Source organism: Tardiphaga sp. 172_B4_N1_3 (genome assembly GCF_052076035.1).
Taxonomy (GTDB): domain Bacteria; phylum Pseudomonadota; class Alphaproteobacteria; order Rhizobiales; family Xanthobacteraceae; genus Tardiphaga; species Tardiphaga robiniae.
This window is the reverse complement of the sequence record NZ_CP197238.1, coordinates 5,340,158-5,396,998: the sequence shown is the minus strand read 5'-3', so window position 1 is coordinate 5,396,998 and position 56,841 is coordinate 5,340,158. Positions and strand designations below refer to the sequence as shown.

Genomic DNA, 56,841 nt, shown 5'->3' with positions numbered 1-56,841 from the left:
GAACCGCCCGGCCCGCGGGATCGCAGGCTGGCGCCGGCTGGCGCTCGGTTGTCTCGCCCTGGCGGCGATCGCCGCCGTCCCGGCTACCGCCAGCGCCCAGGGTGCGGTGCGCTCGGTTCATGGCGACTGGCAGATCCGCTGCGATACCCCGCCCGGTGCCCAGGCCGAACAATGTGCCCTGATCCAGAGCGTGGTGGCGGAAGACCGCTCCAATGCCGGCCTGACGGTGATCGTGCTGAAGACCGCCGACCAGAAGAGCAAGCTGATGCGCGTGGTGGCGCCGCTCGGCGTGCTGCTGCCGTCCGGCCTCGGCCTCAAGCTTGACAATCAGGACGTCGGCCGCGCCGGCTTCGTGCGCTGCCTGCCCAATGGCTGCGTTGCCGAAGTCGTGATGGACGACAAGCTGCTCGCCCAGCTCCGCACCGCCAAGACTGCCACCTTCATCATCTTCGAAACGCCCGAAGAAGGCATCGGCTTCCCGCTCAGCCTCAACGGCATCGGCGAGGGTTACGACAAGCTGCCATAGGCTTTGAACCCGGCAGCATTAGCCGGAACCACGCCCCCTGTAATAGTCAAGCAATCGCCGGGCATCTTCAGATGTCCAGTCGGCCTCCCCTGCAAGATATCCCTCGACCTGCCCCGTCGTCCCGATGAGATATGAGATAGGCATCGCGTAGAGGCTGAACGGAGTATCCGGAGCAGCAACCTCGCCGGCACGCGCGACCAGTCCACCGGGATCCATACCGACATCGAGATGTCTCAGCTTCAGGTTGCGCACGAACGAAGCGACGTCTGCGCGATCGGTGGCGATCGCGATCACCTGCAGATTCGCGCGCGTCTCAACATCCTGCAGCCGATCAAGGATCGGCAACTCGGTCTTGCAGGCCGGGCACCATGTCGCCCAGAAATTGACCAGAACGACCTTTCCTGGAAACGCGGTCAGATCAACCGGCTTGCCAATAAGGCGCGGCACCGCAACGGACGGGATCGGCCGCGCTCCCCGGATGACAGTGAACTGATGCCGGGTGGTGCCAAAGGGCGGCGGCCCATCAGGCCGCGCATCCGCGGCAGTGCCCCCCGCCGCCAATGCGGCCGTCGTGGCGAGTGCCCCTTTGAGCAGCGTACGTCGCGAGATTGGCGAGCGAGCAATAGCCCGTCCGCGGTGCGGTGTTGTCACGGTCGAGCCTCCGATGGGCATCAAATAGGGTAGTGAAGTGTGCCGCTCAGGATCGGATATAGGACCAACCCGCTTCCTGTAGCTCGATGATCCGTCCAGGCCCGCTCGGAACCATCTGAACGTTATCGATAAACGAAATCGGATGGCCCTCGCTGCGCTCCATACCGAGCTTGGTCGCTTCGCAGACCACGAAGCGAATGTCGGGGGTGAGAGCCTGGACGACCTTCAGCAGTTCCTTGACCGGCGACGTATCCACTCGAAACATATGAATACCGGCGTTGTAAGCGACGATTTCGATCGAGAAGTCCTGCTTTGTCTCCCGGTAGTATTTCGGCAGGTTCAGCGACGTCGAAATCAGCGCTCTCATGACGGTCGGGTCATCAGTGTTGATCTGCAGCACGAGACGATGTGCCTTGGCCGCCGCAGGCTTCGCCTCCGGCGCCCACGGCTTTGAAATGGCGGACCCTGCATCCGTCAAAGCCAGCGTGACGAATAACGGTGCCGCAAACGCCAGACCGAACGCCGCCGTGGCCAAGGCCTTGCCGCTATAACTCCGCATTGAAATCATCACTTGCACTCGAACACACTGAAACGTTCGGCTTTTTTCAACGGCAATCCGTGGATGGCCGGATGAGAGCGTGAGCGCTCGCTACCTGAGGATCATGCTGCGCTTGGCGTAAGCCACGATAACGCTCAATGCGAGCAGCACGATCGCCGGAATCGGCGAACCGCCAATGACAAATACATGCGTGAAAATCGCACCGATCATGATGCAGCACAGGAGGGCCGCGCCAAACGCGACCGTTGACGGAATGATGATCAGGACCGCTCCGAGGATTTCGAGCGTGCCGGTCAGATAGCGGAACCATTGCCCAAGGCCGATATGTTCGAACTCCTCGACGAGCATCGGCACGCCGTAAAGCTTGGCAGTCCCCGCAGCGGCGAACGCAAGAGCGAGCAAGCCCCTGACGGCCCAGAGACTGATGGAGGTCCAGCGCCGCGGCGCTGACGAGGTGACGGAAGACGATGACATAAGCAGCTCCGAAGATGGTCAAAACGGTTTCGGCGGCGCGGCTGACGGCAAAGTCTGCTTCAGATCCACGGCGCGCTTTCGAAGCACAAATTTCGGCAGTAAGATGAAAAAGACAAGTAGAATGCTTTTTCTGAGATAGTATGAAAAACATGACTAATGGAAAAACAGGCGATATCGCGCTCCCCGAATGTCAGCAGGGCCGGGAAGTAGAAGATTTTCATCGGGCGCTGGGGATGATTACCGGCAAATGGAAATGTGAAATCCTCTGGCAACTGGTCCAGAACAAGCACCGGTTCGGAGAACTGCAGCGCGCGATTCCGAATGTGACGCAACACATGCTGACGACACAACTGCGCGATCTCGAGTCCAACGGACTCGTCAAGCGCACGGTCTTCGCCGAGATACCTCCGAGGGTGGAATATGAAATCACGGAATCGGCGAGAGCGCTCAGGCCGGTCTTCGACGAACTGTTCCGATGGTCGCAGGCGCATTTCTCTGCGATGCAGGCCCGATCCACGACCTCATCCGGCTCCGACGAGAGCGCAGCGCCCCTGACTCATCCTTAATCCAGAAATGGAGCGCCTTACTCGCCGGGCACCAGCCCGACCGCATGACGGCGCCCAGGCTTCGATGCCGCACGCAGGCGGCGGCGCGAGAAATACAGGATGAAGCCGGTCACGGTGAACAGCGGCATCAGGGCCGCGGCCAGCATGAACAGGATGCGGCCCGGGAGACCCAAAAATGCGCCGGTGTGGATATGCAGCACCGCCGCGAGGATGCGATCGCCCGTGGATTTATCGTTATAGCGCTCCGCCGACACAATGCGCCCGGTCACACCGTCGATACGAAATTCGTCGCGTGCTTCCTCGAATGGTGCATCTTTCGCTACCGAGCGGACACGCATGACACTTCCCGCACCATTCGGCATTTGCATGTTAACGATCGCGTAGCGGCTACCCTGATCGGCGAGGAACGTCGACCAGACCTTGTCGAATGACGGCGCGGCAGGTGCGTCAGCCGCACTCTCGGGCGCTTTCTTGCCACCCTTGGGACCTTCCTTGGCCGGGCGCGGCGCCGACGCAGTCACAGCGGGCTTGTTCGACAGCAGCGAGATGGCGCTGTCCTTGTACCAGTCGAACGACCACCACAGGCCGGTGAGAATGCTCACCAGATAGATCGGCAAAACCCAGGTCCCGGTGACACTGTGCAGCGACCAGTGAAACGGACGACCGGGCATCGCGAGATTCGGCTTCAGCCAAGTCTTGATACCGCTCTTGATGCTGCGGACGCGGCGCGGCCACCGCAACACCAGTCCGGAGATCAGCAGCACGAAGAGGCCGAGCACGGAAATGCCGGTAATCTGGCGCCCGACGCCATTGCCGTTGCCGGGCAGCAGCAGAAAGCGGTGCAGGTTGCGCAATGTGACGAAGAAGCCCTCGCCGCGCATGGCCGAGAGCACGTGACCATCATAGGGATCGACATAGACCGACGCGCGTTCGCCGCCTTCGCCCCGGGCCCGGATGCGCACGGCAGCCCCGGGATCGCTCGACATGGTCACGATGGCGACCTTGCCCGACCCGGGGATTGCCTGCACCAGCGCCACCAACGCGTCGGGTGACAATACAGGCGCCGGCCGTGGATCGACCTTCGCCACATCGCGATTCAGCGCCGCGACGATCTCGTCTTCGAAACTCAGCATGGCGCCGGTCAGACCGATCAGGCCCAGGATCAGCGAGATCGCCAGGCCGATGATGGAATGGACTTGCTGGAATGCGGATTTGGTTCGTGAGGCCATGAAAAGCGATAATTGCCAGAAGAGATTGGTCCTGCAAGGAATACCGTTCACACAGGATGGTGCTCGGAGGTCTACCGCACCGCAGCCTGAGGCGCATCGGAGCGCAGTTTGTAATAGCTCCAAGGTAGCCCAATCATGGCTGGCACGGTTGCCCCCAGAGGATCTCGCCCCGGCGATGTGCAGGCCTCCCTTTTTGTCAAAACAGCACCTATCTTGGTTTGAATCGCCTGTTTCGCCGCAGGTTACGCCATTGTAAGGCGACCCATCCCCGGGTTGTCGCTACAAATTGAAATCGTGGCCCCGCGCCTAGCGCCGGGGCCGCGCCGCTGACATTGGAGCCTGCATGACCAGCCCAGCCACCACCTCCCTGATCGACCGCGCCAATCTGGACCGCGACGAGGTTCGCCGCGAGCTCATGCGGGGGCTTCAGGGAGCTGACGATGGCGAGCTGTTTCTTGAATACAGCCAGTCCGAGGCGCTTGGCTTCGACAACGGCCGGCTGAAGCAGGCGACCTATGACACCGCGCAGGGTTTTGGCCTTCGCGCCGTCAAGGACGATGCCGTTGGCTATGCACATTCCTCCGACGTTTCCATTCCGGCGCTGATCCGTGCGGCTGATGCGGTCAATGCGGTCCGTGGCGGCTATGCCGGTACCTTTGCCGCAGCGCCTTCGCACACCAATGTGCGGCTCTATAGTGACGACAATCCGCTGGACGCGCCGGGCTTCGAGGCCAAGGTCAAGCTGCTGGCCGAAATCGACGCCTATGTCCGCGACAAGGACCCGCGCGTCCGCCAGGTCTCCGTCTCTCTCGGCGCCACCTGGCAGGTGGTCGAAATCCTGCGCCCGGACGGCGAGAGCTATCGCGACATCCGTCCGCTGGTCCGCGTGAATATCTCCGTCGTCGCCGGTCAGGGTGATCGGCAGGAAAGCGGCTCGAAGGGCTATGGCGGCCGCGAGGGCTATGCGCGCTTCATCGAGAGCGGGTCGTGGCGCACGGCAGCCGATGGTGCGCTGCGCGAGGCACTGGTGAATCTGGAATCGATCCCAGCCCCTGCCGGCGAAATGGATGTGGTGCTCGGCCCCGGCTGGCCCGGCGTGATGCTGCATGAAGCCGTCGGCCACGGACTCGAAGGCGATTTCAACCGCAAGCAGACCTCGGCTTTCGCCGGTCTGATGGGTCAGCAGGTTGCCGCCAAAGGCGTGACTGTCGTCGATGACGGCACGATCTCGTCGCGCCGCGGCTCGCTGTCCATCGACGACGAAGGCACGCCGACCAATCGAACAACGCTGATCGAGGACGGCATCCTGGTCGGTTACATGCAGGACCGCCAGAACGCGCGCCTGATGGGCATGAAGCCGACCGGCAACGGCCGTCGCCAAGGCTATGCCCATGTGCCGATGCCGCGCATGACCAACACCTACATGCTGGCCGGCCAGCGCGATCCCGCGGAGATTCTGGCTTCGGTGAAGAACGGCATCTATGCGGTGAACTTCGGCGGCGGCCAGGTCGACATAACTTCCGGCAAATACGTGTTTCAGTGCACCGAGGCCTACAAGATCGAGAACGGCAAGATCGGCGCGCCGCTGAAGGGCGCGATGATGATCGGCAACGGTCCGACCGACCTGCACCGCATCAGCATGATCGGCAACGATCTCGCGCTCGATGATGGCATCGGGACTTGCGGCAAGCACGGCCAGGGCGTGCCGGTCGGCGTCGGCCAGCCAACGCTGCGCATGGACAAGGTGACCATCGGAGGAACGGGCCAGTGACCACGGATACGGAAACCACAACCGTCGCATCGACTGCAAAGCGCTGGTCCGGCCAGCTGGCACAGATCGTCGCGATCGTCGGCATTGTCTTCGTCGCCAAGGGCGCGCTCGCCGAACCGTTCTATGTGCCGTCGGCCTCCATGGAGCCGACGCTGCTGATCGGCGATGCATTGCTGGCGACAAAGTTTCCCTACGGCTACTCAACAGCCTCGCTGCCGATCCATGTCTCCCTTCCCGAGACCGGCCGCGTCTTCGCGACCACGCCGAAGCGCGGCGATGTCGTGGTGTTTCGCTGGCCCGGCGACCGCTCCCAGGTCTGGGTCAAGCGGGTAATCGGCCTGCCGGGCGACCGCGTCGAACTGCGCGGCGGTCAGGTCTGGCTCAATGGCGTCGCGACGTCGGTGAAGGCCGACGGCATCGGTGCCGCGGAAGACGATAGCGGCGGCTCCGAACCGGCGCATCGTTATGTCGAAACCCTGCCCGGCGGCGTATCGCATCCGATCTTCAAGCTGCATGACAACGGCCGCCTCGACAACACGCCGGAAGTCGTCATTCCCCCCGACCATCTGTTCGTGATGGGCGACAACCGCGACAACTCCGCCGACAGCCGCGTACCGGTGTCGCAAGGTGGTGTCGGCCTGCTGCCGATGGATAACCTCGTCGGCCGTGTCGATGCCATCGTCGGCTCATGGGATCTCGGCGTGCGCAACCAGCCGGTGACCAACTGGCTATCGGGCTTCCGCATGGCGCGGTTCTTCACCGGGGTGCATTGAGCGCCGCGACAGCAGCATGCGCACAGCAGATTTCATTTCTGCTGTGCTGCGCAATCCGGTCCATGACGCGCTACTCTGCCGGCTGAATGAACTCGGTCTCCCGGACGCCTGGATCGTCGCCGGTTGTCTGACGCAAACGGCGTGGAACGTATTGACCGGCCGCAAAGTCGATTACGGCATCAATGACTACGACGTGTTTTACTTCGACCCCGATCTGTCGTGGGAGGCTGAAGATCGAATCATCGTCGGTTTCCGCGAGTGCGCTGACCGTACCGGTTCCCGCATCGAAGTACGCAATCAGGCCCGCGTCCATCTCTGGTATCCCGAGAAACACGGCAAGCCATACCCTGCCTTGTCTTGCGCAACGGATGGCATCGACCGGTTTCTCACCCGATGCACGCAAGTCGGCCTGAGCAGCAATGGTGTAGATGTCTACGCGCCAGCCGGACTTGATGACGTGGATGGATTCCTCGTGCGCCCGAATCTGGTGCCAAATTTCTCCGCAGAGGCGTATCGGACCAAGTCTGCACGCTGGCGGGCCCTGTGGCCCGAACTCAAGCTTCAAGCTCCGGAAGTTTGGCATCTCGACATGACCGGCGAGGCGGGACCGCGATGACGTTCGAAGATATCCGCACACTCGCGCGCGCTTGGCCCGAAGTCGACGATGGCACTTCCTACGGCACACCGGCTCTCAAGGTGCGCAAGAAACTGCTGGTCCGACTAAAGGAAGACGGCGACTCACTGGTGATGCCCGGCGTTCCGCGGGACGAGCGCGACATGCTCGTCGAGAACGAACCGAATATCTTCTATTTCACCGATCACTATCGCGATTATCCGATGGTGCTGATCCGCCTCTCCAAGGCGAAGCGCGCTCTGGTCGAACCGCTGCTGCGACGACAGTGGCTGGCGCTGGCCTCGAAGGCCGCACGCAATGCGTTCGAGACCGAAGGCTCTTCCCGTCAGAAGTAAGCGATCGCACGGCCGCATATGGCGACCGCGAACCAGATGGCGATGGACGCCAGCGCGCCTTGCCGCGCGCCCGCAGGCATCGGTGACAGCGGCGGCAACGCTGCGATCCTCGGCATGATGATCGCCTCAACCCAGACGACATTGAGCAAGCCCAGCGCGATTAGAGCCGCCTTGATCTGAAACACGCGGTTCAGCACGACATGACTCGCTTCGGCGGTAAACAGAATGCCGCCGGTGAGCACGAGGCCGAGAAATCCGGCAATGGCAAAGCGGCGCGCCCTGCGCAGCAGCGGACCGGGCGCCGTTGCAGCCAACCCGCCTGCAAGCCGGACATCCATCACCGCAATGGCACCGGCGAAGAACATCAGCGCGACGATGTGACCGATATTGGCGGACATATAGAGCCAGCGCGATTGCCGGATCGCAGCGCCAATTGCGGACGCTTCCATCGCCATGAAGATCGCGGGTGCGCCCTCAGTCATGAGCCGGCGCTATCGCAATTCGTAGGTCTTGCCGTCCACGGTGATGCGTTCGGCGCGCATCTCGTCCTTGTCGACGGTGGATGGATAGCCGAAGGCCGAGACGGTCTTGCCGACAGCCACGATATCGGCAGACGCCCCGCGCGCCGTCATGCGGGAGGTCGGCGCAAGAGTGACAGTCCAGGCCTTGTCGGACCCCTTGATCACGATCGTCGCGTGCGGGTTCTCGAATTTGCTGTTTTCGACAGGACCGTTCACGGTGACCGGATTGGCAGCGTCGTAGCTGCCCCAACCGTGATGGGCGACGGCGGCGACCGTCGTAACAGCAATCAGTAATCCAGCGCATGTCAGTGCGTGCAGGAGACGCGTCATGGCTCAACTCCCTTTATTGCTGGAATGCTACCTCACAACGCCCGAGATGAAACCCGGTTTTCGCCGCGGCGGCTTGATGTCGTTCTTCAGGAAGCAGCGCGCATTCTTGCCGGCATAACCGGGCCGCGCAAAGGTCCAGGCGCGGCATTTATTGTCACCCTGGCAGGCATCGCGGCAGGCATCGCCGTGCTCGGCCTTGTCGTCGTTCTTGATCTCGAACGAACGATAGTCGCCGCCAAAACGATCAGTCGAGGTTTCCACCGGACCGGTGCGCGGTTCTATGACGCCGGCGCCACGCACGCCGGAGACGCAGCAATAGCTCTCGACCCGCGGCGGCACCTTGTCTTTCAGCCAGCAAACTGCATTTTCGGAATTGTCGCTCGGATAGTTGAAGCTCCAGGCACGGCACTTCTTGTCGCGCTCGCAGATCAGCGCGCATTCGGCCGGATCGCCGGACAGTGAGACCGAGCGCGAATAATCACCGCCGGGACGATCGAAATTGGTTTGCGCCTGAGCGGGCGTAACGGCTGCGACCAACAGCATGGCGAGGGCTGTCAGACACGCTCTGAACAGGTTCCTCGGCATGCAGGATGACTTTCAGCGGTTTGCAAACGGCGTAAGAAGGACGCCATTGGAACGCCGGTCACCTGTACCGCTGATGAACGGATTTTCAGCTTCGCCAAGCCGCTGATCTAGAAGCAGTATTCCTTATAGGCTGGCGCCACCGAGCCACCCCAGGCGCCATGGAACCTGTCGAGCATCTGCTCGGCCGGAGTCTTGCCGGAATCCAGTATCCGATCGAGTGCCTCCAGATGGTGGGACTCATCGCGGCCGTGCGCGTCGAGCTTGCCGCGCCGGCGCAGGCCGCCATGGGCCAACTGCAGACACTCCTTGGCGATTTCGAACAGATAGCGATCCTTGATCTTCGCCTTGAAGCCCAACTTCGGCACATCGTCGCGCAACGCCTGTCGTTCCGCCGCAGTCCAGTTCTTGACGATGTCCCAGGCGGCATCGAGGGCGCTGTTGTCATAAAGCAATCCGACCCAGAACGCCGACAGCGCCGGCAAACGATCCGACGGCACTCCATCGGCGCCGCGCATTTCGAGATAACGCTTCAGGCGGACTTCCGGGAAAATCGTCGAAAGATGATTGGCCCAATCCGAGAGAGTGGGACGCTCGCCGGGTATCTTTTCGTTCTTGCCCGCGAAGAAGTCGCGGAACGACGAACCGGACACATCGATATAGGTATCGCCGCGCTTGACGAAATACATGGGAACATCCAGCGCGTAATCGACCCAGCGTTCGAAGCCCATGCCGTCTTCGAACGCCCACGGAATCATGCCGGAGCGGGCATTGTCGGTGTCGCGCCAGACTTCGGACCGGAACGACAGGAAGCCGTTCGGCTTGCCCTCAGTGAACGGCGAATTGGCGAACAAGGCAGTCGCGATCGGCTGCAGCGCAACGGAGACGCGCAGCTTCTTGACCATGTCCGCTTCCGAGGAGAAGTCGAGATTGGTCTGCACCGTGCAGGTCCGGTACATCATGTCCAGACCGTACTGGCCCACTTTGGGCATGTAATTGGTCATGATCTTGTAGCGGCCCTTGGGCATCACCGGAATCTGCGCGCGCGACCACGACGGCGTAAGACCGAGACCCAGAAAGCCGATGCCGAGCGGCGTCGCCACTTCGCGCACCTGCGCCAGATGCGCCATCAGTTCGGACTGCGTCTGGTGGACTGTCTCCACCGGCGCGCCCGACAATTCAAACTGGCCGCCGGGCTCAAGCGAGATTGCGCCGCCGCCGGTGACGTCATAGAGGCCGATGATATTGCCGGCTTCCATGATCGGCTCCCAGCCGAGCAGATGCTTCATACCGTCGAGCACCGCGCCGATGCCGCGCGGTCCTTCATAAGGCACGGGATTGTGACCGTTCAGCGTAAACGGCGTCTTCTCGTGTTCGGTCCCGATGCGGAATTCCGATGGTGGCTTCACGCCCGCCGCCAGCCACGCCACGAGTTCGTCGCGCGACTGCAGCGGCGTCATATCGATTTGGTCACGCGCCATGGAAATTCCGAATGAAAGGCGCTGCAATCTGTTGCGCGCGGTGTCGGGAACGCCCGCGGCCCGTGCGGGTCGCGAACGCAGGCAAAAATTTAAGGTTCATCGCGCCGGCGCGGCGTCTCTGGCGGCCGGCGATGTCACTGTCGATGCCGCTTCTTGGCACGCGCAGCCGAGCCGGTCGAGCAGGCCGCACAGTTTTGCTGCATCTGCGTCGGACAGTTTCGAGCCGACATGTTTCTCGATCGCCGTTGAATAGGCGCAGCCCATCTTCTTGTGCAACTCGCGCCCGGCAGCCGTGATCTCGACGAACAGGCCGCGCTTGTCCATCTTGCATTCGCGGCGTGCAGCCAGGCCTTCGTCGACCAGACGATCGATCAGCCGCGATGTCGAATATTGCGGTATCAGCATCTGCCTTTCGAGCTCGACCGGGCGCATCTCGCCGGTCGGCGAGCGCGACAGCTCGGCCAACGCGTCGTACCATGCGAGCGGCGGAAAACCGGCGCGCTTGAGGTCCTGCTCGACGCCGTCCAGCACCCGGCTCTGGATTCGCATCAGGCGGATCCAGGCGGCTGTCGCCTCGGTGGAAGGTTTACGTTTCATGGCTCAGTCCAAATGGTGGCGGCACCCTAGCCCACTTGATGCAGCTGCATCAATCTTGACTCGTTCATGCAAATGCATTTAGTCACCCGCGTGGTTAAACCAATGTCTTCAGGGAGGAATTTTCGATGAAGCTGTATTATTCGCCAGGCGCCTGTTCGCTCTCGCCTCATATCGCACTTCTCGAAGCTGGCCTGCCTTACGATCTCGTGAAGGTCGACCTCAAAGCCAAGAAGCTGGAAAATGGCGACGACTATCTCGCCATCAACCCCAAGGGCCAAGTGCCAGCCCTCGGCCTCGACAGCGGTGCGCTCGTGACCGAAGGTCCGGTTATCGTGCAGTACATCGCCGACCAGGCCGCTGCCAAAAATCTGGCGCCGGCCAATGGCAGCGATGCACGCCGCCAGCTGCAGGAGTATCTTGGCTTCATCAACGGCGAGCTGCACAAGAACTTCAGCCCGCTGTTCCAGCCGGTGTTCGACGACGAAGTGAAGGGCTTCTTCAAGACCCGCCTGATGGGCAAGTTCAAATATCTCGATGGCCAGCTCGCAGGTAAGGACTACCTGCTGGGCAAGGATTTCAGCGTCGCTGACGGCTATCTGTTCGTCATGCTGAAATGGGCCGACCGGATGAGCATCGATCTCTCCGAATTCAAGAACCTGATGACCTACAAGGACCGCGTCGCTGCCCGCCCGCAAGTGCAGGCCGCGCTGGAGAAGGAAGGCCTGATGAAGGCGGCGTAAGCTGCTGGCATCGCGCTGAAATACGAAAGGGCCGGATCAATGATCCGGCCCTTTTTGTTTGTGTTGGATGCCGCGTTGATCACCACATGATAGACTTGGCGCTGTCGTCCCCCCTCCCCTTGCGGGAGAGGGTTAGGGAGAGGGGTGGCCGCAAATCGCGACGCCCGAGTTCTGGGCACCCCTCTCCCCGGCCCTCCCCCGCCTAGCGAAGCTTCGCTTCGCCTTGGAGGGAGGGAGCATTACGGTCCGTGCTATCGACTACGCCGCCGCGAGCTTCTTCGGCGGGAAGCGGCCGTAGAAGGTCTCGCCCTTGGCGGCCATCTCTTCGAGCAGCTTCGGCGGGGTGAAGCGGGAGCCGTATTTAGCTTCAAGCTTGTGGCAGAGCTCGACAAACTTCTTCGTGCCCATGAAGTCGATATAGCTCAGCGTACCACCGGTGAACGGCGCGAAGCCGAAGCCGAGGATCGAGCCGACATCGGCTTCGCGCGGATCGACGATCACGTGATCCTCGACGGTACGGGCAGCTTCCACCGCCTGCACCACCAGGAAGCGCTGTTTCAGCTCCTCGACATCGAGCGTATCGGGATCGACCGGTTTCGGCAGCAGCGGAGCGATACCCTTCCAGAGAGCTTTCGAGCCCTTGCCCTTCGGCGGATACTCGTAGAAACCCTTGCCGTTCTTGCGACCGAAGCGCTCCTGCTTCTCCACCATCTCGACGATCAGCTTCTTCTGCGCCTGATCGACGGCCTGCGAACCGAGATCGGCTTCGGTGGCCTTCATGATCTTCAGCACCAGATCGAGCGCGATCTCGTCCGACAGCGACAGCGGCCCGACCGGCATACCGGCCATCTTGGCGGTGTTCTCGATCATCGCCGGCGGCACGCCTTCGAGCAGCATTTCGAGGCCTTCGGCCGTGAAGCGCAGCACACAGCGATTGGCGAAGAAGCCGCGGGAGTCGTTGACGACGATGGGCGTCTTGCCGATGACGCGGACATAGTCGAGCGCAGTGGCCAGCGCGACATCGCCGGTGTTCTTGCCGACGATGATCTCCACCAGCATCATCTTCTCGACCGGCGAGAAGAAGTGAATGCCGATGAACTTGGACTGGTCCGCGAATTCTTCGGCGAGCGAGTTGATCGGCAGCGTCGAGGTGTTCGACGCGATGATGGCGCCTTCCTTCAACAACGGCTGCACCTTCTTGTAGATCTCGGCCTTGACGGCGCGATCCTCGAACACGGCCTCGATAACAAGATCGCACTCCTTGATAACGTCGAAGTCCGCCGTTGCCGTGATCCGCGCCATCAGCGCCGTCTTGTCGGCTTCCTTGGCGCGGCCCTTGGCGATCAGGCCATCGATGGCTGCGATGCAATGACCGAGGCCCTTGTCGGCGCTGGCCTGATCGCGATCGATCAACACGACCTCCATGCCGCCACGCGCGGAGACGAAGCCGACTGATGCGCCCATGAAGCCGGCACCGATGACGGCGAGCTTCTTGACCTTGGTCGGCGGCACGTTCTGCGGACGACGCGCACCCTTGTTGAGCTCCTGCATCGACAGGAACAGGCTGCGGATCATCGCCGCCGCTTCCTTGGTCTGCAGGATATGCGCAAACTGGCGTGACTCGACACGCAGCGCCGCATCCATCGGCAGCTGCAGGCCTTCATAGACGCACTGCATGATGGCGCGGGCCGCCGGATAATTGTCGAAGGTCTCGCGGCGATAGATGGCGTTGCCAGCGGGGAACATCATCATGCCCTGCTTGGAATAGACGGGGCCGCCGGGCAGCTTGAAGCCCTTCTCGTCCCAAGGCGCGACAGCCTTGCCTCCAGCCTTGATCCACTCCTTCGCGGCCGAGATGAGATCGGCTGATGGCACCACCGCGCCGACGATACCCATCGCCTTCGCCTTGACGAGATTGATCGCTTCGCCCTTGAGCAGCATCTGCATCGTGTCTTGCGGCTGCAGCATGCGCGCCAGGCGCTGGGTGCCGCCGCCACCTGGGAACAGGCCGACCTTGATTTCAGGCAGACCCAGACGCGTCTTCGGATTTTCCGCAGCAACGCGATAGTGGCAGGCCAGCGTCAGCTCGAACGCGCCGCCGAGCGCGAGGCCGTTGATGGCCGCGACCCATGGCTTGCCGGAGGTCTCGATCTTGCGCAGCGTCAGCGACAGCTTGCGGCTCTCGTCGAACAGCATCTGCTGCGCGGCTTCCTCGCCCTTGGCAGCCCTGGTCTCGGCAAACACCTTGCCCATGCCTTCGAGCATCGACAGATCGGCACCGGCCGAGAAAGCTTCCTTGCCGGAGGTGATGACAACGGCCTTCACGGCGGCATCCGCAGTGGTCTGATCGACGATGGCCCCGAGTTCCTCGATGGTCGCTACGTCGAGCACATTCATCGAACGGCCGGAGATGTCCCAGGTGACGAGCGCGATGCCGTCGGCGTCGGTCTCAACCTTGAAGTTCTTGAAGGTCATGTTGGCCACTCCTTACACGCGTTCGATGATGGTGGCGGTGCCCATGCCGCCGCCGATGCAGAGGGTGACGAGGGCCGTCGATTTGTTGGTGCGCTCGAGTTCGTCCAGCACGGTGCCGAGGATCATCGCGCCGGTGGCGCCGAGCGGATGGCCCATGGCGATGGCGCCGCCGCAGACATTGATTTTCTCATTGTCGATATCGAAAGCCTGGATAAAGCGCAGCACCACCGAGGCGAAGGCTTCGTTGAGCTCGAACAGATCGATGTCCGACAGCTTCATGCCGGAACGCTCCAGCACCTTCTTGGTGACGTCCACCGGACCGGTGAGCATCATCGCCGGCTCGGAGCCGATATTGGCAAAGGCGCGAATCTTCGCGCGCGGCTTCAAGCCCGCCTTCTTGCCGGCCGCCTCGCTGCCGAGGAGCACGGCGCCAGCGCCATCGACGATACCCGACGAGTTGCCGGCGTGATGGACGTAGTTGACGCCTTCGATTTCCGGATGCGACTGGATCGCCACGGCATCGAAGCCGCCCATCTGCGCCATCGTCACGAAGGACGGCTGCAGCGCGGCCAGTGACTGCATCGTCGTGGACGGACGCATATGCTCGTCCTTGGCCAGAATGGTGAGGCCGTTGATGTCCTTCACCGGAATGACCGAGTTCTTGAAGCGGCCTTCATCCCAGGCCTTGGCAGCGCGCTGCTGGCTCTGCACCGAATAGGCATCGACGTCGTCGCGGGAGAAACCGTATTTGGTCGCGATCAGATCTGCCGACACGCCCTGGGGCATGAAATAGGCGGGCACAGCGATCGAGGGATCGACCGGCCAGGCACCACCAGCCGCGCCGATACCGACGCGGCTCATGCTCTCGGCACCGCCGCCGATGGTCATGTCGTGCTGGCCCGACATGATCTGCGCCGCGGCGAAGTTCACAGCGTCGAGGCCGGAAGCGCAGAACCGGTTGATCTGGATGCCCGGCACGTCATTGCCGTAGCCGGCCGACAGCGCAGCCATGCGCGCGATATCGCCGCCGGCTTCGCCGACCGGATCGACCACGCCGAGGATGACGTCATCGATGGTGCCCGGCTGCAGGTTGTTGCGCTCCTTCAGCGCCTTCAGCGGCGCAGTGGCGAGCGCCAGTGCAGTCACCTCATGCAGCGAGCCATCGGCCTTGCCGCGGCCGCGCGGCGTGCGAACGTGATCGTAGATATATGCCTCGGGCATTCATTCTCTCCCGGTTGTCGGATAGTTGATCTATCGGCTCGTCATTGCGAGGAGCACTTGCGACGAAGCAATCCAGTCTTCGCTTTTGGCTTTCTGGATTGCTTCGCTGCGCTCGCAATGACGGCGTGTGTTGGTGATGACGGAGTACTTATTAATCTCAGAACGCTTCCGCAGGAAGCTCCATCGTCGTCGCGCTTCCGGTCTGGATGCGGGCGAGATGGAGTGCGGTTTCGGGCAACATCCGCTCCATGAAGAAGCGGCCGGTGACCAGCTTGGTCGTCAGATAGGGTGTCGCGCCATCAGTGGCAATCTTGTCCTGCGCCACCTTGGCCATCTTCGCCCACATATAGGCGAAGGCCGTGAGGCCGAACAGCTGCATGTAATCGGTGGCGCCGGCACCGGCGTTGTCGGGCTTCATCATGGCGTTGTTCATCAGCCACATGGTCGCCTGCTGCAGATGACCGAGCGCATTCGAGAGCGGATCGATGTAAGGCTTCATGGCTTCGTCAGCGCCATGCTCCTTCGCAAATGCGCCGACCTCGCCGAAGAACGCCATCGCGGCACGGCCGCCATCGCGCGGCAGCTTGCGGCCGACCAGATCGAGTGCCTGGATGCCGTTGGCGCCTTCATAGATCATGGCAATACGCGCGTCGCGCACGAACTGCTCCATGCCCCATTCGGCGATATAGCCGTGGCCACCGAACATCTGCTGCGCTGAGACCGCGTTGGCAAAACCGCCATCGGTGAGCACGCCCTTCAGCACGGGCGTCATCAGGCCCATATGATCGTCGGCAGCCTGACGCTCCTTCGGATCGTCCGAGCGATGCGCGACGTCGCTCTTCAGCGCGGTCCACACCACCATGGCACGGGCGGCTTCGTTGAAGGCGCGGATGGTGAGCAGCGTGCGGCGCACGTCCGGATGCACCATGATCGAATCGGCCGGCTTGTCCGGCGACTTCGGCCCCGTGAGCGAACGGCCCTGCAAACGGTCCTTCGCATAGGCGACCGCGTTCTGATAGGCGACTTCGGACTGCGCAAGGCCCTGCACGGCAACGCCGAGACGGGCTTCGTTCATCATCACGAACATGCCCTGCATGCCCTTGTTCTCTTCACCGATCAGCCAGCCGGTGGCGCCGTCGTAATTCATCACGCAGGTGGAATTGCCGTGGATGCCCATCTTGTGCTCGATCGAGCCGCACATCACGCCGTTGCGTGCGCCGATCGATCCATCGGCATTGACCATGAACTTCGGCACAACGAACAGCGACACGCCCTTGATGCCGGCTGGTGCGCCCTCGATGCGGGCCAGCACCAGATGGATGATATTGTCGGCAAGGTCGTGCTCACCGGCCGAGATGAAGATCTTGGTGCCGGAAATCTTGTAGCTGCCGTCCGCCTGTGGCGCGGCCTTGGTGCGCAGCAGGCCCAGATCCGTGCCGCAATGCGGCTCGGTCAGGTTCATGGTGCCGGTCCATTCGCCGGCGACCATCTTGGGCAGGAACATCGACTTCTGCTCGGGCTTGCCGTGCACGATGAGTGCTGCGGTCGCGCCCATGGTGAGGCCGCCATACATCGAGAACGCCATATTGGCGGAGATCTGAAATTCGGCGACGGTCTGCGACAGCGTCACCGGCAGGCCCTGGCCGCCGAATTCAGCGGGAGCCGAGAGGCCGAGCCAGCCGCCCTCGGCGACCTGCTTGTAGGCTTCCTTGAAGCCTCTCGGCGTGGTCACGCTGCCGTCGTCGTTGCGCTTGCAGCCTTCGAGATCGCCGACGCGATTCAGCGGCTGCAGCACTTCTTCGCTGAGCTTGGCGGCTTCGCCCAGAATCGCCTCGCGCACATCGGCAGACGCGTCGGCAAAGCCGGGCAGATTGTTGTAGCGATCGAACTGAAACACGTCGTTGAGCAGGAAGCCGACGTCTTCGAGCGGGGCTTTGTAGCTGGGCATGGAATTCTCTCGGTTTGAATTCGATTGATCGGATGATACGGCGCCGCCGTGTCAGATTTACGCAATTGTTATCGGAGATGAAGCAGGCAGCTGGCGGCTCATTGCCGCGCCAATTCCTCGCCCATCAACCGGTGCAACAGGTTGATGGCCTTGAGCGGCCTGACCATCACCTTGAAGTGGGTAATGCGGCCATCAGCGGCGAAGGTGATCATGTCGACGCCATTGATTTTGATGCCTTCGATCTCGTTCTCGAATTCGAGCACCGCGCCGTTGTCACTGCGCCATTCGCCTTTGTAAGCGAAGCCAGCGCCACCCAGCACTTTCTCTGCAGTCGTCAGATACTTGAACACGATCTCACGGCCCCGCTGCGGCGCATGCACGACCGGGCTTTCGAACACGGCGTCCGGATGCAGCAGGTCCCACAGCATCGCCCGATCATGAGACCGCATGAAGCTGTACCATTTATCGAGGCCGCTCACGCTCATCGGCTCTCCCTCCCGCATCGGGCACTGTTCGGCCAGCGCCGCTCCATACACTTCTGCATGGAGGTTAACGCCAGAGCGTGGATTTCGTCAATACACATGTGTATGGTCGGGGAATGGATGACCAACTGACCAAGGACCGCCTGACACGCTCGGCCTGGCTCGATCACGGGCTGAGGATCCTCGCGCGGCAGGGCGCCGATGCGCTGAAGGTCGGTGCGCTGGCCACCGGGCTGAATGTGTCGCGCGGTAGTTTCTACTGGCATTTCAAGGATATATCTGAATTTCGACTGCAGCTTCTGCAGCGCTGGCAGGAGCGGACGACCGATCAGGTGATCGAGGGGATCGACGCCTCGGTCGCTGGCGCCGCACGTCTGACCCACCTGATGAAGCTCGCTTTCAACGAAGACCGCAGCCTGGATCGCGCCATCCGCGCCATGGCCTCGACCGACACAGACGTCGCCAAAATGGTCGCCTCGGTGGATGCGAGGCGGGTCGGCTATATGGCGAAATGGTTGATTGAGGCCGGGGTAGAAAGCCAGCGGGCACTGCCCCGCGCCGAGTTTCTCTATTGGGCCTATATCGGCCAGTCCGCGGTGATGGATCCGCGCCACAGCGCCATCACCGAACTGGATGTCGACGATTTGAGTGCGCTGTTTACGCGCTGACGCCAAAGTCAGAGACATCCGATCCTACCTGCAAATCGGCGCAAGTATATCAGCGAGTTAACTTTTAAGGCTGGCCGAGCCCGATCCTTAACCCGTTATTTACCCTAACCCTGAAAAGTCCGGATCAGAGGCAGACGACCCGCGCGCGTTACGATTGTCTTCACAATGGGACGCGCGGGGGAGGCTGCAGGCGCTGGTGGGCGTCAAGCTCGGAACCGGACCAAAGCATGAATTCGCGCGTATCGTGGAGTGTTGACGGGATTGAGCCATCGGTTCGCGAGCGGGCCGAAGCTGCGGCGCGCCGTGCCGGCATGTCGCTCGGCGACTGGCTGAACTCGACCATCGGCGAAGCTCCCCCGCGCTACAACTCGCCCAATGCACGCCCTCGCGACCAGGAACGCCCCCTTACCCCGCGTGCAGCGCTGCCGCAGCGCGACGCTGCCGATGTGGTCGAAATCCACGAGCGGCTCGATGCCATTGCCCGGCAGATCGAATTGTTCTCGAAGCCTGCCCAGCGCAGCAGCGAGCCCGGTGTTGCGCGCCAGCTCAATGATGCGATTTCGCGGCTTGATGCGCGTTTGTCGCAGATCAGCGAGCCCACATATCGCCCCGCGCCGCAGCAGCCGCGCATCGATATGGTCGAGCGCGCCGCCAATCAGGTCTATAGCGCGTCGCCACCGATCGATCCGTTCTCGCTGGATTTCGCCATCGCCGAGATTGCCGCCCGTCAGGGTGAGCTCGATGGCACGCCGCGCATGGCGCCGCCGATTGCGCCGTCCTTCGTGCAGCCGCCTTATGCACACCCCGCCCCGCCGATGCCGCAGAGCTTCATGCCGGACATGTCCGGCCTGGAGCGGCAGCTGTTCCAGATCACGACCAAGATCGATGCGCTGCAGCGCCCGGACAACAATATCGAGCAATCGATCGCGGCCTTCCGCGGCGAACTCGCCGAGATCCGCAACGTCATCACCGAAGCGATGCCGCGCCGCGCCATCGAGTCGATCGAGAACGAGATCCGTGAACTCGGCCGCCGCATCGATGACAACCGCCACAGCGGCATCGACGGCGACGTGCTGGCCAATCTCGAACGCGCCCTCGCCGACATCCACAAGACGCTGACTACGCTGACGCCGGCCGAACAGCTCGCCGGCTTCGACGAGGCGATCCGCAATCTCGGCGGCAAGATCGACATGATCGTGCGCTCGAGCAACGATCCCGGCACCATGGAACAGCTGCAGGGCGCGATCGCCGCGCTGCGCGCCATTGTTTCCAACGTCGCCTCCAACGAAGCGCTCGGCCGTCTCAGCGACGACCTGCAGACGCTGTCGTCGAAGGTCGATCAGCTCGCACGCGCCGACAACAGCGATTCATTTGCCGCGCTCGAAGCGCGCATCATGACACTGACGGCAGCGCTGGAAAATCGCGAGCGCCCGGCTGTCATGGCCAGCTCGGATCATCTGGAAACCGCATTGCGGACGCTGTCCGAGCGTCTCGACCATATGCCGGTCGGCAATGACTCGTCGTCGGCCTTCGCGCATCTCGAACAGCGCGTCTCCTATCTGCTCGAGCGGATGGAGAGCATCACCGATACGCGCGGCAACAATCTCGGCCGCGTCGAGGACGGGCTGCAGGACATCCTGCGCCATCTCGAACGCCAGCAGTCGATGTTCGCCGCGCTGGACAATCCCCGCAGCAAGGCGCCATCGGTCGATCCCGGGCTGGTCGACACGATCAAGCGCGAATTGTCCGACATGCGCTTCAGCCAGTCGGAAACCGACCGTCACACGCAGGATTCGCTTGAGGTCGTACACTCCACGCTCGGCCATGTGGTCGATCGCCTCGCAAGGATCGAAGGCGATCTGCGCGCCGTCAGCGCCGCGCCGGCCAAGCAATCCGCGCCCGTTGCAACACCCGCTCCGACCTCGCGCCCCGCGACTGCACCAGATGTTTCGGTGCCGGCTCCGCCGCGTCCGCAGATGCCCAATCCGGTGAAGCCACAGGCTGCGCCGTCGCAGGTCGAGGTGCGTCCACCGCAGGTTCATTTCGATGCCGCGCCGCGCGACTTCGCGGCTACGGCGATCTCGCACGAACCGGCATCGGCCTTCCCGATGCCGAAGGCGATCAGCGACATTCTCGATCCACCACCCGCGCCAAAGCCAGTCGCGCAGTCTGCATCCGCTACCGAGCGTCCGTCGCCGCGCCCGATGGTTGACCCGGCCCTGCCGCCGGATCATCCGCTCGAACCTGGCACGCGTCCGCAGGGCCGCGGCGCATCGCCATCCGAACGCATCGCCGCGTCGGAAGACGCGATCAGCGAAATCGCCGGCAATGCCCCCGAACAGGCCACCGCGTCGAGTTTCATTGCTGCCGCGCGTCGCGCCGCACAGGCCGCCGCCGCAACCGGCAACGACAAGTCCAGGTCTGACAAATCCAGGACCGACAAATCGAAGGCCACCAGATCCGGACCGCAGCTCGCCGATAGCGAAAAGTCGTCCTCCACGATCGGCTCGAAGATCCGCTCGCTGCTGGTCGGCGCCAGCGTGGTCGTGATCGTGCTCGGCTCGTTCAAGATGGCGATGACGCTGCTGGACAGCGGCTCGCCGGCGCCGGTGGCCGAGAATATTCACTCGGCACCGCCGCTGCAGCTGAACGCGCCCGAGCCGGCCGAGGCCCTGACCAAGCCCGCCGCTCCGGTGCCTGCCACGCCGTCGATGACATCACCCACCCCGATCGGCAAGCAGTCGCTGATCGCACCGCCGCCCACCGCCGTCGAGCCCGCGCCGCAGCCAGTGCCACAGGCCGCGCCTGTGCCATATGTGTCGCCCGATGTGACCGGCAGCATTGCCGCGCCGCAGGCCAGTGCCGCCGGGCCGGTGTTGCCGTCGAGCGGTCAGAAGATCACCACAGCCTCGATCCCCGCCGGCGAGCGCCTGCCCGAGACCATCGGCAGCACCGCGTTGCGCAACGCGGCGCTCAAGGGCGACGCCTCTGCTGCGTTCGAAATCGGCGTCCGCTATGCCGAAGGCAAGGGCGCAGCGCAGAACTACGACGAAGCCGCCAAGTGGTATGACCGCGCGGCGCAGGCCAATGTCGTGCCGGCCATGTTCCGCCTGGGCGCGCTGTTCGAGAAGGGCCTCGGCGCGAAGAAGGATCTAGACGTCGCCCGCCGCTATTACGTGCTCGCCGCCGACCGTGGTAACGCCAAGGCGATGCACAATCTCGCCGTGCTCGATGCCGACGGCGGCACCAAGGGCGCCAACTACAAGAGCGCGTCGTACTGGTTCCGCAAGGCAGCCGATCGGGGCGTCGCCGACAGCCAGTTCAATCTCGGCATCCTCTATGCCCGCGGCATCGGCGTCGAACAGAACCTCGCCGAGAGCTTCAAGTGGTTCAGCCTCGCCGCCTCCCAGGGCGACGTCGATGCCGGCCGCAAGCGCGATGACATCGCCAAGCGTCTCGACCCACAGTCGCTGGCCGCCGCCAGGCTGGCGGTCCAGACTTTCGCGCCGGAAGGCCAACCCGATGACGCCATTAACGTGGCCACTCCCGCGGGCGGTTGGGATGCTGCGCCGGCACAGGTCGGGGCGAAAGCATCGATGGGCAAGCGAGCTGCGCGCTAAGACAGATTTTTCTGGCCGCCGGATCGAACCGGCGGTCTTATTTCCTCAACAAACCTTCAGCAGACTTGCCGCGGTGAAGTGCGCGCCGGGCCGGACTGAACGACGAGGAAAACTGGTTTGTCTTTTCGAAATGACGACACATCGGGGGACGCGGAACGCCCATCAGGGATTCCTACGGTCAACCCCTGGGCCGCAGGTCCCGCCGAGCCGTCTGCCCCACCGCAGCCCCCGCTGCCCGAGCCACCGCGCAGCAAATGGTTCAACTGGCCCTCGGTCGCATTCGCGGTCGTAATATTCGGCGGTATCGGCGCGCAGGCCTATCAGGAGCTCTCCAAACCGGAGGCCTGGGCCTATTGGAAAGACCTCTATATCTCGCCGAGCATGGCGTCTTCGGAGGTCGGAAGTCTCGATCCGGACAATTCGGGCCGCGGCCGTCCAGCGCTGGCGATCACGGGCGAGATCGGGCCAGCCACTGCGAGCTGGTTTCGCGAAAAGCTCGATGAAGCCAAACTCGCGCCCGGCGATACCGTGCTGCTGTCGTCTCCAGGCGGAAATGTCGGCCAGGCCATCATCATGGGCGAGATCATCCGTGCGCGCGGGCTGACCACCGCCGTGGGCACGGTGGATTCGGCCGGCCGGATCAAACCGTCCTACTGCGCCAGCGCCTGCGTGATGACCTATGCGGGCGGCAAGGCCCGCATAGGCGTCGAGGGCTCGCGGCTGGGCGTCCACCGCTTTGTATCTCCCAAGCCGGGCGCTGACCCCACCGCATCGGCGCAGCGCACCATGGGCTATGTGCTGAACTACATGACCAAGATGGGCGTCGCCTCGTCGGCCGTCGAGGCGATGTCAGCCACCGAGAAAATCCGCTGGCTCGGCACCAGCGAAGCCGCCGCCATGAACCTCGTCACCGATCCGGCCAGGAAGTCGTGACACCGCGGGCCTGCGCCTGGCCCAACAAAATTTACCACCTTGAAAGGTGTATCATCGTTAGAGGCGGAAAACCGCGCCTGTACCGGATTCTTTAATCCCATCAACGGACGATATCGTCTAAGACGGGGACGCGGCTCGCAATCCGCGCCGCCTCCAGAACCACGCCATGAGCGGTTTCGGCCCAACTCAGGGCCAGAATCCCGAAGCGAACGCGCGTGCAACTGTATCTCCCGATCGCCGACATTCCGATCAATGTGTTGCTCATCCTGGCGATGGGCGCTGCGGTCGGCTTCGTCTCCGGCATGTTCGGGATCGGCGGCGGCTTCCTGATGACACCGCTACTGATTTTCGTCGGCATCGCCCCCGCGGTGTCGGTCGCGTCAGTGGCGAGCCACATTGCCGCCTCGTCTTTCTCCGGTGCGCTGTCCTACTGGCGACGCCGCGCCATCGATCCCGCGCTTGCGACCGTCCTTCTGACCGGCGGCGTGGTCGGCACAGCGCTCGGGGTGTGGGCCTTCACGCAGCTGCGCAATCTCGGCCAGCTCGACCTCACGATCTCGCTGTCCTATGTGATCCTGCTCACCGCCGTCGGCAGCTTGATGTTCTGGGAGGGCCTGCGCGCGCTGCTGCGCATCCGGCGCGGTGATCCCGTGAACTTGCGCCGGTCCGGCAGCCATAGCTGGGTCCACGGCCTACCGCTCAAAATGCGGTTCAAGCGCTCCAAGATCTATCTCTCGGTGATCCCGGTGATCGCCGTCGGCCTCCTGATCGGCTTCATCGGCGCCGTGATGGGCATCGGCGGCAGCTTTATCCTGATCCCGATCCTGATCTACTGGCTGCGCATTCCGACTTCGACGGTCATCGGCACATCCATGGTGCTGACGCTGGTCACTATGGTGATCGCAACATTGCTGCACGCCGTCACCAATCATCTGGTCGATGCGGTGCTGGCCCTCATCCTGATGGTCGGCGGCGTCACCGGCGCACAATTCGGTGCCCGCGCCGGACAGAAGATTCGCGGCGAGCATTTGCGCCTGCTGCTGGGCCTGCTGATCCTGGCGGTCGGCGTCCGCTTCGCGGTGGAACTGGTCGTTCGCCCCGCAGATCTGTTCACGATCCGCGATACCGGAGGCGTCGCTCCATGATACGCGCGCTCCCGATCATCGCCGCACTCGGCATCGGAATGCTCGCCCCGGCCCGCGCCGAACAACTGATCGTTTCGGTGTCGAACCATCGCGTGACCGTGACGCCGAATTATGCCGGCGAGGAACTGGTGCTGTTCGGCGCTGTCGAGAAAGACGACAAGACACCGCCCGGCCGCAACAACTACAATCTCGTCGTCACCGTCAACGGACCGCGCACCGACCTCATGACCCGGCGCAAGGAGCGCCGCTTCGGCATCTGGATCAACACGGATTCGCGCCAGTTCCTGCAGGTACCGTCCTATCTCGCCGTGTTTTCCAACCGTCCGATGGACGCCATCGCGCCTGCCGACGTGCAGCGCCGCCAGCAGCTCGGAATCAATAACGTCCTGCTGACCCAGCGCGTCGGCACCGACTATGCGGACGTCGTGGCGACAGACCCGTTCCGCAGCGCCTTTGTGCGACTGCGCAAGGAACACGGACTGTATCGCGAGGAGACCTCAGCGGTGACATTCCTGACACCGACGCTGTTCCGAACCAGCATTCCGCTACCCGCCGAAGTGCCCATCGGAACCTACGATGTCGAGATCAAACTGTTCGCCGACGGTGCGCTGATCTCGAAAGCGGAGACGGCGTTCGATATCGTCAAGGTCGGCTTCGAGCAGTTCGTCGCCAATGCCGCGCGCAATCACGGTTTCATCTACGGACTGCTCACCGCCGCGATGGCGCTGATGTCCGGCTGGGCCGCATCGATCGTGTTCCGGCGGGATTAACTCTACTCTCGCCCCCGTCATTGCGAGGAGCCCTTGCGACGAAGCAATCCTATCTTCCTTCGCTTGTGGCCTTCTGGATTGCCGCGTCGCTTCGCTCCTCGCAATGACGGTTGAGGATTCTGCGCGCTACAAAAATATCCCCACCACCATCGCCACCACACTGACGGCCATTGCTGCAGTCGACAGCCAACCGAGCCAGTGCAACGGCCCCTTGATCACAAAATCGCCCATCACATCCTTGCGGCGCGACATCACCATCAGCAGCACCATCACCGGCACTGCCAGAACGCCGTTGATGACGGCGCTCCAGTACAGCGCCGAGATCGGGTTAATCGAGGTGAAATTCAGCGCGATCCCGATCACCGCGGACAGTGCCAGAACCGAGTAGAACGCCACGGCCTCGCGCGGCTTGCGATCAAGGCCGACCAGCCAGCGCTGACCTTCGCCCACAGCATAGGCAGTTGAGCCTGCGAGCACCGGGATCGCCAGCAGACCCGTGCCGACGATGCCCAGCGCAAATATCCATTCCGCGAATACTCCGGCGATCGGACGCAAGGCTTCAGCCGCCTGCGCCGAGGTCTCGATATCCGTCTTGCCTGAGGCATTGAGCGTGGCCGCAGCCGTAATGATGATCGACAGCGCGATCAGGTTGGAGAACGCCATGCCGACGATCGTGTCGGCCCGAATGCGCGAAAACTCCATCGCGGCACCAATCGGCCTCTCGATCAACGGAGCTTTGGCGGGATCGATACGTTCATCCTCCGCCTCCTGCGAGGCCTGCCAGAAGAACAGATATGGCGAAATCGTCGTCCCGAGAATGGCGACTATGGTGGTGAGATACGAGCCACTCCAGGTGATTTGCGGCAGCAGGATGCCTGTGAGAGCCGCGCTCCAGTCGACCTTCACGACCGCAAGCGCGGCGACATAGGAGAACAGGCAGAGCGTCAGCCACTTCAGCACCGAGACGTAGCGCTTGTAGTCGAAGAAAATCTGCGCGCCTACCGAGAGCGCGCCGAACAGAACGACATAGACGATGCCATGACCTCCAACGAGCAGTTTGGTGGCATCGGCCATGGCGCCGAGATCGGCCGCGATGTTGATCGTGTTGGCGATGAACAGCAGTGACACGATGAGGTGCAGCAGCGATGCCGGATAGTGCCGGCAGACATTGCCGGAAATGCCGCGACCGGTCACGCTGCCTACGCGTCCGGAAATTTCCTGGATCGCGACCATCAGCGGAAAGGTCAGCAGCATGGTCCAGCCGATGCCGTAGCCGAGCTGCGCCCCGGCCTGGCTATAGGTGCCGATGCCGGACGGATCGTCGTCGGAAGCGCCGGTGATCAGACCAGGACCAAGCCGTTTCAGAAAACCTTTCGGACCAGCAGCTTCTCCCTCCTGATCATCAGGCTTCTTCTCGCTCGACTGGTCCGACATCTGATCCCTGCCATCTCACCGCTCGGCAACGTGCCGTCGCAGCTAACGTTCCGAAGCAGGGACTGGCAATGGGCTAGATCAAGGTCCGCACACCCGGTTCGAGAATACGCAGACGGGCACCGAAGCCGAGCGTGTCGAAGGATGCGCGCAGGTCGCCGGCGGTCTGTTTAAAATGCGCCCATCCGTCGGTGTGCACCGGCACAATCGTCGCATCGGGAAATGCGCGCGCCGTCTCGATCGTGTCGTTGGTGTCCATGGTGAGGTGGAATGGCCCGCGGGTTTGCGCTGCGCCGGCGAAGGGTAGCACAACGCCGGCCGGAAAACGCCGCGCGACCTCGGCGACACCATCGAACCAGACGGTGTCGCCTGTAATGTAGATCGGCCTGCTCCCTGGCGCGTTCGAGCTCAGCACGAATCCGATGACATCGCCCGACAGCGGCTCGATGCCGGCCGGGCCATGACGCGCGGGCGTCGCGGTGATCGTCAGCGAGTGACCATCCTTGCCTGTAAGTTCGGTGCTATCCCATGGCGCGAGACCCTCGACATCCCCACCGAGGCGCTTGGCGCCCGCAATGGTTGTCAGTGCGCGCGGCGCGTGGCGCAGGAAATCGCGCCCGGAGTTATCAAGGTTGTCGGAGTGCTGATCGTGACTGAGCAACACCGCATCAACCGCGCCGACTTGCGCGGCGGAGATCGCGGGACCGACGAGTTTTTCCAGCGTGACATGCGGCAGCTTGTAGGCGCCCGGATGATCGAAGGTCGGATCGGTGAGCAGCCGGAAGCCGTCGAATTCAATCAGCGCGGTGGGTCCGCCAATCAAAGTGATGGTGAGAGACATGAACTACTCCTGTCGCAGGGGGGCTGGTGAAGCGGCCGGTCTGGTGACGAGATAGATACCGAGGGCGACCGGGACGATCCCCAGGAGATCACGACTTTCAACATGCTCGCCGAGCACCATCCAGGCGAACAGCATGCCGAGTGGCGGCATCAGGAAGTGATAGGCGCTGGCAGCGGTGGCGCCGCAGGTCTTCAGCAGGTGAAACCACAGCAGATAACCGAGGATAGAACCGCCCAATGTCAGGAATGCAAACGAAGCGATCAATCGCGCACTCGGCACGATCGCGCCGATATCGGAAAACGTGAGCGCCACCGGGATCAGCACCACGCCGGCCACAAGATTCTGCACGCCGTTGCCCAGCCACAGGCTGCCCTTCGGTGCCAGCAGCTTGAACAGGATCGTCCCGGTCACGATGGATGCGAGCGATGCCAGCGTGAATACGATGCCCTGCGCGCTGTCGGTGCCCACCGATATGCGGTGCCAGACGATCGAGGTGACGCCGGCGATGCCGAGCAAGAGCCCGGCGACCTTGCGTCCGGTGAGCGGCTCCTTCAGCAACAGCGCTGCGAACACAGCCGTAAATACCGGGTTTGCGCTGACGACCAAGCCACCGAGACCGGCGGAGATGGTTTGCAGGCCGGTATAGCCGAGGCCGAGATACAGCGCGTTATTGGCCAGGCCGATGACGGCGTAAGCCGCGACATCGCGCCAGGACAGCGACCAGGCACCGCGGCGCAGGGCGGAAATCCCAAGGATCAGAACACCCGCGAGCGAAAACCGCGCAGCGAGCAGAATGAGCGGCGGGCAATCGGTAACAGCGATCTTCCCTGCGACGAAGGAGAAACTCCAAAGCAGACAGAAGATGCCGATATAGATCGGCAGCGGATTGAAGGCGGCACGGGGAACCGCAACTGACGGCGCGAGGGACATCGGAAATCTCCTTTGCCACCGGTCTATGCGCCCGCCTTCCCATTTGGAAATTAAATGATATACTTGTTGTCAGTTGAAAAACGAATGGAAAGCCGATGCTGGATCTCGAACTCCTGCGCAGCTTCGTCTCAGTGGTCGATGCCCGCGGCTTTACCCGCGCCGGCGAGCGCGTTCACCGCACCCAATCCACCGTCAGCCAGCAAATCAAGCGACTGGAAGAGGATATCGGCCAGCCGCTGCTGAACCGCACCGGCAAGGACGTGACCCCGACCGAAGCAGGCGAGCGGCTCCTGTCCTATGCGCGACGGCTGCTTGCGCTGGCGGAGGAAGCCCGCGACGTGCTGGCCCGGCCGACCAATGAAGGCGCTGTCAGGCTCGGCATCCCCGAGGATTTCGCGGCCTATCGCCTGACCGAATTGCTGGCGAATTTTTCGCGATCCCGGCCCGGCTTGCGGCTCGACGTGCGCGCCGACCAGAGCACGTATTTGCGCCGCGATCTCGAACGCGGCGAACTCGACCTGGCACTGTTCAAGCGCGCCGCCGGTGAGAAAGGTGGCATTGCGGTGTGGCCCGAGCGGATCCATTGGGTCACGAGCAAGGCGCATCCGATCGACCCCGCCATCCGGTCGGTCCCGTTGATCGGCTTTCCCGCCGGCTGCCTTTACCGGACCCGCGCAATCCATGCCATCGAGGCGGCAGGCCGCAGTTGGCACATGGCCTATACGAGCTCCGGCCTCGCCGGCATCCAGGCCGCGGTCGCCGCGGGACTTGGCCTCAGTATCCTGTCCGACATGGCTATCCAGGCCGACCATCGCATCCTGACCGCGAAAGAAGGCTTTGCGCCGATCGACCAGACTGAAGTGACGCTGATGGCCGCCCCCGATGCGAGCCCAGCAACGCTGCGGCTTGCCGACCACCTCGCCGAGTTCTGCGATACGGTGCAGGCGAAGGCGGCGTAAGGCCGCTCTTTCTTTTAATGCTCGTCGGTTTGCAGGGCCATGAAGCCATGCTTCGGACACGCCCCCAAGGAGCCCTCCATGCCGACATCCGACGCTGTTACTGTTGAGGCTCTGAGTCCCACGTCGTTCGAACCCTTCGGATGGGTGCTCGGCAAAACCGATCCTCTCAAAAAAGACGCGGTCGGCTTTCGAAGCCCGGCGAGCGATTTCTGGCACGAACACTTCTTTGATCCCGGCACGGGAGGCAACACCGAGGTCTTGTGGGTCGAGTATCGTGACAACAATCCGCTTGTCTCAAAGCTCGAAGTCCATCACCTGACCCAGCAGGCGGTCGTGCCTCTCACGAAAGAGATCGTTCAGGTCCTTTGCTTGAGTGACGCAAACCGGCAGCCGGATTTGTCGACCCTCCGAGCTTATCGTTTGTCTCCTGGCGTCGGAATCTGCATGCGCGCCGGCGTTTGGCACGCAACGCGCGCCGACAATGCGACCTGCCTGATGCTGACCCGAGGCTCGACGACGGAGGATCTTATCGACCATCTCGTCAACAGCCAGCCCGCAAAGGAGACTGCCATCCTGGAAATCCCGCAGGTTCGCCTGATCCAGGCAAAATGACGATCTATTGGATATCGCTGATCTAGCAACAGCGCGACGCAGCAATCGCGTGCATGCGCCGATCACCGAGCACATGGGCAATGAAGCCGAGGGTCTGGAAGATCCTGGCGAATGCCGCATCGCGGATGTTGAGCCCGCCGGCATAGGCGCCGAAGGCCGGCATCACCGCGCGGGTACCGTCGCTCGCAAAGCAACGACGTTCGACGGCGCGTCCGCGCGTGCTGACGCGCGCCTTAGGATGCAGATGACCGGCAATCTCGCCTGCAGCACCTGTCGGCTCATGGCGAAAGGTGATCGGGCCGATGGCGACTTCTTCCGCGACGGTGCCGCCAAGATCTGGCGGCAGCGCGGGATCGTGATTGCCTGATATCCAGATCCAGTCACGGCGCATCTGCAATGCAGACAGCACCTCGCGATTGGCCGGTGACAACCGCTCATGGGCGTCACGGTCGTGGAAACTGTCGCCAAGCGCAATCACAATGCGCGGATCGTGACGCGCGATCACCGCACCGAGGCGACCGAGTGTTGCGATCGTATCGTAGGGCGGGAGCAGCACGCCGCGATTGGCATAGCTCGAGCCCTTTTCGAGATGCAGGTCGGACACCACGAGAAGTTTCTGCTCTTCCCAATACAAGGCGCCCGACAGGTCCGCAGCTAGCGTGACGCCGGCGATGCTGACGGTGCTCATATCGACGGTGATGGTCTCAGCGTGCATGGTGCTCTTTTAAGACGAATGCGAGATTCGCAAAACCCTTACGATCCTGTCTCTTCGAATCCCGTCGCCTCTTTCACGAGTTCCTCGGCGGCTTCCGCCAGGAGCTCGTCCGACGCTTCGCCGTATACCGCTTCACGGCCAATTTCCAGCATCACCGGCACCGCCAGCGGCGACACGCGATCGAGTTCCCGGTGAATGATATGGCCCTGAATGCGGGTCAGCATGTCGCTCAATCGCCGAATGTCCAGCAATCCCGTCGCCGCATCGGCCCGCGCGGCGCGCAGCAACACATGATCGGGCTGATGCTTGCGCAGCACGTCGTAGATCAAGTCCGTGGAGAACAGCACCTGGCGGCGCGATTTCTCCTCGCCGGTGAAACGCGTGTGGATCAGCCCCGAGATCACCGCACAGGTGCGGAACGTCCGCTTCATCAGCGCCGATTCCGCGAGCCATGCTTCGAGATCGTCGCCGAGCATGTCGGGATCGAACAAAGCGGCGAGATCGAGCCTGCCCTGCCTGATCATGTGCGACGTGTCGCCGAGGCCCCATATGGCCAGCGCATATTCATTGGCAACGAAACCCAGCGGCCGCGCTCGGGCGCGTTCCAGCCGCCGCGTCAGCAGCATGCCCAATGTCTGATGCGCAAGACGGCCTTCAAACGGATAGCAGACGAGGTAATGCTTGTCGGCGCGCGGAAAGGTCTCAACCATCAACTCGCGCGCGCCGGGCACATGCGAGACATGGGCCTGCAGTAACAACCATTCGCGCACCTGGTCGGGCAGGCCTTTCCACGCCCGCTCATCGTCCAGCAGCTTGCGCACGCGTTCGGCAAGGTAGGTCGAGAGCGGAAACTTGCCGCCCATATAGGATGGCACCTTGGCGTCCTTGTCATGGGCGCGCGAGACATAGACCTGGTCCTCGACCAGGGATTCATAGCGCACGACTTCCCCGCCAAAGACAAAGGTGTCGCCGACCACGAGGCCTTCGATGAAATATTCCTCGATCTGGCCGAGCATACGCCCCCCGCGCGCCAGCGCACCAGTGACACCCTTTTTGCCTTTTCCGCTGCCTCCGCGCACCAGCCGCACCTTCAGCATCGTATCCTCGACGATGGTGCCGACATTCATGCGATACATCTGGCGCACCTTGGGATTGGTGACGCGCCACTTGCCGGAGGCGTCCTGCTTGATGCGGGCGAAACGCTCATAGATTTTCAGCGCATAGCCGCCGGACGCCACGAACTCCACGGTATCGTCGAAATCGACACGCGACAGCTCGGCATAGGGCGCCGCCGAGCGCACTTCGTCATAGAGATCGTCCGCGCGAAACGGTGCGCCGCAGGCGCAGCCGAGCACGTGCTGCGCCAGCACATCGAGCGAGCCAGTCCGCAGCGGCGGCGTGTCCTGCGCATTCTCGGCAACGGCATCGATGGCGACGCGACATTCCAGCACCTCAAAACGATTGGCCGGAACCAGTACAGCGCGCGAAGCTTCATCGATGCGGTGATTGGCGCGGCCGATCCGCTGCATCAGCCGCGAGGCGCCCTTCGGCGCGCCGACATTGATGACGAGATCCACATCGCCCCAGTCGACGCCGAGATCGAGCGACGAGGTACAGACCACACCTCGTAGTTTCCCGGCCGACATCGCGTCCTCGACCTTGCGGCGCTGCGCGACGTCCAGAGAGCCATGATGCAGCGCGATGGCGAGGCCATCGTCGTTCATGCGCCAGAGATCCTGGAACAGCATCTCGGCCTGACTGCGGGTGTTGACGAAGACCAGCGTCGTCTTGTTGACCTTGATGAGATCGTAGATCTCGCCGAGTGCATGGCGCGCGGAATGGCCGGCCCAGGGCAACCGTTCCCTGGTGTCGAGCATTTCGACCACCGGCTCGGCGGCGCCGCCGGCGACGACGATATCGGCGGAAACGCTTTCGCCTGATGGCTGCGGCACCAGGAAACGCGCCAGCGAGTCAGGCTCGGCGACCGTCGCCGACAGGCCGATGGCCCGCATGTCCGGCGCGAGCTTCCAGAGCCGCGCAAGCCCGAGCGACAGCAAATCGCCGCGCTTCGACGTCACCAGCGCATGCAACTCGTCGAGCACGACGCGCTTCAGCGATGAGAACAGAAACGGCGCGTCGTCGGACGACAACAGCAAGGCCAGCTGTTCCGGCGTGGTCAGAAGAATATCCGGCGGATAGCGCCGCTGCCGTGCCCGCCGCGACACCGGCGTGTCGCCGGTGCGCGTCTCGACCTTGATCGGCAGCTGCATCTCCGCGATCGGCGTTTCCAGGTTGCGCGCGATGTCGACCGCAAGGGCTTTCAGCGGGGAAATGTAGAGCGTGTGCAGGCCACCGGTGCGCAGAACGGTGCGGCCGGTGGAAACGACGGCGTTTTTCCCCTCGCCCCGCTTGCGGGGAGAGGGTGGCGCGGACGCAGTCCGCGACGGGTGAGGGGGAGCTTCGGCGAACTCGGGAGTTTCAATTATGCGCTCCCCCTCACCCGGCTTGTTCGCTGCACTCTCAAGCCGACCTCTCCCCGCAAGCGGGGAGAGGTTAGACAGTTCCACCAGTGTCGGAAGAAACCCGGCCAGCGTCTTGCCCGCGCCGGTTGGCGCGATCAGCAGCGCCGAGCGATCGTCCCTCGCCTTCTGCAGCAGCGCCAATTGATGTTCGCGCGGCGACCAGCCGCGCATGGCGAACCAGCGCAGGAAATGATCGGGCAGCAGGTCGGGTTCGGCGACGGATTTACGGGGCGGCACGCGTTAGAATTAGGCACTCTCAACCGTCATTGCGAGATCAGGGAAAGTTACCGTGCAACTTCCCCTACCCCATTGCGACAAAGCAATCCAGAAAACAGCAAGAGAGGATTGGATTACTTCGCCCAAACGAAATTGGCTGCGCCAATTTTCGCCGGGGCTCGCAATGACGTGGAGAGACCTGTGGTCTTATTGCGTCACCGACTTGTCGGAGATGATCCAGTCCTTGCCGTCAAACCGCTGGGTGTAGAGCGTCGCCATCGGAACATAGGCGTCATTGGTATAGCTGTAACTCACCCCCGGCAGCATTTGCGGAGCGCGGAAGCCGTTCAGGCCGATGGCCTGTTTCAGTACGTTCTCATGGGTAAGCTCGTCGCCGCAGCGGCGCAGGATCTCGGCCATGGACACGGCCTGACCATAGCCGAAGAAGGCGATCGAATTATCGGCCGAGACCGTGGGCAGATATTTCGCGCGCAAAGCTTCGAACGCCACGATGTCGGGATCCTTGGCATAAAGCGGCGAGCCGATATCCTTGCCATAGGCAATCGAGACGATGCCCTTGGCGTTCTCCAACCCTGCCGCCTCCAGGATCGATCGACCGGTGGAGCCCGCCGACAACAACTGCAGCGGCTTCCAGCCGAGCTCGACCACCTTGCGAATCGACTGCGACGTCGCCTTGCCGGTGGTGATGTTATAGAAAACATCGGCGCCGGATTTGGCGAGATTGATCAGCTGCGAGTCGATCGTGGGATCAGTGAGATCATAGGTCACCTCGGCGATCACCTTCGCGGAGCCGCCGGCTTTCGCGAGTTCATCCTTGAACGGCCCGAGGAAATCCCGGCCGAAATCATCGTTCTGATAGAGGATGCCGACTTTCGCATTCGGATTCACGCTGACGGCATATTTGGCGAGAATACGCGCCTCGGTCGGATAGAGTGGCAGGCCGGCCATGGTCCATTTGTTGTTCTTCGGATCGTTCCACTTCGATGCGCCGGTGTTGAGCAGCAGCTGCGGCACACCCTTGGAATTGAGATATTTGTGCACGGCCGTCTGCGGCGCTGTCCCGAGCGAGCCGTACAGAGCCAGGACTTCTTCCTGCTCAACGAGACGGCGCGTGGCCTCGACCGCCTTCGGTGCGCTGTAGGAATCGTCCATCGTCAGAAACTTGATCTTGCGGCCGTTGATGCCGCCTTTCTCGTTCAAGCTCTGAAAATAGGCTTCACCGACACGGCCCAGCACGCCATAGAGCGAACCGGGTCCGCTATGCGGAATGGTTTGTCCGATCTTGATTTCAGTGTCGCTGGCGCCTGGATCGTATTTCTTGTCGGCGGCGATAGCGGCCGTCACAGTCAGTGGCAACACGACGACGGCGACCCGCGCCGCAGACGCAAATAGTCCCTTGTTCATGGCGTTTTCTCCCTGATGATTTTTGATACGGCTCTTTGCGAGTCCGATTGGTCGTCTCCATCCCCGGCCTATCCGCCGGGGATGGTCGTTATTTTAAGATACGCGCTTACTGGCTCACCGGCTTGTCCGACAGATCCCAGTCGGTGCCGTTGAATGTGCCCACATAGAGCGCCTTGATGGTGGTGTAGTCGGTCGGCGTGAAGCCATAGGTGATACCCGGCAGGAACACCGGTGCGCGGTAGCCTTCCAGATTGGTGGCATGCTTCAGGACATTCTCACGGGTGAGATCGTCGCCGCAGCGGCGCAGGATCTCCGCCATGGTCACGCCCTGCGAATAGCCCTGGAATGCGATGGTGTTGTCGGGATCGACATTCGGCAGATACTTCTTGCGCAGCTCCTGAAAGGCGATCACGTCCGGATCGTCCTTCCACTTCTCGCTGCCGACTTCCTTGGTGTAGGTCATCGCGACGATGCCCTTGGCATTCTCGGCGCCGGCGGCGTTGATGATCGAGCGACCGCTCGAGGTCGACACCAGGAGATGCAGCGGCTTCCAGCCGAGCTCCGCGACCTTGCGGATCGACTGCGACGTCGCCTTGCCGGTGGAGATGTTGAAGAAAGTGTCGGCGCCCGATTTCGCCAGATTGATCAGTTGGGAATCGATGGTCGGATCGGTGAGGTCATAAGACGCCTCGGCGATCACCTTCGCGGAGCCGCCCGCTTCGGCCAGAATCTCCTTGAACGAATTCATGAAGTCCTTTCCGAACTCGTCGTTCTGGTAAAGGATCGCGACCTTGACGTTCGGCTTGGCCTGCATCAGGTAGCGCGCGATGATCCGGCCCTCGGTCGAATAGATCGGCAGGCCCGGCGTGGTCCACTTGAACTCTTTCGGATTGTTCCAGCGCGAGGCGCCGGTGTTGAGCAACAGCTGCGGGATCTTCTTGCTGTTGAGAAACTTCTGCACCGCCGACTGCGGCGCAGTGCCCAGCGAGCCGAACAGCGCCAGCACCTCGTCCTGCTCCGCCAGCCGGCGGGTGGCCTCGACGGCCTTCGGCGCGCTGTAGGCATCGTCCAGCGACATGAAATTGATCTTGCGCCCGTTGATGCCGCCCTTCTCGTTCAGCATCTGGAAATAGGCGGCCTGGGTCCGGCCGATCACGCCGTACAGGGAACCGGCGCCGCTATAGGGAATGGTCTGACCGAGCTTGATTTCGGTGTCGCTAGCACCGGGGTCGTATTTCTTGTCCGCCGCAGAGGCCGAATGGGCCAGTACGGAGACAACTGCAGCGAGTGTCGCGGTCCTGAAGACGGACCTGTGGCGCGAAGGCATCTGGTGTTTTCTCCCTGAGACCCGCTTGTGCGGGTGTGTTTTTGTGACCCGTCGCGGCGTTGATCGCGGCTGTACGAGCTTGCCCTTATCCTCTGCGGGCGCGACAGGCTTGGCAATCCCTCGCAGGTTGCCTCATGTTTTCCGTGGGTTGGCTATCGACAGGGTCTCAGCGCACCCAAACGTGACGAAATACGCACTGCGCCAAGAGCATCTAAACGTTTATTTAACCGGCTTTTTTCGGCCGGCGCCGCAGCGGTTGCAATGTCGGACAGTGTGGCCGTCCGGATACAGCCAATATGGCCCGACTCCCCTATTCTAACGGTTCAAATCTGAATTGGGGTCGACCATGAAACGTATTCTTCTTGCCAGCGCCGCGATCATCGGCACCGCCGTCAGCGCGCAGGCCGCCGACATGGCCGTCAAGGCCCCTTATTACAAGGCGCCGCTCGTCTCGGTCTATAACTGGACCGGCTTCTACATCGGTGTGAACGCCGGTGTCGGCATCGGCCGCGACCGCGTCACCCACAGCTACACCGGCGACTCGCTGTATCTCACGCCGCAGGGCGGCTTCGGCGGCGGCCAGATCGGCTATAACTGGCAGGGCGACTCGCTGCTCGGCCCGATCGTTTACGGCCTCGAAGCCGACATCCAGGGTTCGGGCCTCACGGGCGGTGGCGCCAATGTGGTTGGCCCGCTGCAGACCGTCTACGGTCAGAAGTCGGATTGGTTCGGCACCGTTCGTGGCCGCGTCGGTCTCGCAACCGGTCCGGTCCTCAGCTACTTCACCGGTGGTTTCGCTTACGGCAACGTCAAGACCACGATCACCGAAGGCGCCGTGACGACGTTCTCGGACAGCCGCATGGCGACTGGCTGGACCATCGGCAGCGGCGTGGAAGCAGCGCTCGGCGGCAACTGGACCGGCAAGATCGAATATCTCTACCTGAACCTCGGCAATCGCTCCGACGCGTTCGCCACCCCCACCCAGCTCACCAACACCGAGCTGCGTGAGAACCTGTTCCGCGTCGGCCTGAACTACCGCATCGGCGGCAGCAGCGTTTACACCCCGGTCGCCGCGGCGAACTGGACCGGCTGGTACCTCGGCGGCAACATCGGCTCCGGCACCGGTCGCGATCGCACCACGCTTACCGGCATCACCCCGGTTCCCGAGCAGTTCAACCTTGCTCCGGACGGCATCAACGGCGGCGCCCAGATCGGTTATAACTGGCAGGCATCGAACTGGGTTTACGGTATCGAAACCGACATCCAGGCTTCCAGCCAGCGTGACAACAAGACCGCTGTCGTTCTCGGCCTCGTCAGCTACGATCAGAAGCTGCCCTGGTTCGGCACGGTTCGTGGCCGCCTCGGCTACTCGGTCGGTTCGACCCTGTTCTATGCCACCGGCGGTTACGCTTACGGCGGCGTGAAGACCAAGGTCAACGCACTGGGCGTCGAAGTTGCCAACGCTTCGACCACCAAGAGCGGCTGGACCGCTGGTGCGGGCATCGAGACCCCGTTCAAGCTGCTCGGCCTGTTCGGACCGAACTGGACCTCGAAGACCGAATATCTCTATGTCGACCTCGGCTCGGCTTCGACCACGGTCCTTCCCGGCGTCGTCAGCGAGAGCAAGGTCACCGAGCACATCTTCCGTACCGGCCTGAACTACCACTTCAACAGCCCGGTCGTTGCGAAGTACTGATCTCAGCGACATCCGCTAAAATCGAAAACCCCGGCCGCGAGGCCGGGGTTTTTGTTTGTGGCCGTCACATTTGACGGTTTCCAACTACCTGTGGCTGTCAAACCACAGACACACTTCAGCAACGAGACTATATCCTGTTACCCTTAAGTGGGGGAACAACATCACATGAAGAATGTCGTGGCCGCTGCGGCCTTAGCAGGCATGGCCGTCAGTGCACAGGCAGCCGATCTGCCGCTCAAAGCAGTGACCTATAAAGCCCCTGTTTCCTCGGTATATGATTGGACCGGCTTCTATTTCGGCGTGAACGCAGGTGTCGGGGTTGGAAGCGACCGCACCCGGTTGAGTATCCCGAACATCACCTCTGAGCAAACCAACCTGTCGCCGTTCGGCGCGATCGGCGGCGCTCAGGTCGGTTACAATTGGCAGCGTCAGAACTGGGTGCTCGGCATCGAGACGGATTTTCAAGGATCCAGCCAGCGCGACGATCACACATGTCTGTTCGTCTGCGTGGCGACCAACCGCCTGACCTTCGATCGTAAGCTCGACTGGTTTGGAACCGCGCGCGGTCGTATCGGCTATACGACGGGTCCCGTGCTGGGCTATTTCACTGGCGGTTTCGCCTACGGCAACGTCAAGACCACAATCGGCGAAACAGTCCTCGTCGGCCCCGGCGGGCTGCCACCACTCCGAGCGGTCAGCGCATCCTTTGAGAATGAACAGGTTCATACCGGCTACACCATCGGCAGCGGTGTCGAAGCCGCGCTGGGCGGTAACTGGACCGGCAAGCTCGAATATCTTTATCTCGATCTCGGCTCGCGCAACGCGACCTACACCTTCGCCAACACGCCGCACACAGTTGATACGCGCTATCGCGACAACATCTTTCGTGCAGGCCTGAATTACCGGATCGGCGACGTTGCAACCTATGCACCCCCGCCTGCGGCAAACTGGTCCGGCCTCTATGTCGGCGGCAACGTCGGCTCGGGTTATGGCCGCGACCGCAGCTCCTACGTTGTCGGCGCGTATAACGAACAGTTCAATCTGACCCCCAAGGGCTTCCTTGGCGGCGGCCAGATCGGCTATAACTGGCAATCCGGCGCCTGGGTTGCTGGCGTCGAGGCTGACTTTCAGGGATCGACCCAGAAGGATGACGACGCCTGCGTCACGCTCTGTACGCCCGGACTGTCGATCTCGTTGAACCGGAAACTATCCTGGCTCGGAACCGCGCGCGGGCGCCTAGGCTATTCGGTGGGCTCAACACTGTTCTATGCAACCGGCGGCTATGCTTATGGCGAGATCAAGACTGATGTCGCCGCAAATACCGGCTCGAGCAGCACGACTGCAGCGTTCAAGCATAGTCAGGGTGGCTGGACCGCCGGCGGCGGCATCGAAAGGCCGCTGCAATTCTTCGGCTGGATCGGCCCGAACTGGACTTCGAAGACCGAGTATCTGTATGTCGATCTCGGGCACGGCGGCGACAGCTTCGTTGGCTTGGGCGCAACACATACGATTTCAAGCAACGTTACAGAGCACATCTTCCGTACCGGCCTGAACTACCACTTCAACAGCCCGGTCGTTGCGAAGTACTGATCTCAGCAACATCCGTTCAATCGAAAACCCCGGCCTCGCGGCCGGGGTTTTTGCTTGTGTCTTCGAGTAATGCCGTTTCGGGAAAATTAACCACGAGGGAGGCAATATCTAGGTACCGCAATTTTTTGGTCGCGCGGCTACAGACAGCATCTAGTTACCGCTTCATAGTTCCACCAGAAATCTGAACTGGATCGCCATCATGAAAAGCCTCTGCCTCACGACCGCGGCACTGCTCGCTCTGACCACCGGTGCGCAAGCCGCCGACATGGCCGCGAAGGCGCCGTACTACAAAGCGCCGGTAGTCGCCGTTTATGACTGGACCGGCCTCTATCTGGGCGTCAACGCCGGCATCGGGCTCGGCCGGGATCGCGCCATCCACAACGACGGATTTCTGGGCACCGAATCGACCTACCTGTCACCGCAAGGCGCGCTCGGCGGCGGTCAGGTCGGCTACAACTGGCAGACCGGCTCCATGCTCGGCCCGGTGGTCTACGGCCTCGAAGCCGACATCCAGGGCGCAGGCCTGAGCGATGACCGCACCAATCTGGGCAGCCCGTTCGTGTCGACCACCTACAATCAGAAGATCGACTGGTTCGGCACGGTTCGCGGCCGCATCGGCCTCGCCACCGGTCCCGTGCTCAGCTACGTGACTGGCGGTTACGCTTACGGCAACGTAAAGACCAGCATCACCTTCGATAACTCCGGGACTGTCTTCTCGACCAACAAGATACAGAACGGCTGGGTCGTCGGCAGCGGTGTTGAAGCGGCCCTCGGCGGCAACTGGACCGGCAAGATCGAGTATCTCTACCTGAACATGGGGAACAACAGCTACACGTTCGGCGCCCAGACGCTCAACACCGAAGTTCGCGAGAACATCTTTCGCGTCGGGCTGAACTACCGCGTCGGCGGCAGCGCCGTTTACACGCCGGTCGTCGCAGCGGACTGGACCGGCTGGTATCTCGGCGGCAACGTCGGTTCCGGCACCGGCCGCGATCGCAGCAGCATCTTCAAACCAGGTGATCTGCCTGGCGACCCGGCCACGAGCCTGATCTTCAACCTCGCTCCCGACGGCATCAATGGCGGCTTGCAGCTTGGTTATAACTGGCAAGCCGCGAACTGGGTCTACGGTCTGGAAGCCGACATCCAGGCCTCCAGCCAGCGCGACAACAAGACCGTGATCGACTTCGGCAGCCTCGCCCATGACGCCAAGCTGCCCTGGTTCGGCACGGTTCGCGGCCGCCTTGGCTACTCCGTGGGATCGACCCTGTTCTATGCCACCGGCGGTTACGCTTACGGCGGCGTGAAGACCAAGATCAGCGAAGACGGCGTCCAGGCGTTCAATGTTTCGACCACCAAGAGCGGCTGGACCGCCGGCGCGGGTATCGAAACCCCGTTCCGGCTTCTCGGCCTGTTCGGACCGAACTGGACCTCCAAGACCGAATATCTCTATGTCGATCTCGGCACGGCCTCGAACACCGTCGACACCGTGACCGTCACGACCGCGGTCACCGAACACATCTTCCGCACCGGCCTGAACTACCACTTCAACAGCCCGGTCGTTGCGAAGTACTGATCACAGCGACATCTCCGATAGGCAAAACCCCGGCCTCGCGGCCGGGTTTTTTATTTGGTAGGACGCCTGGCGCTCACAGACGTCATTGCCCGGCCGTCATCGCAAGGAGCCCTTGCAACGAAGCGACCGTCTTTTCGCTTCGATTTCTGGATTGCGCCAGCAAACTTGCCCTGGCTGACCCCGACGGCGTTAAAGCCGACGCTTGATCGCGACGGCCACCAGTCCTGGTGCGGCAACGCCGCGTTCCGTGCGAGACGAAACGCGTTCAAGATGAATGAGCGCCAGGCCAGCAGCTGCGATCAGGCCGCGCAGATGATCTTCGCTCTGCGCATAACGCAAGCCCGCGCCGAGAGCGACACCGTCGCCGTCATGTGTCTCGGCCGTAAAGGCGAGCAGCCCGTCTGGAACGAGCACGCGCGTAGCTTCTCGCAAAACCGGCGCAAGGTCGTGCAGATAGATCAAGACGTCGGCTGCGATGACCAGCTCGACACTGCTATCTGACCGGCGGCACAAACCCTCGACGATCTCGGCCACTTCAAGCTCGGCGTAAAGCCCGGTGGCATGAGCGCGCTCGATCATGCGCGGCGACAGGTCGATGCCGATGATGGCGCCAGTGCAGGCGGCAAAAGCGCCGGCCGCCAGCCCGGTGCCGCAACCGAGATCGATGGCGCGAGGGAAGAGCATCGCCCTATCCGTCGCAGCGCACGCGGCACGCACGGCGCCCAACAGGACCGCTGGTCCGCGATAACCGAGTGTATCGACCAGCGCGGCGTCGAACTTGGGCGCGTATTGATCGAACAGCGCCGTCACATAGGTCGCCGGCATGGCCGAGAGATCGTCAGCGCCGAGCCGCATCAACCGCAGACCAGCACCGTTGCGATCACCGGGATCACAGGCCTGCGCGCGGCGAAACGCGGCGATGGCGCCGGCGGTGTCACCCAGCTGCTCTCGGACCTCCCCGAGCACGAACCATGCGGTGGCAAAGCCCGGCGCCAAATCAGTGGCCTGCTCGAACAGATCGGCCGCCGCCACCAGATCGCCCTGCACCTGCAGGTCGCGCGCATAGTCGAAACGCCGGTCGGCGTTCATATCGCCGGATGACATGAACAAGCGCGCGGGCATGGTGGGAACCGATCGGAGGGCGGGGCGTTCGCAGGATGACTCGAACCAACCCAAGGCGGACCTATATAACCGAGATGCGTCCGCAAGACATCCTTATCCCGGTTTCCGCCGGCCTTTGCTGCAAACCGGGCGGCTTCCATATCGACCCCGTCAGACCGGTCGAGCGCGCCGTGATCACCCACGGCCATTCCGACCATGCCCGCCCCGGCCATGGCGCAGTGCTGGCGACGCAGGAAACGCTCGACATGATGCGGCTGCGCTACGGTGACAATTTCGCCGGCAGCACGCAGGCCATTGCCTATGGCGAGACGATCAAACTCGGCAACGTCACGGTGTCCTGCCACCCCGCCGGGCATGTGCTCGGCTCGGCGCAGATGGCCGTGACCTGCAAGGATATCTGCATCGTCGCATCTGGCGATTACAAGGACGCCCATGATCCGACCTGCACGCCGTTCGAGGTTGTGCCCTGCGACGTGTTCATCACCGAGGCAACGTTCGGACTTCCGGTGTTTCGTCATGGCAATGCCGCCGATGAAGTGAAGAAGCTGCTGGCCTCGGTCGCGCTGTTTCCGGAGCGTGCGCATCTGGTCGGCGCCTATTCGCTGGGAAAGGCGCAGCGGGTCATCAAGCTGATCCGTCAGGCCGGTTATGATGCGCCGATCTATCTGCACGGCGCGATGGAGAAGATCACACACTATTATCAGAGCCGCGGCATCGATCTCGGCGAACTGCGCCCGGTGAAGGGCGTCAAGAAAGCCGATCTCGCCGGCACCATCGCGCTGGCGCCGCCGTCGGCCACATCGGATGTGTGGACGCGGCGCTTTCCCGATCCAGTCACCGCCTTTGCGTCCGGCTGGATGCGCGTGCGCGCCCGTGCGCGGCAACGTGGCGTCGAGCTGCCGCTGGTGATTTCAGATCACGCGGACTGGGATGGATTATGCGCCACCATCGGCGCCACTGGAGCCGGCGAAATCTGGGTCACGCATGGCCAGGAAGACGCGCTTGTGCATTGGTGCCAGAGCAAAGGCCTGACCGCGCGGCCTCTTGCGCTGATCGGCTATGGCGACGAGGAGGAGGAAGAGACACTTCCGCCCGGCGAAAGCGCCGAGGCATGAACCGCTTCGCCGAACTGCTCGATCGCCTGGCCTACGAACCCGGCCGCAACAACAAGCTGCGGCTGATCACGGGCTATTTTCGCGAAGTGCCCGATCCCGATCGTGGCTATGCGCTGGCGGCGCTGACGGGGGCGTTGTCGTTCAAGCATGCGAAAGCTGGCTTGATCCGCGACCTGATCGCATCGCGAACTGATTCGGTGTTGTTTGAACTCTCTTATGACTATGTCGGCGATCTCTCGGAGACCGTTGCGCTGATGTGGCCGAAGGCCCAGGACATCGCGCACAACAACCCGCCACCGCCGACACTCACCGAAGTCGTCACCACACTCCGCACGCTCGGCAAGGCCGAATTGCCCGCACAACTCACCCGCTGGCTCGATGAACTCGACGAGACCGGGCGCTGGGCACTGCTGAAGCTCGTCACCGGCGCGATGCGGATTGGCGTTTCGGCGCGGCTGGCCAAGACCGCCGCCGCGGCGCTCGGCGACAAGGACCCGCATGACGTCGAGCTGATCTGGCCCGGCCTTGCGCCGCCCTATGGCGAATTGTTCGCCTGGCTCGAAGGTCGCGCCGAGAAGCCGGTCAATCGCGATCCGGCGCCGTTCCGCCCGGTGATGCTGGCACATGCCATCGAAGATTCCGACTTCGCCAATCTCGACGCGTCCGATTTCGTCGCGGAGTGGAAATGGGATGGCATCCGGATTCAGGCGGTCAGCGGCAAAGGCGATGACGACAGGATCGTCACGCGGCTCTATTCGCGCACCGGCGAGGACATCACCGGAAGCTTCCCGGACCTGACGCCATCGCTGCGTTTGCCCGGCGCGATCGATGGCGAGTTGCTGGTGCTGCGCGAGGGCCGCGTACAGTCATTCAATGTGCTGCAACAACGGCTGAACCGGAAAAGCGTGACGCCGAAGCTGATGAAGGAATATCCCATCCATCTGCGCGCCTATGACCTGCTCAGCGACGGCGAGACGGATTTGCGCGAACTGCCATTCGAACAGCGACGAACCAAACTGGAAAGATTCATCACAGAGCTGGACGACGACAGGATCGATCTGTCCGACCAGATCCCGTTCGCAACATGGGATGCCCTCACCGCCGCGCGTGCCGATCCTGTCAGTGCCGGAGCCGGCGAAGATGCCGATGCCGTCGAAGGCGTGATGCTGAAGCGGCGCGATTCCGCTTATCTCCCGGGACGACCGAAAGGCCAGTGGTGGAAATGGAAGCGCGATCCGCACATCATCGACGCCGTGCTGATGTATGCACAGCGCGGCCACGGCAAGCGCTCGTCCTATTATTCGGATTACACCTTCGGCGTCTGGACCGCCGGCGAGAGCGGCGACCAGCTGGTACCGGTCGGCAAAGCCTATTTCGGCTTCACCGACGAGGAGCTGTTGCAAATCGATCGCTTCGTCCGCCGCAACACCACCGAAAAGTTCGGCCCGGTCCGCCACGTCACCCATGAACCAGACAAGGGTCTCGTACTCGAAGTCGCCTTTGAAGGGCTGGCGCGCTCGCCCCGGCACAAGTCGGGGGTCGCAATGCGGTTTCCCCGCATCAGCCGGTTGCGCTGGGACAAGCCGCCACGTGAGGCCGACCGGCTGGAGACGCTGGAGCGCATGCTGAAGGCGGAGACCACAATTGCGCCGCCCGAGCCTGCGACGCCTTGACGGTCCATACTTGACGAACGAGCCGGGTTCCCCATTTGCGTGGGACCACCTATGATCAGCGCGCGATTTGCGCGCAGGAGACCATGATGCAGCCAAATGAGACCCGGGACTTGCCGGCCAACAATGACGGCCTGGCGCGCTTCCTCGGCGGTTCGCCGCTGGCGGTACTCGGCCGGCTGATCCTGCTGTCGATCCTGGTCGGCGTCGTTCTCGCCGCCATCGGCTTCGATCCGTGGAACATTGTCACCAGCATCCGCCGCCTGTTCCAGTGGGTCTATGACCTCGGCTTCGATGCCATCAATGGCCTCTGGCGCTACTTCCTGCTTGGCGCCGTGATCGTCGTGCCGATCTGGCTGATCATGCGGCTGTTCAGCGCCCCCCGCGGCCGCTGAGACGCGCATCATCCGCTTCAGGCTGCATTGATGTCGTCGGGATTGTCCGTCACCAACAGGCGCGTCTTTGCCATTGCCGGCCCGGCCATGCTGGCCAATCTGACGACGCCTCTGATCGGCATCGTCTCGACCGCGGCAATCGGCAGGCTTGGCGACCCGCACCTGCTCGGCGGTGTGGCTTTGGCCTCCGTGGCATTCGACTGCATTTTCTGGCTGTTCGGATTTCTGCGCATGGCGACGGTTGCCTTCACCGCACAGGCGCTTGGCGCCGGTGACCGGATCGAGGTGCGCGCTATCCTGCTGCGCGCGTTGATGCTCGGAGCGGCGATCGGGCTGACGCTGATTATCTTACGGACACCGCTGGCGGCGCTGGTGTTCAGCATCATGGGCGGCAGCGACGCCGTCACATCCGCCGCACGCCAGTATTTCTTCATCCGACTCTGGTCCGCGCCGCTGATGCTCGGCAACTACGTCATTCTCGGCTGGCTGGTCGGCCAGGCGCGCACCGGGATCGCTCTGGCACTGCAGGTCGGCATCAATCTCGCCAACATGGCACTCACCTCCCTGCTGGTCCTGCAATTCGACTTTGGCGTCAGCGGCGCAGCACTGGCCACGGTGATCGCGGAAACCGCGGGCTTCCTCGCCGGCCTCATCGCCATGTGGAAAATCCTGGGCGGCCGCATCGACGTGCCGCGCGCGATCCTGTTCGACCGCATCCGGCTACTACGGTTGTTCGCAGTCAATCGCGACATCATGATCCGTACGGCAGCACTGATTGCTGCATTTCTCTTCTTCACGGCGCAGGGCGCCCGTGCAGGCGACCTGACCCTGGCTGCCAATGCAGTGCTCAACAACTTCGTCATGATCGGCTCGTTCTTCCTCGACGGCATCGCCACCGCCGCCGAGCAACTCTGCGGTCAGGGCACCGGCGCTCGCGACCGCAAGCAGTTTTCCCGGGCCGTAAAGCTCGTCCTGATTTGGAGCACGGCATTCGGCATCGCTGTCACGTTGCTATTCGTGCTGTTCGGCGGCGCGCTGATCGATTTCATCACCACCAGCCCCGAAGTTCGGCTCGCTGCGCGGAATTACATGCTGCTGGCAGCGCTGGCGCCCGCCTGTGGCGTCCTCGCTTACGCCTATGACGGCATCTATATCGGCGCATCGTGGGCGCGCGACATGCGCAACCTGATGCTGCTGGCGTTAGCGATTTACATCGCCGCATGGTTCGCACTGGCCAGCCTTGGCAATACCGGACTATGGCTCGCGTTTCTGGTGTTCATGCTGTCGCGCGGCGCTTTGCAAGCGCTGCGTCATCCAGCCCTGCTGCGACAGTCGTTTCCGCAGCAGGCCTGGCTTACGCCGGCCAGTCTTCCGCTGTGATCGTCGCCGCATCGGCGCCGACGATTTCCGACAGTGAATCACGGCCGGTGCGCAGCAGCGTCGAGGACAGGTCGGCCTTGATGCTGTCGACAAGGCCGACGCCTTTATAGACCAGCGCCGAATAGAGCTGGATCAGGCTCGCACCCGCGCGAATCTTGGTGAGCGCCGCACCGCCGCTGTCGATGCCGCCGGCGCCGATCAGCGGAAATGCACCTTCGACACGCACGAAGGTCTCCGCCACCATGCGGGTAGACAGCCTGAACAAGGGCCGCCCGGACAATCCGCCCTGCTCTTTCGAGCGTGACTGTTCGCGCAAGGTCGAGGGACGGCCGATCGTGGTGTTCGCGACGATCATGCCATCGACGCCGCGCGAGCGCGCGACATGAACGACATCGTCGAGGTCGGCGAGGCTGAGATCGGGCGCGATCTTCAGCAACACCGGAGAATCTCCCGCATTCTTGCGAACGCGCTCACGCGCATCGATCACCCGCGCCAGCAGATCGTCGAGTTCGGCGGCCTGCTGCAAATTGCGCAGGCCCGGCGTGTTCGGCGATGACACGTTGACGGTGAAATAGCTCGCCACCGGCGCAAAGGTCTCGATCAGCCGCACATAATCCTGCGTGCGATCGGGCGAATCCTTGTTGGCACCGACATTGACGCCGACGATACCGCCATTCTGCGCACGTGCAGCCAGCCGACGCAGCACGACCTCCGCACCGTCATTGTTGAATCCGAGCCGGTTGATGACCGCCTCGTCACGCTCCAGCCGAAAGATACGCGGGCGTGGGTTGCCGGATTGCGGCTTCGGCGTCACCGAGCCGATCTCGGCGAAGCCGAAGCCGAGACGGAGCAGCGCGTCCGGCACCTCGGCATTCTTGTCGAAGCCGGCGGCGATCCCCACCGGATTGGGGAAGTTCAGGCCGAATGCGCGGACTGCGAGTTTCGGATCGTCCGGCCGCGGGCGGGCGTAAGGCAGCATGCGCAACCCGCGGATCGCGAGGCGGTGCGCGTCTTCGGCATCGAGCATGCGCAGCATCGGCAGGGAAAAGGCATCGAAAGCGCGGATCACGATTTGAGCTCCGGAATGTCGTGGTTGCCGTCGGAGCGCGCACGCAGATCCATGACGGCCGTGACGGCGCCGAGATCGAGTTCGCCGTAGAGATGCGGGAACAGATCGCCGCCGCGGGATGGCTCCCAGCGCAGGTCGTCACCGAGTGCGTCTGCGTCCACAGCGACCAGAAACAGGCCGGTCTGGCCGAAATAGTACTTCCGGAGCGTCTCGGGGAGCTGTGCCGCGGTCGAGAAGTGGATGAAGCCGTCCCGGGCATCGTCGGCGCTGCCGCGATAGGTGCCCTGGCGCTCGGCCTCGCGCCAGCTCGAGGCCGGACAGATTTTATAGATGGTGCGCAACCGCCCAGACTTCCAATTTGGTTGAATCAGCTGTTTTCGATGTGGTGTGGACGCCCAGTCGCGGGATTCGATGGCTGGAGCCGACAGTCGACCGTATCGGCGCCCCCCCTCCACTTCAAGGCTGCACATTTTTTTCAAATGCCTGTTGCGAAATCCGTGCATTCACGGCAATAATTCCTAGATTTCGCCACGATTCACCGCCCCGCAGAAATCCGGGCCAAGGGACCGAAACCGATGATGCTCTCGCACGCCCAGATCTGGAACGCCCTCGACCGCCTCGCAGAGCGCAACGGCATGTCACCCTCCGGCCTTGCGAAGAAGGCGGGGCTCGACGCCACGACCTTCAACAAATCCAAGCGCATCACCAACGACGGCCGCGAACGCTGGCCGTCGACGGAGTCGGTCTCGAAGGCGCTGACCGCAACCGGCGTGACCATCGACAGCTTCGTCACGCTGATCGAAGGTACCAAGCGCATCGTGCAGTCGGTGCCGCTGCTCGGCTTCGCGCAGGCCGGCCATGGCGGTTACTTCGACGACGCGGGTTTCCCCGCCGGCAGCAAGGGCTGGGACGAAGTGGGCCTGCCGTCGGTGAATGACGAGCACGCTTATGCGCTGAAGATCTCTGGCGACTCGATGAAGCCCGCTTATCGTGACGGCGACATCATCGTCGTCTCGCCTGAAGCGCAGATCCGCAAAGGCGACCGCGTCGTGGTCAAGACAAAGGACGGCGAGGTGATGGCGAAGGAATTGAAGCGCCGAACCACGAAGATCATCGAGCTGCAGTCGCTCAATCCGAACCATGTCGACCGCAGCTTTCCGGCCGCCGACATCGCCTGGATCGCGCGCATCGTCTGGGCGAGCCAATAACCGAACACACTCTGGACTGGCGTCCAGCCACCGAATGATCTATGCGAGTTCCCTATCCGAAACTCGCAACCTTCGGTGGTGCCATGAAAACCAGAACAATCGTTGCCGGCGCGATCGCGCTGGCCCTCGTTAGCGCAGGTTCTCTCGCACATGCGAAGCCCATGACCTGCGCGGTCGTCACGACAAAGCAGATCGAAGCGCTATTCGACCGCTGGAATGCCTCGCTCGCAACGCTCGACCCCGCCAAGGTCACCGCCAATTACGCCTCGGACGCGGTGCTGCTGCCGACGGTGTCGAACACGCCGCGCACCGACAGCGCGTCGATCCAGAGCTACTTCGTGGATTTTCTGAAGAAGCACCCGCAAGGCAAGATCGACACGCGCACCGTCAAGATCGGCTGCAACATGGCATCCGACGTCGGCACCTACACCTTCACGCTGTCCGGCAAGTCCCCCAGCGATACGCAAATCGTCAAGGCCCGCTACAGCTATGTTTATGTCTACCGCGACAAGAAATGGCTGATCGCGCACCACCACTCGTCGGCAATGCCGGAGCCTGTCACGCCGGCGGCAGCGTCGAAGTAGGCATCAAGAAAAAGGCGCGCTCCGTCAGGAAGCGCGCCTTTGACGTTTCGCAAAGCGTGAGCCTCAGGCCGAGCGCGCCAGCGCGCCGTCGATCATGTTGACCGCATTCTGCACGCCATAGACCGCGACGAAGGACCCGAAGCGCGGGCCCTTCTCCTGGCCGAGCAGCACCTGGTACAGCATGTTGAACCAGTCGAGCGAGACGCCGGGCCGGCCATCCTTGGCAAGCTTCTTGTGATCAAGGAACGGCTCGCGGCGGCCGATCTCATAGACCGCGTTCTGGATGTCTTCCGGCGTGGCCTCCGCCGGCAGTTGCGAGAGCGCATCGCGCAGATCCTGCAGCGCCACGCGCTCGACATCAGTGGGCTCGCGGAACGTCTTGGTCGGCGCCACGAAGTCCCGATAGTAGTTGATGGCATAGCCGACCATCGCGTCGAGCCGCGGATGCGTCGCCGCGGAGACGCCCGGCCGATAACGCCGGATGAAGCCCCACAGGGTTTCGGCATTCTCGGCGTTCGACGACGACACCAGCGTCAGCAGGAGCTGGAACGTGACCGGCATATCCGCCACCGGCGGGGCGCCAGCGTGAATGTGCCAAGCCGGATTGGACAGCCGCTGCTTGGGATCCTGCTTCGCATAGCCTTCGACGAACTGCTGGTACTCGTCGACATTGCGCGGAATCACGTCGAAGAACAGCCGCTTGGCCGCCTTCGGTTCGCGATACATGAACAGCGACAATGACTCCGGCGACGCGTAGCGCAGCCATTCGTCGATGGTCAGGCCGTTGCCCTTCGACTTGGAGATCTTGCCGCCCTTGTCGTCGAGGAAGAGCTCATAGTTGAAGCCTTCCGGCGGCGTGCCGCCAAGCGCCGCGCAGATCTTGCCGGACAGCTTCACGGAGTCGATGAGATCCTTGCCCGCCATTTCATAGTCGATGCCGAGCGCCGCCCAACGCATCGCCCAGTCGGCCTTCCACTGGCACTTCACATTGCCGCCGGTGACCGGCGTCGTGACTTCTTCGTCAGTGTCAGGATCGACATAGGTGACGGTGCCGGCAGCCACGTCGCGCCGGATCATCGGCACCTGCAGCACCACACCCGTTGTCTTGCTGATCGGCAGGAACGGCGAATAGGTCGCGCGGCGATCCGGGCCCAGGGTCGGCAGGATGATGTCCATGACCTTGTCATAGACTGCGAGCATCTTCAGCAGCGTCGCGTCGAACCGGCCGGATGTGTAGTAGTCGGTCGACGAAGCGAATTCGTAGTCGAAGCCGAACTGATCCAGGAAGACGCGCAGCCGTGCATTGTTGGCCGCACCGAAGGACGGATATTCGTTCGAGAACGGATCCGGCACCCGCGTCAGCGGCTTGCCGAGATGCGCGGCCAGCATGTCCTTGTTCGGCACATTGTCCGGCACCTTGCGCAGACCGTCCATGTCGTCCGAGAAGGCAATCAGCCGGGTCTTGATCTTGTCCTCGGTGAGTACGCGGAAGGCGTGGCGCACCATGGTGGTGCGCGCGACTTCGCCGAAGGTGCCGATATGCGGCAGGCCCGACGGACCGTAGCCGGTCTCGAACAGCACTTCGTCTTTCGGCGTTTTCTTCAGACGCGCCACCAGCGCCTTCGCCTGCTCGAACGGCCAGGCGTTGGAAGTCTCGGCGAGCGCGCGCAGCTCGCTCGGGCTCATGGTGGGGTCTAGCGTGGACATCGTGTTTTGGGCCTCCGGGCCGCGGAACCTAGCGGCTCCGCACCGAAATGCCAAACCGCGGGATGAGAAAATTCAGAACGGGCTGATCGAGAAATAACGCAGCCACAAATCGGTGTAGCGGCCTTTCTCCCAGACCCGGAACAGGGCCCAGTTCAGCGCCTGGCGCAGCGTGTCATTGCCTTTGCGGACGGCGATGCCGATGCCCTCGCCGAAGAAACGGCTTTCGATGAAGGGGCCGCCGCTGAAGGCGCAACAATCGGCGGAATCGCTGCCATTGATCCAGAAGGCGAACGAGATCGCATCGCCGAAGATGAAATCGACCTCGCTGCGTTTCAGCGCCTGGCGTAGCGCATCGTCGCTTGGAAAAGGCACCAGCACCGCATCGGTGAACATCGCCTTGAGATAGGCTTCGTGGGTCGAGCCCGCGATCACGCCGACCTTCTTGCCTTCGAGATATTCCGGGCGGATCTCCGGCATCACCGCATTCTTGCGGGCCACGAAGCGCGCCGGCGCACGGTAATAGGGATCGGTGAAATCGACGCGGGCGCGGATCTGCGGCGTCACCGCCATGGAGGCAATGATGGCATCGCCGCGATTGCTGGAAATGGCATCGAGCAACGTCTCGAAGCGGCGCATCTGTACGGTGCAAGTGACCTTAATTTCCTCGCAGAGAAGACGCGCGAGATCGACGTTGAAGCCCGCCGGATTGCCGTCGGGGCCGGTGAAGTTAAACGGCGGGTAGTCGGTCTCGGTCAGGAAGCGGATCACAGTGATGCGCGACAGGTCCGGCCGGTCCGGACGGCGACGCGGATCCCAGAAGCCCGGCACGGCCTGCGGACCGGGCTGGCTCACAGCCGGAGCCGACGTCTGCGCCGAAGCCGGTGCGGCCGAAAACAGCGACATCCATGCGGCCAGCAGAGCGCCAAGGGTCAGCGCAGTTGCGCGACACCTCATCAGCGGTATTTGGTTGCGGGAATTAACCATCTGTGGTTGCATAGGGTGCTTCCGGATCGCGGTCTTATAGACCATCCGGCGCGAGACGCGAGTAGCGTTTGTGGTGTGAGGGCGTTGCATGGGGGTGCAGCAATCTTCCCGGGGTCATCGGCCGCGCATTTCGCGCCAGCCGGCCGCCGCGCTACGCTCTCCTCCTCTGCCGATCGGCAGGATGACCTCCTTCCCCATGCCGGAGCGAGACGGGTCGGACCGGCGCGCGGAACCAGCCAGCGAACTCGACTGCCTGCGCGGCATACTCCCGGTCCCGCTTCTGCACGCCGCGGAGCGACGGAGCCGCGAGCTCAATCTGGGCGCCGATCAGGTCCTGATCCAATGGGGCGTCATCAGCGAGGAAAAGTATGTCGCGCATCTGGCCCGCCACCTCAGCATCGACTTCGACGATCTCTCGACAGTCGGGCGCGCTCACTGCCCCCTGGCGGATGCCGATCTTCCGGAGATCGCAGAGTTCGGCATCCTGCCCGTTCAGGAGGGTGACACACTCAACTGGATCGTCGCGCCGCGTGCTTTTACAGCACGACGCCTGACACGTTTCTCCACCACATATCCATCACTTATCGCGCGCATTCGGCTGACCACGCGGCGTCACCTGCATCAATATCTGACCGAGCAGACCGGCGACGCGCTTTCGGATATCGCCGCCGAAGGCCTGCTGCAGACGCGACCTGCCATGTCGGCCAAGTCGATCATCGGTTGGCGCAGAGGATTGCAGCCAGCGATTCTGCTGCTGATATGCGCGGTTCTCGCGCTTCTGTATCCGACGCTGGCGATGGATCTAATCGGCGGCCTGGCGGCGATCTGGTTTCTCGCCTTTTCGCTTCTCAGGCTGACTTGCGTGCTGGTGCCGCCGCAGCCGGAGCAACGGTTTCCGCCGCTGCGCGACGATCAACTGCCGATCTACTCAGTGGTCGTCGCACTCTATCGCGAGGAAACGTCCGTTCCGGGTCTGTTGCGATCCCTGCAAAGGCTCGACTATCCCTCCGAAAAACTCGACATCATTCTGGTGCTCGAGCCCGACGATCTGCGGACCCGCGCCGCCGTTGCCAGAGCCCGGCCGGGGCCGCAGGTTCAGGTCCTGATCGCACAGGCGACGGGTCCGAAAACCAAGCCGAAGGCGCTGAATGTTGCACTTCCCTTCGTGCGCGGCAGCTTTCTGACCGTGTTCGATGCCGAAGACGATCCCGACCCCGGCCAATTGCGCGCCGCGCTCGGCATGTTTCGCCAGCACAACGACGACGTCGCCTGCGTTCAGGCTGGGCTGCATTTCGACAATCTGACGCACAGCCTGCTGTCGCGCATGGCGGCAGTCGAATATGCCGGGCTGTTCGCGGTCTTCCTGCCCGGGCTGGTCGCATTGGGCATGCCACTGCCGCTTGGCGGCACCTCCAATCATTTCCGCACGGACACCTTGCGCCGCATCGGCGGCTGGGACGCCTATAACGTCACGGAAGATGCCGACCTCGGGATCCGCCTGGCGCGGCTGGGCTATCGCTCGGTGACCATTCCATCGGTCACGCTTGAGGAAGCACCGATCGCGTTCGGCGCGTGGTTGCGCCAACGCTCACGCTGGATGAAGGGCTGGATGCAGACCTGGGCCGTGCATATGCGCGATCCCCGAAAACTGTGGGACCAAGCCGGCGCGCGGGGATTCCTCGCACTCAACATCATCTTCGGCGGCAATATCCTGACGTCGCTGGCTTTTACGGTGCTGGTCGTCAAACTTATCGCCTGCCTGCTGCTTGCCGATAGCACCCTGCTGCTTGGCGACCGGCTGTCGTCACTGCACGTACTGGCCATCGCCTGCGGCTTCATCGCGACCTGCATCCTGGGCCTCACCGGCCTGATGCGCCGCGGCCGTCTGCGCGACGGCTGGATCCTCGCCCTGACGCCGATTTATTGGGGATGTCTCTCGATCGCGACCTGGCGCGCGCTGTGGCAATTCTGGACCCGGCGCCATCACTGGGAAAAGACCGAGCACGGTCTCGTGCATCGGACCGGCACGATGGCAGCGAACCGCCGGCGACCTCAGAGATAGCGCTTGAGATCCGTGGCCGCTTCTTCCGGCTTGCGCTTGAGGTTGAACGGCGCGACGAAATTGCCGTCGCGGTCCATCAGATAGATCAGCGCGGTGTGATCCATCGTATAGTCACCGTCCTTGGTCGGCACCTTCTTGGCATAGACGCGGTAGCCGGAAATCACCTTCGCTACCGCATCAGGCGTGCCGGTCAAACCCTTCAGGTGCGGATCGAAGCTCGACAGATATTCCTTCATGATCGGTGCCGTATCGCGCTCGGGATCGACCGAGACGAAATAGGTATTGATACGATCGGCGTCCTTGCCCATCGCGCGCAGCACTTCCGACATTTCGAACAGCGAGGTCGGGCAGATGTCCGGGCAATGCGTGAAGCCGAAGAAGACCAGCGTCGGCTTGCCCTTCAGGCTCTGCTCGGTGACGGTCTGGCCGGACTGATCGGTGAGCTGGAACGGACCGCCGATCGAGGCCGGTGCGGCGACATTGCGAAAACCACCCGTCAGCCACAACACGACCAGCAATCCCGCCGCGAGACTGCCGGCAAAGGCAGCAATGATCACCAGCGGCCGGGTGGTTCGATCAGTCATGGAATGTCCCCTGAATTACCCTTGGCAGCCGATCACATGCAGGCGGCGATGCCAGTCTTGATCATCTCGAAAAATACGGCCGTGCCGTAATGTGCCCACAGCCCGATGGCGCCCACCACAAGGAGCGCCACGAATGCCGCGGCCGATGCAACAATGACCGACGCAAGCCGTGACGGCCGCTCGGACGCGGGCATCGTGCTCTCAGGCGTCGATAAAGGCTGCACCATCAGACGATCTCATAACGGCCAAGGCCCGAGATCATTCAGGAGCCTGCCATCCAGGTTCCAGATAGGCTGAGATGACGGCGCGGGCAAGCGCTCCCGGCGCCGCAGGGCATCACGTCATGCTGATGGAATAAAGCTCAGATCGGCCTTTAGCTTTTTGTTCTGACGCGTTTTCTTGACGCGAACCGGCATCCACTTCGCTCGAAAACGCTCTAGCGCGCGCTGGAGGCGTGGGCATCCATGTAACAGGGCTTGTACATGCCCATCAGCTGGCGACCGCGCAGGAAGATCATCTGCGTCTTCAGTCCGCCGCGTTTGGAGATCCAGCGCCGGATCTGCGTCGGATACATCGAATACAACATCTGGGTGGCTTCCGGGTTGGTCACCGCGCGACCATTGGCGCCCATGTCCCAGGCCGCATGAAAGCCGAGATTGGCATTGGAAGTGACGCAGATCCGGTCACGCGGAACCGCGCCGAGCACGATCGTGCAGGCCGAGGCGCACAAGCCATCGATGATCACGGTTTCGCCGGAAGTGCGCAATCCCTGATATCTGTCGACATAGGTTCCGATCCGTCCGCCACGATCATCCGCGATGCGAACCACCGCGTGACTTGCCCCGACGCCCGCGAACAGCAAGACCGCCGCCAGCAAACCCGTAACGAACTTCATGTCCAGCCCCAAAACCTGTCGATCCCGAATCTGAGCGCCCTGGTGATGCAGGGCATGATCAGCGTGTTGCCAGATCGTGGCTTTGTCCAGACGAGCATGACGCTTCCAATGCGATTCAAATCGAGTGTTGCGCGCGGGATGCACCTCGTTCCGTCGCGGTATCAATCTGAAACAGCGCCGCCCTTCGCGCGCAATTTCCGTTGACCAAAGTTCCCGCGCCGACTTCAATCTCCATTAACAGGATGGGGGAAACAGTATGGCCGTTGATGCGGATGTCATCGTCGTCGGCGGCGGACTCGCGGGCCTCGTTGCGGCCACGGAAATTGCCGACGCCGGCAAGCGCGTTGTCGTGGTCGATCAGGAAGGCGAGCAGAATCTCGGCGGCCAGGCGTTCTGGTCGTTCGGCGGTTTGTTCTTCGTCGACTCGCCGGAACAACGACGCCTCGGCATCAAAGACTCCTATGACTTAGCCCTGCAGGATTGGCATGGCACGGCCGGCTTCGATCGTGCTGAGGACCTGTGGCCACGGCGCTGGGCCGAAGCCTATGTCGCTTTCGCCGCCGGCGAGAAACGCGACTGGCTGCGCGCCATGGGTCACCGCGTGTTTCCCGTGGTCGGCTGGGCCGAGCGCGGCGGCTACGACGCGATGGGCCACGGCAATTCGGTTCCGCGCTTCCATGTCACCTGGGGCACCGGACCGGGCATCGTCGAACCGTTCGAGCAGCGTGCGCGCGAGGCACAGAAGAAGGGCCTGCTGAGCTTCAGGTTCCGCCATCGCGTCGATGCGCTCAGCGTCACCAACGGAACTGTCGATGGCGTGAGCGGCGCAATCCTCGAACCGTCCAACACAGAGCGCGGCGAAAGCAGTTCGCGCAATGTGATCGGCGACTTCTCGCTGCGTGCGCAAGCCGTGATCGTCGCCTCCGGCGGCATCGGCGGCAATCATGATCTGGTGCGGCAGAACTGGCCGAAGCGCCTCGGCGAACCGCCGACGCGCATGATCTCCGGTGTGCCCGCCCATGTCGACGGTCGCATGATGGGCATCACGGAAGCCGCCGGTGCGCGGCTGATCAATCGCGACCGCATGTGGCACTATGTCGAGGGCATCGAGAACTGGAATCCGATCTGGCCGAAACACGGCATCCGCATTCTGCCGGGCCCGTCGTCGATGTGGTTCGACGCCACCGGCAAGCGGCTG

General features: G+C 62.7%; 53 protein-coding genes (2 of these 53 only partly in view). 25 read left to right on the top strand and 28 right to left on the bottom strand.

Annotation, left to right across the window (positions count from 1 at the left end; all coding sequences use genetic code 11):
* On the top strand, positions 1-526 hold the 3' portion of the coding sequence (locus AB7783_RS25535; RefSeq protein WP_441279131.1) for an invasion associated locus B family protein. 35 nt of this gene lie to the left of the window's left edge; only the last 526 of its 561 coding nucleotides appear in the window; its start codon lies beyond the left edge, outside the window; the stop codon is at positions 524-526.
* Between the two features lie 18 nt (positions 527-544).
* On the opposite strand, the gene AB7783_RS25530 is transcribed toward AB7783_RS25535, so the two are convergent.
* From AB7783_RS25530 to AB7783_RS25520, 3 genes are all read right to left on the bottom strand, one after another.
* On the bottom strand, positions 545-1,177 hold the full coding sequence (locus AB7783_RS25530) for a TlpA family protein disulfide reductase (RefSeq protein WP_441279130.1): 633 nt from the start codon (positions 1,175-1,177) through the stop codon (positions 545-547).
* A gap of 46 nt (positions 1,178-1,223) precedes the next feature.
* The gene (locus AB7783_RS25525; RefSeq protein ID WP_441279129.1) at positions 1,224-1,736 is read right to left on the bottom strand and encodes a DsrE family protein; all 513 of its coding nucleotides are present in this window, start codon (positions 1,734-1,736) and stop codon (positions 1,224-1,226) included.
* A 90-nt stretch (positions 1,737-1,826) separates the two neighbouring features.
* Complete coding sequence (locus tag AB7783_RS25520; RefSeq protein ID WP_184513040.1) at positions 1,827-2,210, bottom strand: DoxX family protein; 384 nt, start codon at positions 2,208-2,210, stop codon at positions 1,827-1,829.
* Between the two features lie 233 nt (positions 2,211-2,443).
* On the opposite strand from AB7783_RS25520, the gene AB7783_RS25515 reads away from it, so the two are divergent.
* A complete protein-coding gene (locus tag AB7783_RS25515; RefSeq protein WP_441279764.1) occupies positions 2,444-2,776 on the top strand; it encodes a winged helix-turn-helix transcriptional regulator in 333 nt (110 codons plus the stop codon).
* 17 nt (positions 2,777-2,793) lie between these two features.
* Here the strand turns inward: AB7783_RS25515 and AB7783_RS25510 are convergent, their stop codons facing one another.
* Positions 2,794-4,005, bottom strand: a complete 1,212-nt coding sequence (locus AB7783_RS25510; RefSeq protein ID WP_441279128.1) for a PepSY-associated TM helix domain-containing protein — start codon at positions 4,003-4,005, stop codon at positions 2,794-2,796.
* A gap of 343 nt (positions 4,006-4,348) precedes the next feature.
* Here AB7783_RS25510 and tldD point away from each other — a divergent pair, with 343 nt between their 5' ends.
* The 4 genes from tldD to AB7783_RS25490 are packed head-to-tail and all read left to right on the top strand — an operon-like array spanning position 4,349 to position 7,518.
* Positions 4,349-5,776: a metalloprotease TldD gene (gene tldD, locus AB7783_RS25505; RefSeq protein WP_089266822.1), complete on the top strand. Its 1,428-nt coding sequence runs from the start codon at positions 4,349-4,351 to the stop codon at positions 5,774-5,776.
* Positions 5,773-6,549, top strand: a complete 777-nt coding sequence (gene lepB, locus AB7783_RS25500) for a signal peptidase I (protein ID WP_441279127.1) — start codon at positions 5,773-5,775, stop codon at positions 6,547-6,549. The genes tldD and lepB overlap by 4 nt, the downstream gene beginning before the upstream one ends.
* 16 nt (positions 6,550-6,565) lie before the next feature.
* Positions 6,566-7,165, top strand: coding sequence for a nucleotidyltransferase family protein (locus tag AB7783_RS25495; RefSeq protein WP_441279126.1), 600 nt, complete (start codon positions 6,566-6,568; stop codon positions 7,163-7,165).
* Positions 7,162-7,518, top strand: a complete 357-nt coding sequence (locus tag AB7783_RS25490) for an MmcQ/YjbR family DNA-binding protein (protein ID WP_441279125.1) — start codon at positions 7,162-7,164, stop codon at positions 7,516-7,518. Before AB7783_RS25495 ends, AB7783_RS25490 begins: the two co-directional genes overlap by 4 nt.
* Here the strand turns inward: AB7783_RS25490 and AB7783_RS25485 are convergent.
* The 5 genes from AB7783_RS25485 to AB7783_RS25465 form a co-directional block, all read right to left on the bottom strand.
* The gene (locus AB7783_RS25485; protein ID WP_441231295.1) at positions 7,509-8,000 is read right to left on the bottom strand and encodes a DUF6644 family protein; all 492 of its coding nucleotides are present in this window, start codon (positions 7,998-8,000) and stop codon (positions 7,509-7,511) included. The two genes, AB7783_RS25490 and AB7783_RS25485, sit on opposite strands and share 10 nt — an antisense overlap.
* 9 nt (positions 8,001-8,009) lie before the next feature.
* Positions 8,010-8,369 carry a DUF6152 family protein gene (locus tag AB7783_RS25480; RefSeq protein WP_441228438.1) on the bottom strand — a complete coding sequence of 120 codons (360 nt, stop codon included), beginning with the start codon at positions 8,367-8,369 and terminating at the stop codon, positions 8,010-8,012.
* A 27-nt stretch (positions 8,370-8,396) separates the two neighbouring features.
* Positions 8,397-8,912, bottom strand: a complete 516-nt coding sequence (locus AB7783_RS25475; protein ID WP_116664682.1) for a PAN domain-containing protein — start codon at positions 8,910-8,912, stop codon at positions 8,397-8,399.
* A gap of 149 nt (positions 8,913-9,061) precedes the next feature.
* A complete protein-coding gene (locus AB7783_RS25470) occupies positions 9,062-10,432 on the bottom strand; it encodes a glutamate--cysteine ligase (RefSeq protein ID WP_441279124.1) in 1,371 nt (456 codons plus the stop codon).
* Positions 10,433-10,528: 96 nt separating this feature from the next.
* Positions 10,529-11,029: a MarR family winged helix-turn-helix transcriptional regulator gene (locus tag AB7783_RS25465; protein ID WP_441279123.1), complete on the bottom strand. Its 501-nt coding sequence runs from the start codon at positions 11,027-11,029 to the stop codon at positions 10,529-10,531.
* A 125-nt stretch (positions 11,030-11,154) separates the two neighbouring features.
* On the opposite strand from AB7783_RS25465, the gene gstA reads away from it, so the two are divergent.
* Entirely contained in the window at positions 11,155-11,769 is a 615-nt protein-coding gene (gstA, locus tag AB7783_RS25460) for a glutathione transferase GstA (protein WP_120288156.1), read from the top strand.
* Positions 11,770-12,027: 258 nt separating this feature from the next.
* On the opposite strand, the gene AB7783_RS25455 is transcribed toward gstA, so the two are convergent.
* The 4 genes from AB7783_RS25455 to AB7783_RS25440 all read right to left on the bottom strand — a co-directional run bounded on the left by AB7783_RS25455 (position 12,028) and on the right by AB7783_RS25440 (position 17,898).
* A complete protein-coding gene (locus AB7783_RS25455) occupies positions 12,028-14,244 on the bottom strand; it encodes a 3-hydroxyacyl-CoA dehydrogenase NAD-binding domain-containing protein (RefSeq protein WP_441279122.1) in 2,217 nt (738 codons plus the stop codon).
* 12 nt (positions 14,245-14,256) lie between these two features.
* The gene (locus AB7783_RS25450; protein ID WP_068732581.1) at positions 14,257-15,465 is read right to left on the bottom strand and encodes an acetyl-CoA C-acetyltransferase; all 1,209 of its coding nucleotides are present in this window, start codon (positions 15,463-15,465) and stop codon (positions 14,257-14,259) included.
* Between the two features lie 157 nt (positions 15,466-15,622).
* The gene (locus AB7783_RS25445; RefSeq protein WP_441279121.1) at positions 15,623-17,413 is read right to left on the bottom strand and encodes an acyl-CoA dehydrogenase C-terminal domain-containing protein; all 1,791 of its coding nucleotides are present in this window, start codon (positions 17,411-17,413) and stop codon (positions 15,623-15,625) included.
* A gap of 98 nt (positions 17,414-17,511) precedes the next feature.
* Entirely contained in the window at positions 17,512-17,898 is a 387-nt protein-coding gene (locus AB7783_RS25440; RefSeq protein WP_309940602.1) for a nuclear transport factor 2 family protein, read from the bottom strand.
* 113 nt (positions 17,899-18,011) lie between these two features.
* Between AB7783_RS25440 and AB7783_RS25435 the strand changes: the two genes are divergently transcribed.
* The 5 genes from AB7783_RS25435 (at position 18,012) to AB7783_RS25415 (ending at position 25,031) form a co-directional block, all read left to right on the top strand.
* The gene (locus AB7783_RS25435) at positions 18,012-18,563 is read left to right on the top strand and encodes a TetR/AcrR family transcriptional regulator (RefSeq protein WP_089266810.1); all 552 of its coding nucleotides are present in this window, start codon (positions 18,012-18,014) and stop codon (positions 18,561-18,563) included.
* Between the two features lie 227 nt (positions 18,564-18,790).
* Positions 18,791-22,183 (top strand): hypothetical protein, encoded by a 3,393-nt coding sequence (locus AB7783_RS25430; protein WP_441279120.1) that lies wholly within the window; start codon positions 18,791-18,793, stop codon positions 22,181-22,183.
* Positions 22,184-22,300: 117 nt separating this feature from the next.
* A complete protein-coding gene (locus AB7783_RS25425) occupies positions 22,301-23,116 on the top strand; it encodes a hypothetical protein (protein WP_441279119.1) in 816 nt (271 codons plus the stop codon).
* A 215-nt stretch (positions 23,117-23,331) separates the two neighbouring features.
* Entirely contained in the window at positions 23,332-24,261 is a 930-nt protein-coding gene (locus AB7783_RS25420) for a sulfite exporter TauE/SafE family protein (protein ID WP_439073442.1), read from the top strand.
* Entirely contained in the window at positions 24,258-25,031 is a 774-nt protein-coding gene (locus tag AB7783_RS25415; RefSeq protein ID WP_068737508.1) for a TIGR02186 family protein, read from the top strand. The genes AB7783_RS25420 and AB7783_RS25415 overlap by 4 nt, the downstream gene beginning before the upstream one ends.
* Before the next feature lie 126 nt (positions 25,032-25,157).
* Here the strand turns inward: AB7783_RS25415 and AB7783_RS25410 are convergent, their stop codons facing one another.
* From AB7783_RS25410 to AB7783_RS25400, 3 genes are all read right to left on the bottom strand, one after another.
* On the bottom strand, positions 25,158-26,465 hold the full coding sequence (locus AB7783_RS25410) for an NRAMP family divalent metal transporter (protein WP_441279118.1): 1,308 nt from the start codon (positions 26,463-26,465) through the stop codon (positions 25,158-25,160).
* Positions 26,466-26,538: 73 nt separating this feature from the next.
* Positions 26,539-27,303, bottom strand: coding sequence for an MBL fold metallo-hydrolase (locus AB7783_RS25405; RefSeq protein ID WP_315840310.1), 765 nt, complete (start codon positions 27,301-27,303; stop codon positions 26,539-26,541).
* Positions 27,304-27,306: 3 nt separating this feature from the next.
* Complete coding sequence (locus tag AB7783_RS25400; RefSeq protein ID WP_175365911.1) at positions 27,307-28,233, bottom strand: DMT family transporter; 927 nt, start codon at positions 28,231-28,233, stop codon at positions 27,307-27,309.
* A 95-nt stretch (positions 28,234-28,328) separates the two neighbouring features.
* Between AB7783_RS25400 and AB7783_RS25395 the strand changes: the two genes are divergently transcribed.
* Together AB7783_RS25395 and AB7783_RS25390 are read left to right on the top strand one after the other, a co-directional pair.
* A complete protein-coding gene (locus AB7783_RS25395) occupies positions 28,329-29,192 on the top strand; it encodes a LysR substrate-binding domain-containing protein (protein WP_116664696.1) in 864 nt (287 codons plus the stop codon).
* A gap of 78 nt (positions 29,193-29,270) precedes the next feature.
* A complete protein-coding gene (locus AB7783_RS25390; RefSeq protein WP_441279117.1) occupies positions 29,271-29,804 on the top strand; it encodes an ureidoglycolate lyase in 534 nt (177 codons plus the stop codon).
* 22 nt (positions 29,805-29,826) lie between these two features.
* On the opposite strand, the gene pdeM is transcribed toward AB7783_RS25390, so the two are convergent.
* The 4 genes from pdeM to AB7783_RS25370 form a co-directional block, all read right to left on the bottom strand.
* A complete protein-coding gene (gene pdeM / locus AB7783_RS25385; protein WP_441279116.1) occupies positions 29,827-30,519 on the bottom strand; it encodes a ligase-associated DNA damage response endonuclease PdeM in 693 nt (230 codons plus the stop codon).
* Positions 30,520-30,557: 38 nt separating this feature from the next.
* Positions 30,558-33,278 (bottom strand): ligase-associated DNA damage response DEXH box helicase, encoded by a 2,721-nt coding sequence (locus tag AB7783_RS25380; RefSeq protein WP_441279115.1) that lies wholly within the window; start codon positions 33,276-33,278, stop codon positions 30,558-30,560.
* A gap of 186 nt (positions 33,279-33,464) precedes the next feature.
* Positions 33,465-34,682 carry an ABC transporter substrate-binding protein gene (locus AB7783_RS25375; protein ID WP_441279114.1) on the bottom strand — a complete coding sequence of 406 codons (1,218 nt, stop codon included), beginning with the start codon at positions 34,680-34,682 and terminating at the stop codon, positions 33,465-33,467.
* 106 nt (positions 34,683-34,788) lie between these two features.
* Positions 34,789-36,009, bottom strand: coding sequence for an ABC transporter substrate-binding protein (locus AB7783_RS25370; protein WP_441279113.1), 1,221 nt, complete (start codon positions 36,007-36,009; stop codon positions 34,789-34,791).
* A gap of 346 nt (positions 36,010-36,355) precedes the next feature.
* Between AB7783_RS25370 and AB7783_RS25365 the strand changes: the two genes are divergently transcribed.
* The 3 genes from AB7783_RS25365 (at position 36,356) to AB7783_RS25355 (ending at position 40,868) form a co-directional block, all read left to right on the top strand.
* Positions 36,356-37,705, top strand: a complete 1,350-nt coding sequence (locus tag AB7783_RS25365; RefSeq protein WP_441279112.1) for an outer membrane protein — start codon at positions 36,356-36,358, stop codon at positions 37,703-37,705.
* Between the two features lie 165 nt (positions 37,706-37,870).
* Positions 37,871-39,295, top strand: coding sequence for an outer membrane protein (locus AB7783_RS25360; protein WP_441279111.1), 1,425 nt, complete (start codon positions 37,871-37,873; stop codon positions 39,293-39,295).
* A 199-nt stretch (positions 39,296-39,494) separates the two neighbouring features.
* The gene (locus tag AB7783_RS25355; protein ID WP_441279110.1) at positions 39,495-40,868 is read left to right on the top strand and encodes an outer membrane protein; all 1,374 of its coding nucleotides are present in this window, start codon (positions 39,495-39,497) and stop codon (positions 40,866-40,868) included.
* Between the two features lie 189 nt (positions 40,869-41,057).
* Here the strand turns inward: AB7783_RS25355 and AB7783_RS25350 are convergent, their stop codons facing one another.
* The gene (locus AB7783_RS25350) at positions 41,058-41,990 is read right to left on the bottom strand and encodes a class I SAM-dependent DNA methyltransferase (RefSeq protein ID WP_089266796.1); all 933 of its coding nucleotides are present in this window, start codon (positions 41,988-41,990) and stop codon (positions 41,058-41,060) included.
* Between the two features lie 74 nt (positions 41,991-42,064).
* On the opposite strand from AB7783_RS25350, the gene AB7783_RS25345 reads away from it, so the two are divergent.
* The 4 genes from AB7783_RS25345 to AB7783_RS25330 all read left to right on the top strand — a co-directional run bounded on the left by AB7783_RS25345 (position 42,065) and on the right by AB7783_RS25330 (position 46,550).
* Positions 42,065-43,105: a ligase-associated DNA damage response exonuclease gene (locus tag AB7783_RS25345; RefSeq protein WP_089266795.1), complete on the top strand. Its 1,041-nt coding sequence runs from the start codon at positions 42,065-42,067 to the stop codon at positions 43,103-43,105.
* Entirely contained in the window at positions 43,102-44,778 is a 1,677-nt protein-coding gene (locus AB7783_RS25340; protein ID WP_441279109.1) for an ATP-dependent DNA ligase, read from the top strand. Before AB7783_RS25345 ends, AB7783_RS25340 begins: the two co-directional genes overlap by 4 nt.
* A gap of 86 nt (positions 44,779-44,864) precedes the next feature.
* On the top strand, positions 44,865-45,170 hold the full coding sequence (locus AB7783_RS25335; protein ID WP_068737958.1) for a DUF6460 domain-containing protein: 306 nt from the start codon (positions 44,865-44,867) through the stop codon (positions 45,168-45,170).
* Positions 45,171-45,200: 30 nt separating this feature from the next.
* Positions 45,201-46,550, top strand: coding sequence for an MATE family efflux transporter (locus AB7783_RS25330; RefSeq protein WP_309940644.1), 1,350 nt, complete (start codon positions 45,201-45,203; stop codon positions 46,548-46,550).
* Here the strand turns inward: AB7783_RS25330 and AB7783_RS25325 are convergent.
* Entirely contained in the window at positions 46,525-47,619 is a 1,095-nt protein-coding gene (locus AB7783_RS25325; RefSeq protein ID WP_441279108.1) for a quinone-dependent dihydroorotate dehydrogenase, read from the bottom strand. The genes AB7783_RS25330 and AB7783_RS25325 overlap by 26 nt on opposite strands.
* Positions 47,616-47,960 (bottom strand): DUF952 domain-containing protein, encoded by a 345-nt coding sequence (locus tag AB7783_RS25320; RefSeq protein WP_170849835.1) that lies wholly within the window; start codon positions 47,958-47,960, stop codon positions 47,616-47,618. The genes AB7783_RS25325 and AB7783_RS25320 overlap by 4 nt, the downstream gene beginning before the upstream one ends.
* Positions 47,961-48,197: 237 nt before the next feature.
* Between AB7783_RS25320 and AB7783_RS25315 the strand changes: the two genes are divergently transcribed.
* On the top strand, positions 48,198-48,827 hold the full coding sequence (locus AB7783_RS25315; RefSeq protein WP_089266927.1) for a S24 family peptidase: 630 nt from the start codon (positions 48,198-48,200) through the stop codon (positions 48,825-48,827).
* 83 nt (positions 48,828-48,910) lie between these two features.
* Complete coding sequence (locus tag AB7783_RS25310; RefSeq protein ID WP_441279107.1) at positions 48,911-49,411, top strand: SgcJ/EcaC family oxidoreductase; 501 nt, start codon at positions 48,911-48,913, stop codon at positions 49,409-49,411.
* A gap of 63 nt (positions 49,412-49,474) precedes the next feature.
* Here AB7783_RS25310 and AB7783_RS25305 read toward each other — a convergent pair whose 3' ends face one another.
* Both AB7783_RS25305 and AB7783_RS25300 read right to left on the bottom strand, forming a co-directional pair.
* Positions 49,475-51,118, bottom strand: coding sequence for a lysine--tRNA ligase (locus tag AB7783_RS25305; RefSeq protein ID WP_441279106.1), 1,644 nt, complete (start codon positions 51,116-51,118; stop codon positions 49,475-49,477).
* 72 nt (positions 51,119-51,190) lie between these two features.
* Positions 51,191-52,102, bottom strand: coding sequence for a transporter substrate-binding domain-containing protein (locus tag AB7783_RS25300; protein WP_441279763.1), 912 nt, complete (start codon positions 52,100-52,102; stop codon positions 51,191-51,193).
* A 181-nt stretch (positions 52,103-52,283) separates the two neighbouring features.
* Here AB7783_RS25300 and AB7783_RS25295 point away from each other — a divergent pair, with 181 nt between their 5' ends.
* Positions 52,284-54,164, top strand: a complete 1,881-nt coding sequence (locus AB7783_RS25295) for a glycosyltransferase (protein WP_441279105.1) — start codon at positions 52,284-52,286, stop codon at positions 54,162-54,164.
* Here the strand turns inward: AB7783_RS25295 and AB7783_RS25290 are convergent.
* The 3 genes from AB7783_RS25290 to AB7783_RS25280 all read right to left on the bottom strand — a co-directional run bounded on the left by AB7783_RS25290 (position 54,155) and on the right by AB7783_RS25280 (position 55,643).
* The gene (locus AB7783_RS25290; protein WP_089266787.1) at positions 54,155-54,748 is read right to left on the bottom strand and encodes an SCO family protein; all 594 of its coding nucleotides are present in this window, start codon (positions 54,746-54,748) and stop codon (positions 54,155-54,157) included. The two genes, AB7783_RS25295 and AB7783_RS25290, sit on opposite strands and share 10 nt — an antisense overlap.
* Before the next feature lie 32 nt (positions 54,749-54,780).
* The gene (locus tag AB7783_RS25285; protein ID WP_089266786.1) at positions 54,781-54,975 is read right to left on the bottom strand and encodes a hypothetical protein; all 195 of its coding nucleotides are present in this window, start codon (positions 54,973-54,975) and stop codon (positions 54,781-54,783) included.
* 209 nt (positions 54,976-55,184) lie between these two features.
* Positions 55,185-55,643, bottom strand: coding sequence for a hypothetical protein (locus AB7783_RS25280; RefSeq protein WP_089266785.1), 459 nt, complete (start codon positions 55,641-55,643; stop codon positions 55,185-55,187).
* 256 nt (positions 55,644-55,899) lie between these two features.
* Here AB7783_RS25280 and AB7783_RS25275 point away from each other — a divergent pair, with 256 nt between their 5' ends.
* On the top strand, positions 55,900-56,841 hold the 5' portion of the coding sequence (locus AB7783_RS25275) for an FAD-binding dehydrogenase (protein ID WP_184512977.1). 717 nt of this gene lie beyond the right edge of the window; 942 of the gene's 1,659 nt are visible here — the first part of the coding sequence; it begins with the start codon at positions 55,900-55,902; its stop codon lies beyond the right edge, outside the window.

Bases quoted from the DNA above. Each gene is read 5' to 3' on its own strand.
- AB7783_RS25525 (WP_441279129.1), bottom strand. From the start codon at position 1,736: ATGCGGAGTTATAGCGGCAAGGCCTTGGCCACGGCGGCGTTCGGTCTG.
- AB7783_RS25520 (WP_184513040.1), bottom strand. From the start codon at position 2,210: ATGTCATCGTCTTCCGTCACCTCGTCAGCGCCGCGGCGCTGGACCTCC.
- AB7783_RS25515 (WP_441279764.1), top strand. From the start codon at position 2,444: ATGATTACCGGCAAATGGAAATGTGAAATCCTCTGGCAACTGGTCCAG.
- AB7783_RS25510 (WP_441279128.1), bottom strand. From the start codon at position 4,005: ATGGCCTCACGAACCAAATCCGCATTCCAGCAAGTCCATTCCATCATC.
- tldD (WP_089266822.1), top strand. From the start codon at position 4,349: ATGACCAGCCCAGCCACCACCTCCCTGATCGACCGCGCCAATCTGGAC.
- AB7783_RS25495 (WP_441279126.1), top strand. From the start codon at position 6,566: ATGCGCACAGCAGATTTCATTTCTGCTGTGCTGCGCAATCCGGTCCAT.
- AB7783_RS25490 (WP_441279125.1), top strand. From the start codon at position 7,162: ATGACGTTCGAAGATATCCGCACACTCGCGCGCGCTTGGCCCGAAGTC.
- AB7783_RS25485 (WP_441231295.1), bottom strand. From the start codon at position 8,000: ATGACTGAGGGCGCACCCGCGATCTTCATGGCGATGGAAGCGTCCGCA.
- AB7783_RS25480 (WP_441228438.1), bottom strand. From the start codon at position 8,369: ATGACGCGTCTCCTGCACGCACTGACATGCGCTGGATTACTGATTGCT.
- AB7783_RS25475 (WP_116664682.1), bottom strand. From the start codon at position 8,912: ATGCTGTTGGTCGCAGCCGTTACGCCCGCTCAGGCGCAAACCAATTTC.
- AB7783_RS25470 (WP_441279124.1), bottom strand. From the start codon at position 10,432: ATGGCGCGTGACCAAATCGATATGACGCCGCTGCAGTCGCGCGACGAA.
- AB7783_RS25465 (WP_441279123.1), bottom strand. From the start codon at position 11,029: ATGAAACGTAAACCTTCCACCGAGGCGACAGCCGCCTGGATCCGCCTG.
- gstA (WP_120288156.1), top strand. From the start codon at position 11,155: ATGAAGCTGTATTATTCGCCAGGCGCCTGTTCGCTCTCGCCTCATATC.
- AB7783_RS25455 (WP_441279122.1), bottom strand. From the start codon at position 14,244: ATGACCTTCAAGAACTTCAAGGTTGAGACCGACGCCGACGGCATCGCG.
- AB7783_RS25450 (WP_068732581.1), bottom strand. From the start codon at position 15,465: ATGCCCGAGGCATATATCTACGATCACGTTCGCACGCCGCGCGGCCGC.
- AB7783_RS25445 (WP_441279121.1), bottom strand. From the start codon at position 17,413: ATGCCCAGCTACAAAGCCCCGCTCGAAGACGTCGGCTTCCTGCTCAAC.
- AB7783_RS25440 (WP_309940602.1), bottom strand. From the start codon at position 17,898: ATGAGCGTGAGCGGCCTCGATAAATGGTACAGCTTCATGCGGTCTCAT.
- AB7783_RS25435 (WP_089266810.1), top strand. From the start codon at position 18,012: ATGGATGACCAACTGACCAAGGACCGCCTGACACGCTCGGCCTGGCTC.
- AB7783_RS25430 (WP_441279120.1), top strand. From the start codon at position 18,791: ATGAATTCGCGCGTATCGTGGAGTGTTGACGGGATTGAGCCATCGGTT.
- AB7783_RS25415 (WP_068737508.1), top strand. From the start codon at position 24,258: ATGATACGCGCGCTCCCGATCATCGCCGCACTCGGCATCGGAATGCTC.
- AB7783_RS25410 (WP_441279118.1), bottom strand. From the start codon at position 26,465: ATGTCGGACCAGTCGAGCGAGAAGAAGCCTGATGATCAGGAGGGAGAA.
- AB7783_RS25405 (WP_315840310.1), bottom strand. From the start codon at position 27,303: ATGTCTCTCACCATCACTTTGATTGGCGGACCCACCGCGCTGATTGAA.
- AB7783_RS25400 (WP_175365911.1), bottom strand. From the start codon at position 28,233: ATGTCCCTCGCGCCGTCAGTTGCGGTTCCCCGTGCCGCCTTCAATCCG.
- AB7783_RS25395 (WP_116664696.1), top strand. From the start codon at position 28,329: ATGCTGGATCTCGAACTCCTGCGCAGCTTCGTCTCAGTGGTCGATGCC.
- AB7783_RS25390 (WP_441279117.1), top strand. From the start codon at position 29,271: ATGCCGACATCCGACGCTGTTACTGTTGAGGCTCTGAGTCCCACGTCG.
- pdeM (WP_441279116.1), bottom strand. From the start codon at position 30,519: ATGCACGCTGAGACCATCACCGTCGATATGAGCACCGTCAGCATCGCC.
- AB7783_RS25375 (WP_441279114.1), bottom strand. From the start codon at position 34,682: ATGAACAAGGGACTATTTGCGTCTGCGGCGCGGGTCGCCGTCGTCGTG.
- AB7783_RS25370 (WP_441279113.1), bottom strand. From the start codon at position 36,009: ATGCCTTCGCGCCACAGGTCCGTCTTCAGGACCGCGACACTCGCTGCA.
- AB7783_RS25365 (WP_441279112.1), top strand. From the start codon at position 36,356: ATGAAACGTATTCTTCTTGCCAGCGCCGCGATCATCGGCACCGCCGTC.
- AB7783_RS25360 (WP_441279111.1), top strand. From the start codon at position 37,871: ATGAAGAATGTCGTGGCCGCTGCGGCCTTAGCAGGCATGGCCGTCAGT.
- AB7783_RS25355 (WP_441279110.1), top strand. From the start codon at position 39,495: ATGAAAAGCCTCTGCCTCACGACCGCGGCACTGCTCGCTCTGACCACC.
- AB7783_RS25350 (WP_089266796.1), bottom strand. From the start codon at position 41,990: ATGCCCGCGCGCTTGTTCATGTCATCCGGCGATATGAACGCCGACCGG.
- AB7783_RS25345 (WP_089266795.1), top strand. From the start codon at position 42,065: ATGCGTCCGCAAGACATCCTTATCCCGGTTTCCGCCGGCCTTTGCTGC.
- AB7783_RS25340 (WP_441279109.1), top strand. From the start codon at position 43,102: ATGAACCGCTTCGCCGAACTGCTCGATCGCCTGGCCTACGAACCCGGC.
- AB7783_RS25335 (WP_068737958.1), top strand. From the start codon at position 44,865: ATGCAGCCAAATGAGACCCGGGACTTGCCGGCCAACAATGACGGCCTG.
- AB7783_RS25330 (WP_309940644.1), top strand. From the start codon at position 45,201: ATGTCGTCGGGATTGTCCGTCACCAACAGGCGCGTCTTTGCCATTGCC.
- AB7783_RS25315 (WP_089266927.1), top strand. From the start codon at position 48,198: ATGCTCTCGCACGCCCAGATCTGGAACGCCCTCGACCGCCTCGCAGAG.
- AB7783_RS25310 (WP_441279107.1), top strand. From the start codon at position 48,911: ATGAAAACCAGAACAATCGTTGCCGGCGCGATCGCGCTGGCCCTCGTT.
- AB7783_RS25305 (WP_441279106.1), bottom strand. From the start codon at position 51,118: ATGTCCACGCTAGACCCCACCATGAGCCCGAGCGAGCTGCGCGCGCTC.
- AB7783_RS25300 (WP_441279763.1), bottom strand. From the start codon at position 52,102: ATGGTTAATTCCCGCAACCAAATACCGCTGATGAGGTGTCGCGCAACT.
- AB7783_RS25295 (WP_441279105.1), top strand. From the start codon at position 52,284: ATGACCTCCTTCCCCATGCCGGAGCGAGACGGGTCGGACCGGCGCGCG.
- AB7783_RS25290 (WP_089266787.1), bottom strand. From the start codon at position 54,748: ATGACTGATCGAACCACCCGGCCGCTGGTGATCATTGCTGCCTTTGCC.
- AB7783_RS25285 (WP_089266786.1), bottom strand. From the start codon at position 54,975: ATGGTGCAGCCTTTATCGACGCCTGAGAGCACGATGCCCGCGTCCGAG.
- AB7783_RS25280 (WP_089266785.1), bottom strand. From the start codon at position 55,643: ATGAAGTTCGTTACGGGTTTGCTGGCGGCGGTCTTGCTGTTCGCGGGC.